The sequence below is a fragment of the Rhodococcus sp. 852002-51564_SCH6189132-a genome (assembly GCF_001665495.1).
GTDB lineage: Bacteria > Actinomycetota > Actinomycetes > Mycobacteriales > Mycobacteriaceae > Rhodococcus > Rhodococcus pyridinivorans.
Genome location: NZ_LZMJ01000086.1, coordinates 1 through 57,291, shown reverse-complemented (window position 1 = coordinate 57,291; position 57,291 = coordinate 1). Strand labels below are relative to the sequence as shown.

Annotated in this window: 55 protein-coding genes and 4 pseudogenes (1 of these 59 only partly in view); 35 read left to right on the top strand and 24 right to left on the bottom strand. The window is 68.7% G+C overall.

Going from position 1 to position 57,291, the window contains the following annotated elements; all coding sequences use genetic code 11:
* On the bottom strand, positions 1–759 hold the 5' portion of the coding sequence (locus A5767_RS21715) for a biotin--[acetyl-CoA-carboxylase] ligase (protein WP_019288519.1). It extends 87 nt beyond the left edge of the window; 759 of the gene's 846 nt are visible here — the first part of the coding sequence; its start codon is at positions 757–759; its stop codon lies beyond the left edge, outside the window.
* A 116-nt stretch (positions 760–875) separates the two neighbouring features.
* Here A5767_RS21715 and A5767_RS21710 point away from each other — a divergent pair, with 116 nt between their 5' ends.
* The 3 genes from A5767_RS21710 to A5767_RS21700 all read left to right on the top strand — a co-directional run bounded on the left by A5767_RS21710 (position 876) and on the right by A5767_RS21700 (position 3,663).
* Positions 876–2,516 carry an acyl-CoA carboxylase subunit beta gene (locus A5767_RS21710; protein ID WP_019288520.1) on the top strand — a complete coding sequence of 547 codons (1,641 nt, stop codon included), beginning with the start codon at positions 876–878 and terminating at the stop codon, positions 2,514–2,516.
* A 156-nt stretch (positions 2,517–2,672) separates the two neighbouring features.
* Positions 2,673–2,999: an acyl-CoA carboxylase subunit epsilon gene (locus A5767_RS21705; protein WP_006550181.1), complete on the top strand. Its 327-nt coding sequence runs from the start codon at positions 2,673–2,675 to the stop codon at positions 2,997–2,999.
* A 1-nt stretch (position 3,000) separates the two neighbouring features.
* Positions 3,001–3,663, top strand: a complete 663-nt coding sequence (locus tag A5767_RS21700) for a Maf family protein (protein WP_064853125.1) — start codon at positions 3,001–3,003, stop codon at positions 3,661–3,663.
* Positions 3,664–3,676: 13 nt separating this feature from the next.
* Here A5767_RS21700 and A5767_RS21695 read toward each other — a convergent pair whose 3' ends face one another.
* Positions 3,677–4,093: a group III truncated hemoglobin gene (locus A5767_RS21695; RefSeq protein ID WP_019288521.1), complete on the bottom strand. Its 417-nt coding sequence runs from the start codon at positions 4,091–4,093 to the stop codon at positions 3,677–3,679.
* A 62-nt stretch (positions 4,094–4,155) separates the two neighbouring features.
* On the opposite strand from A5767_RS21695, the gene A5767_RS21690 reads away from it, so the two are divergent.
* From A5767_RS21690 to A5767_RS21640, 12 genes and pseudogenes are all read left to right on the top strand, one after another.
* Entirely contained in the window at positions 4,156–5,049 is an 894-nt protein-coding gene (locus A5767_RS21690; protein ID WP_024101525.1) for a sulfurtransferase, read from the top strand.
* Positions 5,046–5,459: a SufE family protein gene (locus A5767_RS21685; RefSeq protein WP_006550177.1), complete on the top strand. Its 414-nt coding sequence runs from the start codon at positions 5,046–5,048 to the stop codon at positions 5,457–5,459. Before A5767_RS21690 ends, A5767_RS21685 begins: the two co-directional genes overlap by 4 nt.
* 7 nt (positions 5,460–5,466) lie before the next feature.
* Positions 5,467–6,927: a condensation domain-containing protein gene (locus A5767_RS21680; RefSeq protein WP_064853124.1), complete on the top strand. Its 1,461-nt coding sequence runs from the start codon at positions 5,467–5,469 to the stop codon at positions 6,925–6,927.
* A gap of 120 nt (positions 6,928–7,047) precedes the next feature.
* On the top strand, positions 7,048–8,838 hold the full coding sequence (locus A5767_RS21675) for an acetyl/propionyl/methylcrotonyl-CoA carboxylase subunit alpha (RefSeq protein WP_006550175.1): 1,791 nt from the start codon (positions 7,048–7,050) through the stop codon (positions 8,836–8,838).
* Between the two features lie 128 nt (positions 8,839–8,966).
* Positions 8,967–9,344: a DUF1707 SHOCT-like domain-containing protein gene (locus A5767_RS21670; RefSeq protein WP_064853123.1), complete on the top strand. Its 378-nt coding sequence runs from the start codon at positions 8,967–8,969 to the stop codon at positions 9,342–9,344.
* 119 nt (positions 9,345–9,463) lie between these two features.
* On the top strand, positions 9,464–9,898 hold the full coding sequence (locus A5767_RS21665; protein ID WP_039584911.1) for a DUF1707 SHOCT-like domain-containing protein: 435 nt from the start codon (positions 9,464–9,466) through the stop codon (positions 9,896–9,898).
* Positions 9,899–9,901: 3 nt separating this feature from the next.
* Positions 9,902–10,264: a VanZ family protein gene (locus A5767_RS21660; RefSeq protein WP_064853122.1), complete on the top strand. Its 363-nt coding sequence runs from the start codon at positions 9,902–9,904 to the stop codon at positions 10,262–10,264.
* Between the two features lie 97 nt (positions 10,265–10,361).
* Positions 10,362–10,622, top strand: a pseudogene (locus A5767_RS24065) (SAV_915 family protein); the annotation flags it as partial.
* A 53-nt stretch (positions 10,623–10,675) separates the two neighbouring features.
* Positions 10,676–10,957: a hypothetical protein gene (locus A5767_RS21650; RefSeq protein ID WP_064853120.1), complete on the top strand. Its 282-nt coding sequence runs from the start codon at positions 10,676–10,678 to the stop codon at positions 10,955–10,957.
* A 2-nt stretch (positions 10,958–10,959) separates the two neighbouring features.
* A complete protein-coding gene (locus A5767_RS23870) occupies positions 10,960–11,460 on the top strand; it encodes a hypothetical protein (RefSeq protein ID WP_231913254.1) in 501 nt (166 codons plus the stop codon).
* A complete protein-coding gene (locus A5767_RS23865) occupies positions 11,457–12,095 on the top strand; it encodes a hypothetical protein (RefSeq protein ID WP_231913253.1) in 639 nt (212 codons plus the stop codon). Before A5767_RS23870 ends, A5767_RS23865 begins: the two co-directional genes overlap by 4 nt.
* Positions 12,082–13,020, top strand: coding sequence for a hypothetical protein (locus A5767_RS21640; protein WP_006550167.1), 939 nt, complete (start codon positions 12,082–12,084; stop codon positions 13,018–13,020). Before A5767_RS23865 ends, A5767_RS21640 begins: the two co-directional genes overlap by 14 nt.
* Positions 13,021–13,023: 3 nt before the next feature.
* On the opposite strand, the gene A5767_RS21635 is transcribed toward A5767_RS21640, so the two are convergent.
* The 3 genes from A5767_RS21635 to A5767_RS21625 form a co-directional block, all read right to left on the bottom strand.
* Entirely contained in the window at positions 13,024–13,854 is an 831-nt protein-coding gene (locus A5767_RS21635) for a tyrosine-protein phosphatase (RefSeq protein WP_006550166.1), read from the bottom strand.
* A gap of 48 nt (positions 13,855–13,902) precedes the next feature.
* The gene (lat, locus tag A5767_RS21630; protein WP_064853119.1) at positions 13,903–15,237 is read right to left on the bottom strand and encodes an L-lysine 6-transaminase; all 1,335 of its coding nucleotides are present in this window, start codon (positions 15,235–15,237) and stop codon (positions 13,903–13,905) included.
* A 67-nt stretch (positions 15,238–15,304) separates the two neighbouring features.
* Positions 15,305–15,769, bottom strand: a complete 465-nt coding sequence (locus tag A5767_RS21625; protein WP_033097078.1) for an Lrp/AsnC family transcriptional regulator — start codon at positions 15,767–15,769, stop codon at positions 15,305–15,307.
* A 36-nt stretch (positions 15,770–15,805) separates the two neighbouring features.
* On the opposite strand from A5767_RS21625, the gene amaB reads away from it, so the two are divergent.
* Positions 15,806–17,311 carry an L-piperidine-6-carboxylate dehydrogenase gene (gene amaB, locus A5767_RS21620; protein ID WP_064853118.1) on the top strand — a complete coding sequence of 502 codons (1,506 nt, stop codon included), beginning with the start codon at positions 15,806–15,808 and terminating at the stop codon, positions 17,309–17,311.
* A 28-nt stretch (positions 17,312–17,339) separates the two neighbouring features.
* Here the strand turns inward: amaB and A5767_RS21615 are convergent, their stop codons facing one another.
* Positions 17,340–17,597: a DUF7218 family protein gene (locus A5767_RS21615; protein WP_006550162.1), complete on the bottom strand. Its 258-nt coding sequence runs from the start codon at positions 17,595–17,597 to the stop codon at positions 17,340–17,342.
* Between the two features lie 100 nt (positions 17,598–17,697).
* On the opposite strand from A5767_RS21615, the gene A5767_RS21610 reads away from it, so the two are divergent.
* The 4 genes from A5767_RS21610 to A5767_RS21595 are packed head-to-tail and all read left to right on the top strand — an operon-like array spanning position 17,698 to position 25,082.
* Complete coding sequence (locus tag A5767_RS21610) at positions 17,698–19,068, top strand: FAD-binding oxidoreductase (RefSeq protein ID WP_006550161.1); 1,371 nt, start codon at positions 17,698–17,700, stop codon at positions 19,066–19,068.
* Between the two features lie 37 nt (positions 19,069–19,105).
* Positions 19,106–19,666: a hypothetical protein gene (locus A5767_RS21605; RefSeq protein WP_006550159.1), complete on the top strand. Its 561-nt coding sequence runs from the start codon at positions 19,106–19,108 to the stop codon at positions 19,664–19,666.
* A gap of 51 nt (positions 19,667–19,717) precedes the next feature.
* Positions 19,718–24,280: an ATP-dependent helicase gene (locus A5767_RS21600; RefSeq protein ID WP_064853117.1), complete on the top strand. Its 4,563-nt coding sequence runs from the start codon at positions 19,718–19,720 to the stop codon at positions 24,278–24,280.
* A 1-nt stretch (position 24,281) separates the two neighbouring features.
* Positions 24,282–25,082 (top strand): DNA-formamidopyrimidine glycosylase family protein, encoded by an 801-nt coding sequence (locus A5767_RS21595; RefSeq protein ID WP_019288533.1) that lies wholly within the window; start codon positions 24,282–24,284, stop codon positions 25,080–25,082.
* Here the strand turns inward: A5767_RS21595 and A5767_RS21590 are convergent.
* A pseudogene (locus A5767_RS21590) lies at positions 25,052–25,636 on the bottom strand (TetR/AcrR family transcriptional regulator). The gene A5767_RS21595 and the pseudogene A5767_RS21590 overlap by 31 nt on opposite strands.
* Before the next feature lie 139 nt (positions 25,637–25,775).
* Between A5767_RS21590 and A5767_RS21585 the strand changes: the two are divergent.
* Positions 25,776–26,500, top strand: a pseudogene (locus A5767_RS21585) (oxygenase MpaB family protein); the annotation flags it as partial.
* 110 nt (positions 26,501–26,610) lie between these two features.
* Entirely contained in the window at positions 26,611–27,132 is a 522-nt protein-coding gene (locus A5767_RS21580; RefSeq protein WP_006550155.1) for a hypothetical protein, read from the top strand.
* Between the two features lie 108 nt (positions 27,133–27,240).
* Here A5767_RS21580 and glpD read toward each other — a convergent pair whose 3' ends face one another.
* Positions 27,241–28,971, bottom strand: a complete 1,731-nt coding sequence (glpD, locus tag A5767_RS21575) for a glycerol-3-phosphate dehydrogenase (protein ID WP_064853116.1) — start codon at positions 28,969–28,971, stop codon at positions 27,241–27,243.
* 116 nt (positions 28,972–29,087) lie between these two features.
* On the opposite strand from glpD, the gene glpK reads away from it, so the two are divergent.
* On the top strand, positions 29,088–30,602 hold the full coding sequence (glpK, locus tag A5767_RS21570; protein WP_064853115.1) for a glycerol kinase GlpK: 1,515 nt from the start codon (positions 29,088–29,090) through the stop codon (positions 30,600–30,602).
* A gap of 39 nt (positions 30,603–30,641) precedes the next feature.
* Here the strand turns inward: glpK and A5767_RS21565 are convergent, their stop codons facing one another.
* Positions 30,642–32,039: an NAD(P)H-quinone dehydrogenase gene (locus tag A5767_RS21565; protein WP_064853114.1), complete on the bottom strand. Its 1,398-nt coding sequence runs from the start codon at positions 32,037–32,039 to the stop codon at positions 30,642–30,644.
* Between the two features lie 212 nt (positions 32,040–32,251).
* Here A5767_RS21565 and A5767_RS21560 point away from each other — a divergent pair, with 212 nt between their 5' ends.
* The gene (locus A5767_RS21560; protein WP_006550151.1) at positions 32,252–32,722 is read left to right on the top strand and encodes a gamma-glutamylcyclotransferase; all 471 of its coding nucleotides are present in this window, start codon (positions 32,252–32,254) and stop codon (positions 32,720–32,722) included.
* 12 nt (positions 32,723–32,734) lie between these two features.
* Here the strand turns inward: A5767_RS21560 and A5767_RS21555 are convergent, their stop codons facing one another.
* The 6 genes from A5767_RS21555 to A5767_RS21530 all read right to left on the bottom strand — a co-directional run bounded on the left by A5767_RS21555 (position 32,735) and on the right by A5767_RS21530 (position 39,546).
* Positions 32,735–33,781, bottom strand: a complete 1,047-nt coding sequence (locus tag A5767_RS21555; protein ID WP_064060885.1) for an ABC transporter ATP-binding protein — start codon at positions 33,779–33,781, stop codon at positions 32,735–32,737.
* Positions 33,778–35,232 carry an ABC transporter permease gene (locus tag A5767_RS21550; protein WP_197483289.1) on the bottom strand — a complete coding sequence of 485 codons (1,455 nt, stop codon included), beginning with the start codon at positions 35,230–35,232 and terminating at the stop codon, positions 33,778–33,780. The genes A5767_RS21555 and A5767_RS21550 overlap by 4 nt, the downstream gene beginning before the upstream one ends.
* Before the next feature lie 107 nt (positions 35,233–35,339).
* Positions 35,340–36,383, bottom strand: coding sequence for an iron ABC transporter substrate-binding protein (locus A5767_RS21545; RefSeq protein ID WP_064853112.1), 1,044 nt, complete (start codon positions 36,381–36,383; stop codon positions 35,340–35,342).
* A gap of 71 nt (positions 36,384–36,454) precedes the next feature.
* Positions 36,455–37,612: a M20 family metallopeptidase gene (locus tag A5767_RS21540; protein ID WP_006550147.1), complete on the bottom strand. Its 1,158-nt coding sequence runs from the start codon at positions 37,610–37,612 to the stop codon at positions 36,455–36,457.
* Positions 37,609–38,769, bottom strand: a complete 1,161-nt coding sequence (locus tag A5767_RS21535) for a M20 family metallopeptidase (RefSeq protein WP_064853111.1) — start codon at positions 38,767–38,769, stop codon at positions 37,609–37,611. The genes A5767_RS21540 and A5767_RS21535 overlap by 4 nt, the downstream gene beginning before the upstream one ends.
* 78 nt (positions 38,770–38,847) lie before the next feature.
* Positions 38,848–39,546: an enoyl-CoA hydratase/isomerase family protein gene (locus A5767_RS21530; protein WP_024101548.1), complete on the bottom strand. Its 699-nt coding sequence runs from the start codon at positions 39,544–39,546 to the stop codon at positions 38,848–38,850.
* Between the two features lie 66 nt (positions 39,547–39,612).
* Between A5767_RS21530 and A5767_RS21525 the strand changes: the two genes are divergently transcribed.
* The gene (locus A5767_RS21525; protein WP_006550143.1) at positions 39,613–40,425 is read left to right on the top strand and encodes a purine-nucleoside phosphorylase; all 813 of its coding nucleotides are present in this window, start codon (positions 39,613–39,615) and stop codon (positions 40,423–40,425) included.
* Positions 40,422–41,921, top strand: a complete 1,500-nt coding sequence (locus A5767_RS21520) for a phospho-sugar mutase (protein WP_064853110.1) — start codon at positions 40,422–40,424, stop codon at positions 41,919–41,921. Before A5767_RS21525 ends, A5767_RS21520 begins: the two co-directional genes overlap by 4 nt.
* Positions 41,922–41,975: 54 nt before the next feature.
* On the opposite strand, the pseudogene A5767_RS21515 reads toward A5767_RS21520, so the two are convergent.
* A pseudogene (locus tag A5767_RS21515) lies at positions 41,976–42,624 on the bottom strand (MspA family porin).
* 219 nt (positions 42,625–42,843) lie between these two features.
* Entirely contained in the window at positions 42,844–43,467 is a 624-nt protein-coding gene (gene upp, locus A5767_RS21510; protein WP_024101551.1) for a uracil phosphoribosyltransferase, read from the bottom strand.
* Between the two features lie 112 nt (positions 43,468–43,579).
* On the opposite strand from upp, the gene A5767_RS21505 reads away from it, so the two are divergent.
* From A5767_RS21505 to A5767_RS21485, 5 genes are read left to right on the top strand one after another with little or no spacing between them, the layout of a single operon-like run.
* A complete protein-coding gene (locus A5767_RS21505; RefSeq protein WP_024101552.1) occupies positions 43,580–43,915 on the top strand; it encodes a type VII secretion target in 336 nt (111 codons plus the stop codon).
* Entirely contained in the window at positions 43,912–44,907 is a 996-nt protein-coding gene (locus tag A5767_RS21500; protein WP_024101553.1) for a C40 family peptidase, read from the top strand. Before A5767_RS21505 ends, A5767_RS21500 begins: the two co-directional genes overlap by 4 nt.
* A gap of 60 nt (positions 44,908–44,967) precedes the next feature.
* Positions 44,968–45,282, top strand: coding sequence for a hypothetical protein (locus tag A5767_RS21495; RefSeq protein WP_006550134.1), 315 nt, complete (start codon positions 44,968–44,970; stop codon positions 45,280–45,282).
* Complete coding sequence (locus tag A5767_RS21490) at positions 45,279–45,647, top strand: YbaB/EbfC family nucleoid-associated protein (protein ID WP_064853109.1); 369 nt, start codon at positions 45,279–45,281, stop codon at positions 45,645–45,647. The genes A5767_RS21495 and A5767_RS21490 overlap by 4 nt, the downstream gene beginning before the upstream one ends.
* 60 nt (positions 45,648–45,707) lie before the next feature.
* Positions 45,708–46,946, top strand: a complete 1,239-nt coding sequence (locus tag A5767_RS21485; RefSeq protein WP_064853108.1) for a hypothetical protein — start codon at positions 45,708–45,710, stop codon at positions 46,944–46,946.
* Positions 46,947–47,193: 247 nt separating this feature from the next.
* On the opposite strand, the gene A5767_RS21480 is transcribed toward A5767_RS21485, so the two are convergent.
* From A5767_RS21480 to A5767_RS21470, 3 genes are read right to left on the bottom strand one after another with little or no spacing between them, the layout of a single operon-like run.
* On the bottom strand, positions 47,194–48,279 hold the full coding sequence (locus A5767_RS21480) for an adenosine deaminase (RefSeq protein WP_064853107.1): 1,086 nt from the start codon (positions 48,277–48,279) through the stop codon (positions 47,194–47,196).
* A gap of 56 nt (positions 48,280–48,335) precedes the next feature.
* Positions 48,336–49,619 carry a thymidine phosphorylase gene (locus tag A5767_RS21475; RefSeq protein WP_024101555.1) on the bottom strand — a complete coding sequence of 428 codons (1,284 nt, stop codon included), beginning with the start codon at positions 49,617–49,619 and terminating at the stop codon, positions 48,336–48,338.
* On the bottom strand, positions 49,612–50,031 hold the full coding sequence (locus tag A5767_RS21470) for a cytidine deaminase (protein ID WP_024101556.1): 420 nt from the start codon (positions 50,029–50,031) through the stop codon (positions 49,612–49,614). Before A5767_RS21470 ends, A5767_RS21475 begins: the two co-directional genes overlap by 8 nt.
* A 253-nt stretch (positions 50,032–50,284) precedes the next feature.
* Here A5767_RS21470 and sdhC point away from each other — a divergent pair, with 253 nt between their 5' ends.
* The 4 genes from sdhC to A5767_RS21450 are packed head-to-tail and all read left to right on the top strand — an operon-like array spanning position 50,285 to position 53,677.
* The gene (gene sdhC, locus A5767_RS21465; RefSeq protein WP_071935442.1) at positions 50,285–50,692 is read left to right on the top strand and encodes a succinate dehydrogenase, cytochrome b556 subunit; all 408 of its coding nucleotides are present in this window, start codon (positions 50,285–50,287) and stop codon (positions 50,690–50,692) included.
* 1 nt (position 50,693) lies between these two features.
* A complete protein-coding gene (locus A5767_RS21460; protein ID WP_006550127.1) occupies positions 50,694–51,134 on the top strand; it encodes a succinate dehydrogenase hydrophobic membrane anchor subunit in 441 nt (146 codons plus the stop codon).
* A 15-nt stretch (positions 51,135–51,149) separates the two neighbouring features.
* Entirely contained in the window at positions 51,150–52,901 is a 1,752-nt protein-coding gene (gene sdhA, locus A5767_RS21455) for a succinate dehydrogenase flavoprotein subunit (protein WP_006550126.1), read from the top strand.
* Positions 52,901–53,677: a succinate dehydrogenase iron-sulfur subunit gene (locus tag A5767_RS21450; RefSeq protein WP_006550125.1), complete on the top strand. Its 777-nt coding sequence runs from the start codon at positions 52,901–52,903 to the stop codon at positions 53,675–53,677. The genes sdhA and A5767_RS21450 overlap by 1 nt, the downstream gene beginning before the upstream one ends.
* A 128-nt stretch (positions 53,678–53,805) precedes the next feature.
* On the opposite strand, the gene A5767_RS21445 is transcribed toward A5767_RS21450, so the two are convergent.
* The 4 genes from A5767_RS21445 to A5767_RS21430 all read right to left on the bottom strand — a co-directional run bounded on the left by A5767_RS21445 (position 53,806) and on the right by A5767_RS21430 (position 57,069).
* Positions 53,806–54,036: a LapA family protein gene (locus tag A5767_RS21445; protein ID WP_231913252.1), complete on the bottom strand. Its 231-nt coding sequence runs from the start codon at positions 54,034–54,036 to the stop codon at positions 53,806–53,808.
* Between the two features lie 68 nt (positions 54,037–54,104).
* Positions 54,105–55,133: a YhjD/YihY/BrkB family envelope integrity protein gene (locus A5767_RS21440; protein ID WP_006550122.1), complete on the bottom strand. Its 1,029-nt coding sequence runs from the start codon at positions 55,131–55,133 to the stop codon at positions 54,105–54,107.
* Positions 55,134–55,149: 16 nt separating this feature from the next.
* Positions 55,150–56,190, bottom strand: coding sequence for a tryptophan--tRNA ligase (gene trpS / locus A5767_RS21435; protein ID WP_006550121.1), 1,041 nt, complete (start codon positions 56,188–56,190; stop codon positions 55,150–55,152).
* A 75-nt stretch (positions 56,191–56,265) separates the two neighbouring features.
* The gene (locus tag A5767_RS21430) at positions 56,266–57,069 is read right to left on the bottom strand and encodes an exodeoxyribonuclease III (protein WP_064853144.1); all 804 of its coding nucleotides are present in this window, start codon (positions 57,067–57,069) and stop codon (positions 56,266–56,268) included.
* Between the last annotated feature and the right edge of the window lie 222 nt (positions 57,070–57,291).

Sequence of the window (57,291 nt, the reverse complement as noted above, 5' to 3'; positions counted from 1 at the left end):
GTCGTCGACGTCGGTCGCGACGCCGTGCAGTTCGGTGTCGCCGGGCAGGATCGCACGGACGCGCTGCCCGACCGTGCCGCATCGTTCGCGGTAGGCCGCGGCGAGTTCGGTGGTGTCCCATCCCGCCCGGGCCCACGCCCGGATCCGCTCGCCGAAGCCGGCGAGCAGCGCCTGCGCGAGCGGCGTGCGATCGAGTTCGGTGGCGTCCTCGAGCAGCAGCGAGGTGGCGGTGGGGACGGGCAGTTCGTCGCGTCCGAGGGTGGCGTTGATGCCGATGCCAGCGACGACCGTGGGCACCGGCGAGGTGGCCGCGACCTCCACGAGGATCCCGGCGAGCTTGCGTCCGTCGACGAGGACGTCGTTGGGCCACTTCAGTTGTGCCGCAACGCCGGTCACGGATCGCACAGCGTCGACGGCGGCGATGCCGCACAACAGCGGGAGCCAACCGAGGTTCTGCAGCGGGCACTCGGGCAGCCGCAGCAGGACCGACACGATGACCTGCGCGCCGGGCACACCGTTCCAGGTGCGGGAGTGGCGACCGCGGCCGCCGTGCTGGAACTCGGCGAGCAGCACGCGACGGTCGTCGCCGGTCGCGGCGACGGCGAGCAGATCCGCGTTCGTCGAGGCCGTGTCGGCGACGACGTCGAGACGTGTGTAGAAACCTTCGCGCTCGACGCCGACGAGGGCATCGCGCAACGCCGCCTCGTCGAGCGGTGTGCGGAGGGCGAGGAGATCGGTCGTGGGCCGGTCGGATGCCATGTACACAGCCTAAAGTGGGCCTTCGCCACCTACCCGCCGGTAGGTCCGGAGCGGTGGTCCGGCCTTCGGGACCTCGATGCAGCGGCCTTGTATGACGATCGCTAAGCTGACTGGCCATGACCACTGTCCAGGAGCCGTCCGCGCCCGAGGCGGCGAGTACGCCCGATATCCACACCACCGCCGGCAAGCTGGCCGACCTGCGCAACCGTCAAGCACAGGCCAAGGTCCCGGTCGGTGAGGCCGCAGTCGAGAAGGTTCACGCCAAGGGCAAGCTGACCGCTCGCGAGCGCATCCAGGCGCTCCTCGACGAAGGATCGTTCGTCGAACTCGACGCCCTCGCTCGCCACCGCAGCACCAACTTCGGCCTGGCCGACAACCGTCCGCTCGGCGACGGCGTCGTCACCGGCTACGGCACGATCGACGGCCGCGACGTCTGCGTTTTCTCGCAGGACGCCACCGTCTTCGGCGGCAGCCTCGGCGAGGTCTACGGCGAGAAGATCGTCAAGGTCATGGACCTGGCCCTCAAGACCGGCCGTCCGCTGATCGGCATCAACGAAGGCGCCGGCGCGCGCATCCAGGAAGGTGTCGTCTCCCTCGGTCTCTACGGTGAGATCTTCCACCGCAACGTGCAGGCCTCCGGTGTCATCCCGCAGATCTCGCTGATCATGGGCCCAGCGGCCGGTGGTCACGTCTACTCCCCCGCTCTCACCGACTTCGTCGTGATGGTCGACCAGACCAGCCAGATGTTCGTCACCGGCCCGGACGTCATCAAGACCGTCACCGGCGAGGACGTCACGATGGAGGACCTCGGCGGCGCCCACACCCACATGGTCAAGTCGGGTGTCGCGCACTACGTCGCCGACGGCGAGCAGGACGCCCTGGACTACGTCAAGGACCTGCTGTCCTACCTGCCGAGCAACAACCAGGCCGCTGCACCGCGCCTCGCGCCGAGCGACCCGATCGAGGGTGCGATCGAGGACTCCCTCACCGCCGAGGACATCGAGCTCGACACGCTCATCCCGGATTCACCGAACCAGCCGTACGACATGCACGAGGTCATTCGTCGCCTGCTCGACGACGACGAGTTCCTCGAGGTCCAGGCCGAGCGCGCGAAGAACATCATCGTCGGCTTCGGGCGCGTCGACGGCCGCAGCGTCGGCATCGTCGCCAACCAGCCCACGCAGTTCGCCGGCTGCCTCGACATCGACGCGTCCGAGAAGGCCGCGCGCTTCGTCCGCACCTGCGACGCGTTCAACGTGCCGATCATCACGCTCGTCGACGTTCCCGGCTTCCTGCCCGGCACCGAGCAGGAGTACAACGGCATCATCCGCCGCGGCGCCAAGCTGCTCTACGCCTACGGCGAGGCGACCGTCGGCAAGATCACGGTCATCACCCGCAAGGCCTACGGCGGCGCGTACGACGTCATGGGTTCCAAGCACATGGGTGCCGACGTCAACCTCGCATGGCCCACCGCGCAGATCGCCGTCATGGGTGCCTCCGGCGCCGTCGGCTTCGTCTACCGCAAGCGCCTGCTCGAGGCCGCCAAGAACGGTCAGGACGTCGACGCGCTGCGCCTCGAGCTGCAGAACGAGTACGAAGACACCCTGGTGAACCCGTACGTCGCCGCCGAGCGCGGTTACGTCGATGCGGTGATCCCGCCGTCGCACACGCGCGGACAGATCGTCTCCGCGCTGCGCCTGCTCGAGCGGAAGATGGTTTCGCTCCCGCCGAAGAAGCATGGAAACATTCCGCTGTGACGCTCGGCGGCAGGACCGGGCGCAGCTCGGTCCTGCCGCGACCGTACGGCGTAGCACGTCGCCGACGACGTGCGATGAACCCGAGAGAGGGATCGACATGACAGCGACCCGGTGGGCATCCGATGCCTGTGTGGACGCGTACCCGGGGGGTGCCCTGTGACAGCGACGGCAGAGGACAAGATCATCACCGAGTTCGAGGTCGAAGAGCAGCCGCCCGCGGTCGAGGCCACGGCCGCCGACGACGCGACCGAAGCCGCCCAGGAGAGCACCGCGGTCGCCGAAACCGCGGCTGCCATCCGCATCGTCAAGGGCAACCCCGCCGACGAGGAGATCGCGGCTCTCGTCGCCGTGCTCGCCGCTGCCGCTGCGTCGGCGGGCGACGAGGTGGTCGACACCCGGCCGCCCGAGACCTGGGGCGATCCGACGCGGACGCACCGGCAGTGGGCGCCGTTCTCGCCGTATTCGTACCCGAACCGCGGCTGACATGCCCCGGCTCGTTCTGGCCTCGGCTTCACCCGCCCGCCTCGCGGTTCTCCACGCGGCGGGCGTGAAGCCGTTGGTGCAGGTGTCGGAGGTCGACGAGGACGCGCTCATCGCGTCCCTCGGCCCCGGCACGCCGCCGGCACAGGTGGTCACCGAGCTTGCCCGCGCCAAGGCCACCGACATCCTGCCCGTCCTGCGCGAGCAGAAGCTGCGCGACGCCGTCGTCATCGGCTGCGACTCGATGCTGCTGATCGACGGCGCTCTGCAGGGCAAGCCCGGCACCGTCGAGGCGGCCCGCGAGCGCTGGCGGGCGATGGCCGGCCGCAGCGGCGAGCTGCTCACCGGTCATGCCGTGCTCCGTCTCCGCGACGACGAGGTCGTCGCGGAGGCCGCCGACCACAGCGGCACCGTGGTGCACTTCGGCATCCCCACGGACGAGGAACTCGAGGCCTATCTCGACAGCGGTGAGCCGCTCGAGGTGGCCGGGGCCTTCACGCTCGACGGTCACGGGGGCTGGTTCGTCGAGGGCGTCGAAGGCGATCCGTCGTCGGTGATCGGCATCGGGCTCCCGCTGGTGCGGCGCCTCCTCGCCGAGGTCGGCATCTCCGTCGCCCGGTTGTGGGCCGAGAACGCCGCGATCCCCGTCGAGGCGCTCGAGAACTGAGCCGTACCCGGCACTATCGGGCCGTGCCGCCGTACAAGGTCTTCTGCAACGAGCCCACCATCGCCTCGGCCTTGGTCTTCGCACGTTCGGCATCCACGCCGTGGAACATCTCGTCCACGGTCCCGCACCACAACTGCAACCACCGCTCGAACCGGGCGGGGGTCAGTCCGTGGTGTCCGTGCAGCGCCCGGTGCACCGGCACGAACGCTCCGCGATAGCGGGTGGTGCGGAAGAGGATCTGCTCCCAGAAGTCGCCGACCACCACCAGATGGTCGTCGAGTCCGATCACGGCGAGGACGTCGAAGGCCGGCGCGAGCACGGGATCGTCGAGGGCCCGTTCGTAGAACCGCCGGACCAGCAGGTCGATGTGCTCCCGCGATGCGAGCTCGACCGGGGCCGGCCGGTCGCCGTGGGTGTCACTGCGGGTCACGTCCCGTCACGGTACCGCCTAGAATCGACGGCGCACCTGCCACCACAGCCTCAGGAGCCCATGTGCCCGTCGCACCCGATAGCAACCCTTCGTTCGCGGTATACGCCGATCCCAACCGTCTCGTGTCGACGGAGTGGTTGTCCGCTCATCTCGGTCATCCCGAAGTGAAGGTCGTAGAGTCCGACGAGGACGTCCTGCTCTACGACGTGGGGCACATCCCCGGTGCGGTGAAGATCGACTGGCATCTCGATCTCAACGACCCCGTCACCCGCGACTACATCGACGGCGAGCAGTTCGCCGCGCTCATGGATCGCAAGGGCATCCGCCGCACCGACACCGTGATCATCTACGGCGACAAGTCCAACTGGTGGGCCGCCTACGCACTGTGGGTCTTCACCCTCTTCGGCCACGAGGACGTCCGCCTGCTCGACGGTGGGCGCGACGCGTGGATCTCCGAGAACCGCGACACCACCCTCGACATCCCCGCCGCCACGACGAGCGGTTACCCGGTCGTCGAGCGCAACGACGCCCGGATCCGCGCATTCAAGGACGATGTCCTCGCGCACCTGGGCAAGGGCCCGCTGGTCGACGTGCGGTCGCCGCAGGAGTACACCGGCGAGCGCACCCACATGCCCGACTACCCGGAGGAAGGCGCCCTGCGCGGTGGCCACATCCCCACCGCGGTGTCGATCCCGTGGGCGAAGGCAGCGGCGCCCGACGGCCGGTTCCGTGCGCGGCCCGAACTCGAGGAGATCTACGGCGACATCGACCAGGACGCCGACGTGATCGCCTACTGCCGGATCGGCGAGCGCTCGAGCCACACCTGGTTCGTCCTCACCTACCTGCTCGGATACTCGAACGTGCGCAACTACGACGGTTCGTGGACCGAGTGGGGCAACGCCGTCCGCGTGCCCATCGCCAAGGGCGACGAGCCCGGAGAAGCGCCGGCCGCATGAGCATTCCCGCCCCCCTCGCCGAGATCGTCGACGACTTCGCTGCCGTCGAAGGTCAGGACAAGCTGCAGTTGCTTCTCGAATTCAGCCGCGAGCTCCCGCCGCTTCCCGCCGAACTCGAGGAAGCGGCGATGGAGCCGGTGCCCGAGTGCCAGTCGCCGCTGTTCCTGTCCGTCGACGCATCCGACCGGTCGCAGGTGAAGCTCCACTTCAGCGCACCCGCCGAAGCCCCGACCACCCGCGGATTCGCATCGATCCTGCAGCAGGGACTCGACGGTCTCAGCGCACAGGAGATCCTCGACGTGCCCGACGACTTCTATGCCTCGCTCGGTCTCGCCGAGGCGGTCAGCCCGCTGCGGCTGCGAGGGATGAGCGCGATGCTCACGCGCATCAAGCGGCATCTCCGAACCTGACGCGGTCATGGAGTTCACCGAGCTCGCCGACTACCGGATCCCCCCGGGCGTTCTCACCGAATGGCTGCCGTGTGCGGCCGAGGACGACTGGCGCGAGGACCCTCGTCCCGCCTCGTACATCCACGAGGCGCATCTCAGGCGCACCTCGGGGGTCCGGTACGGCGGGGGCCGCGACTCCTGGCTCGGCACGGCCTTCGAGGTCCCCGGGCCCCTCGACACCGAGCGGTTCCGGCGGGCCCTGCAGCGCTGGATCGATCGGCACGAACCGCTGCGCAGCCACGCGCACCTCGACGAGGAGCAGAGCGGCGGCGGTCTGGTGCGGCGCACCGCTCCCCCCGGCCGGGTGTCGGTGCGACCCATCCGGCACGATCCCGCCGATCCCGACACCATCCACGAGCACCTGCTCGGTCTGTTCGACGACTACACGACCCCGCACTTGTGGCCGTCCTACGTCTTCGCGACGCTCGAGCGGACACCGGACGGGGATCCCGACAGCGCAGAAAGCGCGAAGGACACCGACGAGCGGTTCACAGTCTTCTTCGGCGCCGACCACTCCATCATCGACGGGTACTCGGTGGTGCTCGTGGCGCACGAGATCTCGGCGCTCTACGAGGAGGAGCGCACCGGTCGCGCCGCCGACCTGTTCCCGGTGGGCAGCTACATCGACTTCGGCGCCGCCGAACGCGACGAGTCCGCGCATCTCGACGACGACGACGAGGCCGTGCAGATCTGGCGGCGGACCCTCACCGAATGCGGCGGCGAACCGCCCGCCTTCCCCCTCCCGATCGGGGCTCGACCCGCGCACGCCACACCCCAGCAACGACTGTCGGAACGCTGGTTCGACGACGACGAGGCGAGCGCCTTCTCCGCATGCTGCCGACGCGCCGGGACGGGATTCTTCGCCGGCGTGCTGGCGTGCTTCGGCCGGGCGACGGCCGAACTCACCGGTGCGGATCGGTTCCGGACCGTCGCGCCCGCGCACACCCGCGCCGGGCCGATCTGGGCGGGTTCGCTCGGATGGTTCGTCGGCCTGCGTCCGATCGATCTGAAACTCACGGACACAACGGATTTCGATACCCTGGCGATGCGGGCCGGCGACGAACTGCACCGCACCCGCGCGAGCGCACGAGTGCCGTTCGCGCGGGTGGGCGAACTCCTCGGCGTGCCCATCCGTCCACGTTTCGTCGTCTCGTACATGGACGTGCGGTTCGTACCGATGGCCGCCCAGTGGCCCGAATGGAACGCTCAGGCGCTGCGCAGCCGCAGCTTCACCCACGACGTCTACGTCTGGATCAACCGCACGCCCGAGGGTGTGAACATGTCGGCGCGATTTCCAGACAATACGGTCGCGGACAAGAACGTCCCGAGCCTTCTGACGCGCACCCGCGAACTGATGCACGAGGTCGCGGTGGGTGGACCGTGGATCGCACGGCCGGAAACGGCGGCAGTCCCACCTACCGGTGAGTAGCATTGTGCGCTCGAACGGCCGCCGTAATGTATACGGGCATCCGGTTACATCGTCGATCCGAATGGCGCTTAGACTGCCCGTCGACGGAAATAACCTAACGATCGATCAACAGGAGGCTCCGTGCCCAGTCATGCCAGCGCGCAGATCACGAAGGTGCTCGTCGCGAATCGCGGCGAAATCGCTGTGCGGGTCATCCGAGCCGCCAAGGACGCAGGCTACGGCAGTGTCGCCGTCTACGCCGAACCGGACGCAGACGCACAGTTCGTGAAGCTCGCCGACGAGGCGTTCGCACTGGGCGGCAACACCTCGGCCGAGTCCTACCTGGTGTTCGACAAGATCCTCGACGCCGCGGCCAAGTCCGGCGCCGACGCCATCCACCCCGGCTACGGCTTCCTCTCCGAGAACGCCGACTTCGCCCAGGCCGTGATCGACGCCGGCCTCATCTGGATCGGCCCCTCGCCGCAGTCCATCCGCGACCTCGGCGACAAGGTCACCGCCCGCCACATCGCCGAGCGCGCCAAGGCTCCGATGGCGGCCGGCACCAAGGACCCGGTCAAGAACGCCGACGAGGTCGTCGAGTTCGCCGAGAAGTACGGCGTGCCGGTCGCGATCAAAGCCGCCTTCGGCGGTGGTGGACGCGGCATGAAGGTCGCGCAGACCATCGAGGAGATCCCCGAACTGTTCGAGTCGGCCACCCGTGAGGCCGTCGCCGCCTTCGGTCGCGGCGAGTGCTTCGTCGAGCAGTACCTCGACAAGGCCCGCCACGTCGAGGCCCAGGTCATCGCCGACCAGCACGGCAACGTCATCGTCGCCGGCACTCGCGACTGCTCGCTGCAGCGCCGCTTCCAGAAGCTCGTCGAGGAGGCCCCCGCGCCGTTCCTGACCGACGAGCAGCGCAAGCGCATCCACGACTCCGCCAAGGCCATCTGCCGCGAGGCCGGTTACTACGGCGCCGGCACGGTCGAGTACCTCGTGCAGGGCGACACCGTCTCCTTCCTCGAGGTCAACACCCGCCTGCAGGTCGAGCACCCGGTCACCGAGGAGACCGCCGGCATCGACCTCGTGCGTCAGCAGTTCCGCATCGCCAACGGCGAGAAGCTCGAGCTCACCGAGGACCCGACCCCGCGCGGCCACTCCTTCGAGTTCCGCATCAACGGTGAGGACGCCGGTCGCGGCTTCCTCCCCGCTCCCGGCCCGATCACCGTCTACAAGGAGCCCACGGGCCCCGGCGTGCGTGTCGACTCGGGTGTCGTCGCCGGCGACGTCATCGGCGGCCAGTTCGACTCGATGCTCGCCAAGCTGATCGTCACCGGTGAGACCCGCGAGCAGGCGCTGCAGCGTGCTGCCCGCGCGCTGGCCGAGTTCGAGGTCGAGGGCCTGGCCACGGTCATCCCGTTCCACCGCCACATCGTCGAGAACCCGGCGTTCGTGGGCGACGGCGAGAAGTTCGACGTCTACACCAAGTGGATCGAGAACGAGTGGGACAACACCATCGAGCCGTACACCGGTGGTGCCCCGATCGAGGACGAGGACGAGGCCCTGCCGCGGCAGAACGTCGTCGTCGAGGTCGGCGGACGCCGCGTCGAGGTGTCGCTGCCCGGGCAGTTCTCGCTCGGCGGTAACGGCGGCGGCGCCGGCGTGATCCGCAAGAAGCCCAAGCCCCGCAAGCGCGGTGGCGGCGGCGCCGGCAAGGCGTCGGGCGACGCGGTGACCGCACCCATGCAGGGCACCGTCGTCAAGGTCGCGGTCGCCGAGGGCCAGGAGGTCGCCGAGGGCGAGCTCATCGCCGTGCTCGAGGCCATGAAGATGGAGAACCCGGTCAACGCCCACAAGGCGGGCGTCGTCACCGGCCTCGCGGTCGAGCCGGGTGCCGCGGTCACCCAGGGCACCGTGCTCACCGAGATCAAATAGGACCCCGCCCGAGCAACGCTCGAGCAGTACGGCCGACGGTCCCCCGCATCGCTCACGATGCGGGGGACCTCGCCGTATCGGGCCCCCGTGACCGGCTCATGCGCGCGAAAAACCACTAGCCTGGAGTCATGGCCGACCGCCCCGACATCCGCATCGGCACCGCCGAGCGTGAAGAAGCCGTAGCGCTGCTCGGCGAGCACTTCGCCGCGGGCCGTCTCAGCCTGGCGGAATTCGACGAGCGGGTCGCACTCGCCACGCAGGCCACGGTGCGTGGCGACCTGATCCCCTTGTTCGCCGACCTGCCCTCGGCGCCGGCCGCGATGGCCACCACCGGGCCACGCGATCTGGCGGAACAGCTGCTCACGTTGGTTCCGTTCATCCTGGTCGCGCTGCTCGTGATCGTCGTCTTCCGGCACCCGATCGCGCTGCTCATCGCCTTCGGTGTGCTGTTCGTCGCGGGTCACCGGGCCTACCGGCTCCTCGGCGAGGGCCGCGGGCCGTCCTGACCTCGCGGTACCCGGCCGCGTCCTTCTGCTGTTGCAGAGATCCTGTAGCGGATATCACAGCTCTTCGAGAGGTGCCCGTGGCTGTTGCCGGTCCGACGGCACAGGTTAGTGTGGCCGGCATGCCCGAACACCCCGACGTCCGGATCGGCAACGCAGAACGCAGTGAGGCTCTCGACCTGCTCGGCGAGCACTTCGCGCTCGGCCGGCTGACGCTGTCGGAGTTCGACGAACGCAGCGCGATGGCGTCGGCGGCCGGGACGCGCGGTGATCTCGACGTGCTGTTCACCGACCTGCCCGCCCACCTCACCGATAGCTCGGCCACGACCCGGGACGATCTTCCGGTGATCATCCCGAAGAGGGATCCCGAGCGGTGGCGCGAGGTCGTGATGGGCCTGACGCCGCTGGTCGCGCTCGTGCTGTTCTTCACCTTCGACACGTGGTTGTTCTTCCTGCTGATCCCCGCCGTGGGCATCGTCCTGTTCGCCGGTCGCGATCGGGACGGGCACAGCACCGACGACGCCGACACCCACCGCGGTGAGAAGAAGAACGCCTGAACCGTGCCGTCCACGCTCCTCCGGCACCGCGCTCTGCCCCTGATCCTCGCGGGCGTCGTCATCACCGCGATGCTGCTCTCTCCCGGCGGTACCGTGCCGAGCGGTCCTCCCCATGCCGACAAGGTCACGCACGCGTTGATGTTCGTGGCCCTCGCGCTGTGTTCCCGCTACGCACGGATCTCCCCCGTCGTCACCGTGGTGTGGCTGGGTCTCTACGGCGTACTGACGGAGATCCTCCAGGCCACCGTCGCGGTCCGGCGCTCCGGGTCGTTCTGGGACTGGTGCGCCGACCTTGCCGGTGTCGCGATCGGTCTCGCCGTCGCGGCGGTCGTCGGCTCACGTTCTCGCACGCGGTCGAAACCGTAAGCATCAACCCGTGATTCGTCACAAACCCTGATGCTGGTAGCCTCCTCTGCGCCGACAGTCCGACGGGGGATCGGACAGGCTGTTCACGGGGGAACGAATGTCGCAGGAACAGGTCGCGGACGCACTACCGACGGTGCTCCCGCCGTATCTCTATCTACCGTGCGCGGACGCGGTCCCGGATCCGGCCGATGCCACCGTCGACTATCGGTATCTCAGCGACGGCCGCATCGCGCTGCTCGCCTACACGGCTCTCGACCGTCTCCACTCCTGTTGCGGCGCCGGGCAACCGTGGCTGGTGCTGCCCACGCACATGCTCCCGCGACTGCGGGAGGCACAGCCGTGGGATTCGCTGCTGCTCGACGTCCCGATACCCGAAGCGGAACGTCGGCACCCGGCCTCCGGAGACGCGAGATGGGCCTGTACGTCGATCCCGACGAACTCGATCGGGCCGCAGGCATCTACACGGGTGCGGCCACCGACACCGCGGATCTCGTCGACACCTGCCCCACGAGTGTGGACGCGGGTCTCGCGACCGGTCCGCTCACCGGCATGCTTGCGCAGATCGTCACCGACCTCGCCGGCATGGTCGAGGTGCTCGGCGGAACGGGTGGCCTGCTGACGACCACAGCGCAGACGTACCGGGAAGCCGACGACGAGGCCGCCGCCGCGCTCGTCCGGACCTGGTCGGAGTGACCGTGCCGATCGACACCTTCATCGCCGGCAACCCCACCGATATCCGACGGGTCGAGGACTGGATCCGCACGACGCTGGGCACCACGATCGGGAACGTCGCCGACGCCGCAGCCCGGGCGCGCCGCATCGCCGACGACGCTTGGGAGGGCGACGCTTCCGAGACCTATCTCGGCAGGTCGAGCGAACACGTCCACGCCATCGACGATTTCCACGCGCGGACATCGAAGACCGCCGATGTCTTCGCGGACCTGTCGGACGAACTGTCGCGCGCCCTGTCCGACATGGCCGACATCCGCGCTCGTGCCTTGGCCGCGGGATTGCCGGTCGTATGCAACACGATCGGTAATCCTCCCCCGGGTGACGACGAAGCCGCTTTCCGGAGGACCTCGGCAATCAAGAAGCGAGTGACGCCGCCGAGGCGGTGCACGCTCGCTGGTCCGTCGCAGTCGCAACCGCCACGAACACCTGGACCGGACACCCGTGGTCCGCGTCCTTCCTCGTGAGCACCGCGCTCGACTACGTCGACAAGAACCTGCAAGGCAGGATCGCGGACCTCCTCACCATGCAGCAGCACCTCCAGACCGAGGCGATCCGTGAGATGGAGCGATTTCTCTCGCTTTCGCCGGACACACCCTACGACGAGTTACGACGTCTGTTCGGTTCTGCGCGGGAACCACTCGACGATCTGGTGGCGACCACCGGACGCCTCGACGACATGGCATCGATGTCCCGGACCGCCGGCCGGGCCGCGGGGACCATAGGTCTCGTCGCCGGTGTCGGGCTCGACTATTTCGCGGGTGGTGAGTCCCTCGAACAGGCCGTGGTATCCAACAGCCTCGGTCTCGGAGCATCGATAGCCGCCGGTTCCGCGGCAGGTGCGATGGTCGGGTCGATCGTTCCGGGCGCCGGCACGGCGTTCGGAGCGGTGGTCGGCGCAGCAGCAGGGACGGTCACCGGAATCTTCACCTCCGGCGCGGTCGACAATCTCTACGAGTCGAGCACGAAATCGATTGGTGGATCCTTCAGCGCTGGCCTGGCCGAAGTCGGAAGTGCTGCAAGCGCAACCAAAGAACTCGCCGGTGCCTCCATCGGAGGATTGGCCAGGCTGGGACGAGGAGCATTCGATGCCATCTTCTGACGACCACGGTCTCCGCACCTACGGCGACTCGCGTGCCCCTTTCGTCGTTCTCGGGACCGGAATCGTCGGTCTCGTCTTCCTGCTGCTCGTCCCGGCAGTGTTGATCGAGCAGGCAGCACAGGGGGCTCCCCTCGAACTGCCCAGGGGCTGGCCGGTGATCCTGGCGCTGAGCGCCACGATCCTCATGTATCCGGTGCTCGGCTTCCTCATGTACAGCCCTCGCACGAAGGCGGACCACATCACGGCGGACACCGGATCCACGGCACCGGCGCTGGTTCTGCGGCAGTCGTCCTGGGTGTTCCGGATCGCTTTCGTCCAGATCGGAGCGTTCACGCTCATGCTCCTCGGGCTCATCTGGCTGACGGGCGAGCCCGACGAACAGCGGCTGGACATCAACGTCGTCCTGGCCGTCCTCGCCTGCGCGTGGCAGGTCGGCTACTGCTTCCTCATCGTCCGACACAAACTACGCCCCGGTTACATCACACTCTCCGCCGAGGGAATCCGCTTCAGCGATCACGCCACGGACACCTGGATCCCCTGGGAGGCAACGGCGTCCGGAGTACTGGCCGATCCCCTCTATGTCGTCGTGCCGGCCCTACCGGCGCGTGGCGCCACCACGAGTTCGCGGGTTCCACTGCCGTGGCGGATCATCGACGACCGCAAGGACGGCGACCTACGTCCCTCATCCCGGCGCCGCCCCGGGCACACTGCCCGCATCGACCGGCGCCGGTTCGAGATCGCTCCCGAACTCCTCGACGCCGTGCTCGACCACTATCTCCGCGACCCCGACGCCCGTGCCGAACTCGCCGATCCCGACGCTGTCGCACGCCGAGTCGACGAGCTGCGCTCCTACGCACCCGGACCGCGATGGCGACGCTACGGTCCGGTCCCCGTGCCGACCCTGAGCACGCCGGCGCCGAGGTGACGGTCAGGCGGTCACGTTCGAATCGACGAGCCGGATCCGCAGGGACTGCAGGGTGTCGTCGTCGAGACCGAGTCCGGCAGCGAAGTACTGCTCGATGGTTCCGTAGCGCGACAGCGCCTCCTCGATCGCCACCTCGAGGTACTCGCGACGCACACCGAGCAGGGGTGTGATCAGTTCCGGATCGCCGCCGAGCGATGCGAACCGGGCGAAGAAGTCGTCGAAATGCGGGAGCAGTTCGTCGTTCGTGCGCAGGTAGTCGGCGAAGACGGCTTCCTGGTCGGCGCCGGCGAACAGGAGCAGCGAGGCCGCCGCCCAGCCGGTGCGGTCCTTGCCGGCACTGCAGTGCACGAGCCCTGGAACGTCTCCGTGGGCGACGGTGCTCGCCAGGGTCCGGTACGACGCCACGGCACTCGGCAACGTGACGAACTCGCGGTAGCTCTGCCGCAGGTACTCGACAGCACGACCGTCCCCGAGTGTCTGCGCCACCAGCTCCGGGTTGGATACGAGTTCCGGCAGCGCGGCCGCGATCGATCCGCTCTGCCGGTCGGCGAGGACGTCGAGCCCGAGGTGCCGGGCACCGTCGGGGACACGATCGGGACGGCGCTGCTGTTCCTCGAGCGTGCGCAGGTCGAAAACCGTCGCGATGCTCAGGGCCTCGAGGGTCTCGACGTCGGTGTCGGTCAGGCGGCTGAGGTCCGTGGAGCGGAAGACCACCCCGGTGCGGACCACGCCGCCGAACGAACTCCGGCAACCGCCGATGTCCCTCAGGTTGACCAGCGACGGAATCGCGAAGGATTCGCCGCCGGTTACGGTCTCGTCCAGTGCATCGGCCATATCCGACAAGCTACCGTCGTCCGGCCGCGAACAGGGGGACCCGCCCCGTCATTCGTACTGCGAGGTCACCCTGTCGAGTGCGGCGACGGTCTCGTCGAGCTCGTGGGTGGTGACGACGAGCGGTGGCCGGAAGCGGATGCCACGCGTGCCCGTCCCGATCACGAGGACGTGCTCGTCGCGGTACAGCCGTCTCAGCACCTCGTCGCGGATCTCCGGAGTCGGGAGATCGACCGCGCACATCAGTCCGCGTCCCCGCGGCTCGGTGACGACCGGTCGTCGCGCGGCGATCTGCTGCAACCCCGACAGCAGGTGCGCTCCGCTCAACCGGGCGCGGTCGATCAGCCGGTCGTGCTCGACGACCTCGAGGATGCGACGGGCCCGCACCATGTCGGTGAGATTGCCGCCCCACGTCGAGTTGATCCGCGAACTCACGGCGAACACGTTGTCGGGCACCTCGTCGATACGTTCGCCGGCCATGATCCCGCACACCTGAGTCTTCTTGCCGAAGGCGACGATGTCGGGGGTGACGCCGAGCTGCTGGTAGGCCCATGCGGTGCCGGTCGTGCCGGCGCCGGTCTGCACCTCGTCGAAGATCAGCAGGGCGTCGTTCTCCCGGCACAGCTGCGCGATCGCCCGGAAGAACTCGGGACGGAAGTGGTGGTCGCCGCCTTCCCCCTGGATCGGTTCGGCGATGAAGCATGCGATGTCGTGGGCGCGTTCGGCGAAGGCTCGTCGGGCCTGCTCGAGGGCCTTCTCCTCGGCCGCGGCGACATCACGGCCCTCGACAAGATAGGGCGCGTCGATCCGCGGCCAGTCGAACTTGGGGAACCGATCGGTCTTGACCGGATCGGTGTTGGTCAGCGACAGGGTGTACCCGGTGCGGCCGTGGAAGGCCTCGGTCAGGTGCAGCACCGATCCGCCCAGGTGGGCGGGCAGACCGCGGGATTCGTTGAGACGGCTCTTCCAGTCGAACGCGACCTTGAGTGCGTTCTCCACGGCGAGCCCACCACCGTCGACGAAGAACAGGTGCGGGAGCGCCGGGTCGCCGAGAACGCGCACGAAGGTCTCGACGAAGCGCGCCATGGGCACGGTGTAGATGTCGGAGTTGCTGGGCTTGTTCGCCGCGACGGCGGCGAGTTCGTGCGCTGTCTCCGGATCGGTCAGCGCAGGATGGTTCATCCCGAGCGTGGACGACGCGAAGAACCCGAACATGTCGAGATAGGTCGTTCCGTCCCGGGCGTCGACGAGGCGGACTCCGCGGGAGCGGTCGAGATCGAGGACGAGGTCGAAACCGTCGGCGAGCATGTGCCGGCCGAGGATGCTGTGTACCCGGTCGGGGGCGAGATTCTCGGCACCGTCCGGGTTTCGGAATGCAGTGCTCATGACCCCACCGTACGCGAGACTCAACGGGACAAACCCGGTATCACAGCAACATTTACGGCGCAGAGGCCTATCGTTCGTAAAATGTTTGCAGAACGACGGTGCTGCGGGTGGCGACATCGGCGGTCGCCCGGATCTCCTGCAGCAACCGCTCGAGAGCGCGAGGAGACTCGACACGCACGAGGAGGATGTAGCTTTCGTCGCCTGCCACCGAATGACACGATTCGATCGCGGAGATGTGCCGGAGGCGGGCCGGCGCGTCGTCGGGTTGCGACGGGTCGAGAGGGGTGATCGCCACGAACGCCGACAACATCAGCCCGAGCGCTTCGGGATCGACGCGCGCGCTGTATCCGCGGATCACGTTGCGCGCCTCGAGTCGACGCACCCGCGACTGCACGGCCGAGACGGACAATCCTGCCTTCTCGGCGAGCGCCGCGAGCGTCGCGCGACCGTCGGCGACCAGTTCGCGCAGCAGCATCCGATCGATGTCGTCCAGCGACTCCTTCGACGAGTCGTTTCTCGAGGATTCGGGCACCAGCGCAGGGTATCCGAGCAATAAAGGAGCTCACCGATGAATGCGACCACCGATCTCGCCGATCGCGCGGCGACCGCTCTGAGACAGTGCGGTGTCGACGCCCTGCCCGACGACGCGGCGCTCGCGGTGACCAGCCCGGTCGACGGCAGCGTGATCGGACACCTTCCGGTCCACTCGGCCGCCGAGGTCGACGCGACGATCACGGCGGCGGCACAGGCCTTCGAACAGTGGCGCCACGTCCCCGCCCCGGTGCGCGGCCGCGTGGTGCGACGGCTCGGCGAACTGCTCGTCGAGCACAAGCGGCATCTCGCCGAGCTCGTCACCCTGGAGGCGGGGAAGATCCCGTCGGAGGCCGCGGGCGAGGTGCAGGAGATGATCGACGTCTGTGAGTTCGCCGTCGGTCTGTCGCGACAGCTCTACGGGCGGACGATGCCGTCCGAGCGGCCCGGGCACCGGCTCATGGAGATCTGGCATCCGCTCGGCGTGGTGGGCGTGATCTCCGCGTTCAACTTTCCCGTGGCGGTGTGGTCGTGGAACACCGCGATCGCGCTGGTGTGCGGCGACCCGGTGGTGTGGAAACCGTCGGAGACCACCCCGCTCACCGCCCTCGCCTGCGACGCGCTGCTGCGCCGCGCCGCCGCCGACGTCGGCGCCCCCGGCGGTCTCCATCACCTGCTCCTCGGCGACCACAGGGTGGGTGAGGCGCTCGTCGACGATCCCCGTATCGCCCTGGTGAGTGCGACCGGCTCCACCCGGATGGGGCGGATCGTCGGGCCGCGGGTCGCGGCGAGGTTCGGTCGCTGCCTGCTCGAACTCGGCGGCAATAACGCGGCGATCGTCGCTCCGTCCGCCGATCAGGACCTCGCCGTCCGGGGCGTCGTGTTCGCCGCAGCCGGCACGGCGGGCCAGCGCTGCACCAGCCTGCGCCGGCTGATCGTGCACCGATCGATCGCCGACGAAGTCGTCGAGCGGATCGCGAAGGCGTACTCGCATCTGCGAGTGGGGAATCCGCTCGACGAGGGTGTGCTCGTGGGTCCGCTCATCTCCGAACGGTCCTACGAGGCGATGACCGCGGCGCTCGACCGCGCGCAGACCGACGGAGGCACACTCGTCGTCGGCGGTGAGCGAGTGGACGTCGCGGGTGGCGGTGTGTACGTCTCCCCCGCGCTGGTCCGGATGCCCGCACAGAGCGAGGTGGTGCGCGAGGAGACCTTCGCCCCGATCCTGTACGTCCTCGACTACGACGACCTCGACGAGGCGATCGCATTGCACAACGGTGTCCCGCAAGGACTCTCGTCGTCGATCTTCACCCTCGACCAGCGCGAGGCCGAATTGTTCCTCGCCCGATCCGACTGCGGCATCGCGAATGTCAATATCGGCACCTCGGGGGCCGAGATCGGCGGCGCCTTCGGCGGGGAGAAGCACACCGGCGGCGGGCGCGAATCCGGATCGGATGCGTGGAAGGCGTACATGCGGCGGGCGACGAACACCGTCAACTACTCGACGGAGCTGCCGCTCGCCCAGGGTGTCGAGTTCGGCTGATCCCGAACTCGGGGGTCCGGGCGGCTGGCTAGTGGTTGCGCAGTGCGTCGATCAGTTCGTCCTTCTTCATGTCGGAGTAACCGGTCATGCCCAGTTCCTTCGCACGCTTCTTCAGGTCGTCGACCGTCCAGTCGTCGTAGGAGCCGGACTTGCCACCCTTCTTCCCGACCTGCGACTTACCCTCGTTCGCAGCCGCGTTGGAGATCCGGGCCGCCTTCTCCTTGGAGGCACCGTCCTCGCGCAGGTCCTCGTACATCTTCTCGTTCTTGATCGACGGATTCGGCATCGTCTTCTCCTTTCCGTGTCCTGCGGAAGGGGTACCCGACGACACTTCACCCAATCAGAGGATCTGTGGCCTGTGACACATCCTGTGGTAGACCTGGGGCGTGTATCCAGGGAACCTGCTCGACGAACTCCGCGGGCAGCTGCCCGCCGGCGCACTGATCATCGATCCCGACATCCTCGCCGGCTACCGGCAGGACCGGGCGCAGGACCCGGACGCCGCGGTTCCCCTCGCGCTCGTACGGGCCACATCCACCGCGGACGTGCAGGCGACACTGCGGTGGGCGAACGCCCACCGGGTGCCGGTAGTGCCCCGCGGTGCCGGCACGAGTCTGTCCGGCGGGTCCGGCGGGCTCGCCGACGGGATCGTGCTCAGCACCGAGAAGATGCGGGCGATCACCGTCGACACCGCGACCCGCACCGCCGTCGTCCAGCCCGGTCTGCTCAACGTCGAGGTGAAGCAGGCCGCGGCCGAACACGGACTCTGGTATCCACCGGATCCGTCGTCGTTCGAGATCTGCACGATCGGCGGCAACGCGGCCACCAATGCCGGTGGGCTGTGCTGCGTGAAGTACGGGGTGACGACCGACTACGTGCTCGGACTCGAGGTGGTCCTCGCCGACGGTACCGCGGTGCGGCTCGGTGGTCCGCGGGTCAAGGACGTCGCGGGCCTGTCGCTGACGAAGCTGTTCGTCGGCAGCGAGGGCACTCTCGGGGTCATCACCGAGGTGACCTTGCGCCTCGTCCCACCGCCGCCACCGGCGTCCACGATGGTCGCGACCTTCGCCACCGTGCAGGCCGCCGCCGACGCGGTCGTCGCGATCACCGCGGTCCTGCGACCGGCGATGCTCGAATTCATGGACAGGGCGTCGATCGGGGCGGTGGAGGACATGCTGCGCATGGGACTCGACCGCACCGCCGAGGCCATGCTCATCGCACGCTCCGACGCACCCGGCAACGCGGCCGCGGAGGAGATCGAGATCATGGTGCGGGCCTGCCGCGAGGCCGGCGCCGACGACGTCTTCGCGACCGACGACCCCGAGGAGGGTGAGGCGTTCACCGTCGCCCGCCGCATGGCGATCCCGGCCGTCGAGCGCACCGGCAGCCTGTTGCTCGAGGACGTCGGGGTGCCGATCCCCGCACTGCCGGAACTGGTGAGCAGAATCGCCGATCTCGCAACCCGACACGACGTCACCGTCGCCGTGATCGCCCACGCCGGGGACGGCAACACCCACCCGCTGATCGTCTACGACCCCGCCGACGAGGACATGACGGCGCGGGCGCAGACGGTCTTCGGGAAGATCATGGATCTCGCGATCGAACTCGGCGGCACCATCACCGGTGAACACGGTGTCGGCCGGCTCAAGAAGGCCTGGCTACCCGATCAGGTGGGACCGGACGTGATGGCGTTGACCGAGCGGATCAAAGCCGCGCTCGACCCGAACGCGATCCTGAATCCCGGCGTGGTGATCTGATGACCCACACCACATCGGCTGCGGTCATAATCGTCGCGTGAACACCCGTGTGCCCCCGTCAACGACCGCCCTGCCGCTGCGCGAGACCAAGTACCGCGAGCTCGAACAGTATCCCGAGTTCGGCTCCGTCACGGCCTGGCTCCGCGACGTCGTGTCGTCGATCGTGCCCAACGCCCGCATGAGCGAATGCGAGTACTGGTCCGTCGTGTGTCTTCCCGCCGGCGAGCCGGACGACCCGCGGAAGCCGCTGGTGTCGGTGCACGCCGGCAACATGGCGGTCGCAGGGATGTTCCTCGACCTCTCCGACGGGCAGCGGAGCCTCGCCGGCTACGTCCGTGTGTCGGGGGCCGAGCTGGAGAAGGCGTCGGGTTCGACCCGCGAGCAGCTCGCGGCGGACTCCCCCGGCCTCTCCTTCATCGACGAGGGCTCCGTGGTGTCCGTGGTGTGGAGCGACGAACCCGCCGCGCGGGAGCAGTTCGAGGCGCTGCCGTGGCGGGCCCCGGCGCGGGCGCTCGTGACGGAACTGATGCGCGGCGGCCGCAACTCCTGGGCCGACGATCACTGCCGGCAGATCGCCCGGTTCGCGTACGACGACTGAGTGGGTTCACGTGCGGCGACTGAGTGTGTCGGTCGGCGGGTAGACGATGGGATGGTGACCGACATCCTCGATCGTTTCTCCGCGCCGACCCGGGCGTGGTTCGCCGGGGCGTTCGAGTCCCCGACCCCGGCCCAGCTCGGCGCGTGGGATTCGATCTCCTCGGGAGCCCACACGCTCGTCGTCGCCCCCACCGGCTCGGGCAAGACCCTGTCGGCGTTCCTGTGGTCGCTCGACCGGCTCTCGTCCACCCCGGCCGACGAGCACGCCGCGCGCGAGCACCGCACCCGCGTGCTGTACGTCTCGCCGCTCAAGGCCCTCGCCGTCGACGTCGAGCGCAACCTGCGGTCTCCGCTCGTCGGCATCACCCAGACCGCGAAACGGCTCGGTCTGACGCCACCCGACATCACCGTCGGTGTGCGTTCCGGCGACACCTCCCAGGCCGATCGTCGCGCCATGGCGCGCACGCCACCGGACATCCTCATCACGACGCCCGAGTCGCTCTTCCTCATGCTCACCTCGTCCGCGCGGGAGAACCTCGTCGGTGTCGAGACGGTGATCGTCGACGAGGTCCACGCGGTGGCGGGGACGAAACGCGGGGCGCATCTCGCGCTGTCGCTCGAGCGTCTCGACCAGCTCCTGCGCGCGCCGGCCCAACGCATCGGGTTGTCGGCCACCGTGCGACCGCACGAGGAGGTCGGCCGGTTCCTCGCCGGTTCCGCCCCCATCCGGATCGTCGCGCCGCCCTCGGCGAAGACGTGGGATCTCGCGGTGCGCGTACCGGTCGAGGACATGACCGAACTCGGGGTTTCCGAGCCCGACGAGGAATCGTTCTCACCCACACCGCAGGCCGGGTCGATCTGGCCGCACGTCGAGGAGCAGATCGTCGATCTCATCACCGAGCACCGGTCGACGATCGTGTTCGCCAATTCCCGGCGACTGTCCGAACGTCTCACCGCCCGGCTCAACGAGATCCAGGCCGAACGCCTCGGCGAGCAGGTGGACCGCGAGGGCGCACCGCCTTCGCAGCTCGGATCGCCCACCGAGACCACCGCCGGCGCTGCACCCGTGCTCGCCCGCGCCCACCACGGGTCGGTGAGCAAGGACCAGCGCGCTCTGATCGAGGACGATCTCAAGTCGGGCCGGTTGCGGTGCGTGGTGGCGACGTCGAGTCTCGAACTCGGCATCGACATGGGTGCGGTCGATCTCGTGATCCAGGTCGAGGCTCCGCCCTCGGTGGCCAGCGGTCTGCAGCGCGTCGGTCGCGCCGGGCACCAAGTGGGCGAGACCTCACGCGGCGTGCTGTTCCCCAAGCACCGCACCGATCTCGTGCACTGCGCGGTGACCGTCGAGCGGATGGTCGAGGGACACATCGAGGCGCTGCAGGTCCCGGCGAATCCACTGGACGTGCTCGCCCAGCAGACGGTCGCGGCCACGGCCCTCGAACCCGTCGACGTCGACGACTGGTTCGACACGGTGCGGCGCAGCGGATCGTTCGCGACGCTCTCCCGCGGCGTCTACGAATCCGTCCTCGACCTGCTCGCCGGCCGCTATCCGTCCGACGAGTTCGCCGAGCTCCGTCCCCGGGTGGTATGGGACCGCACGGCCGGCACCCTCATCGGCAGGCCCGGCGCCCAACGGCTCGCCGTCACCTCCGGCGGCACGATCCCCGACCGCGGCCTGTTCACCGTGTACATGGTCGGCGAGAAGAACACGCGGGTGGGCGAACTCGACGAGGAGATGGTCTACGAGTCGCGAGTGGGTGACGTCTTCGCGCTCGGTGCCACCAGCTGGCGGATCGAGGAGATCACCTTCGACCGGGTGCTGGTCTCCCCCGCCTACGGCCGGCCCGGCCGGTTGCCCTTCTGGCACGGCGACAGTCAGGGTCGACCCGCCGAACTCGGTGCCGCGCTCGGCGCATTCCTGCGCGAGATGGGCCACGCCTCGCCGGAGGACGCCGAGACCCGCTGCCGCAAAGGTGGTCTCGACGACTACGCCACCGGAAATCTCATCCGTCTGCTCGACGAGCAGCGCACCGCCACCGGTCACCTGCCCACCGACCGAACACTCGTCGTCGAACGGTTCCGCGACGAACTCGGCGACTGGCGGCTGGTGCTGCACTCGCCGTTCGGGTTGCGAGTGCACGCGCCGTGGGCGCTCGCGGTGGGCGCGCGACTGCTCGAACGCTACGGCATCGAATCGCACCCCACCCCGTCCGACGACGGCATCATCGTCCGACTGCCCGACACCGACGACGCCCCGCCCGGCTCGGAGATCTTCGTCTTCGACACCGAGGAGATCGACGACATCGTCACCGAACAGGTCGGCGGCTCCGCGTTGTTCGCGTCCCGCTTCCGGGAGTGCGCGGCGCGGGCCCTGCTCCTGCCCCGCCGCAACCCGGGCAAGCGCGCCCCGCTGTGGCAGCAGCGCCAACGATCGGCGCAACTGCTCGACGTCGCTCGCCGCTTTCCCGACTTCCCGATCCTGCTCGAGACGGTGCGCGAGTGCCTGCAGGACGTCTACGACCTGCCTGCTCTGCGCGACCTGCTCGGCAGCATCGCCCAGCGCAAGATCCGGCTGTTAGAGGTCGAGACCCCCACGGCCTCACCGTTCGCGACGTCGCTGCTGTTCTCCTATGTGGGTGAGTTCCTGTACGAGGGCGACAGCCCGCTCGCCGAACGTCGGGCCGCGGCACTGTCGCTCGACTCGACGCTGCTCGCCGAACTTCTCGGCCGGGTCGAGCTGCGCGAACTGCTCGACGCCGACGTCATCACCGAGGCCGAGCACGAACTGCAACGCCTGACCCCGCAGCGACGCGCACGCGACGCCGAGGGCGTCGCCGATCTGCTGCGTCTGCTCGGTCCGCTCACCGAGGCCGAGCTGCGCGAGCGCACCACCGACGACCCGACGTCCTGGATCGAGGATCTCGAAGCGCAACGCCGCGCGTTGCGTGTCTCGTACGCCGGTGAGCACCGATGGGCGGCGGTCGAGGACGCCTCACGCCTGCGCGACGCGCTGGGCGTGCCCCTGCCGATCGGGGTCCCGACGGTGTTCGTCGAACCGGTCCCCGACCCGCTCGGCGATCTGATCGCCCGGCACGCCCGCACCCACGGCCCGTTCACCACCGCGCAGGCCGCCGCCCGGTTCGGACTGGGCACGGCGGTCGTCGAATCCGTCCTCGGCCGGCTCGCGTCCGAGAAGCGCGTCACGGCAGGCGAATTCCGCCCGGGTGCGAGCGGATCGGAATGGTGCGACACGGAGGTGCTCCGAAGGCTGCGGCGCCGGTCGCTCGCCGCCGCCCGGCAGGACGTCGAACCCGTCAGCACCACGACCCTCGGACGATTCCTGCCCGACTGGCACCACCTCGGCACCGGCCCGGGCACGAGTGCGCTCTACGGCATCGACGGTGTCCTCACCGTCGTCGAACAACTCGCCGGGGTACCGGTGCCCGCGAGCGCCCTCGAACCGCTGATCCTCGCTCCCCGCGTGCGCGACTACACCCCGACGATGCTCGACGAACTCACCACGACCGGTGAGGTCCTGTGGTCGGGTGCCGGGTCCATCTCCGGGAAGGACGGCTGGGTGGCACTGCATCCGGCCGATCTGGCCCCGGCGAGCCTCGCTCCGGTCGACGACATCGAGCTGGGGCCGGTGCACCGGGCGATCCTCGAGTCGCTCTCGGGCGGCGGCGCGTACTTCTTCCGGCAACTCGTCGACGCCGTCACCGTCCTCCACACCACGGCGAGCGACACGACGGTCGCCGACGCCCTGTGGGAGCTGGTGTGGAGCGGGCATATCGCGGGCGACACCCTCGCCCCGCTGCGCGCCCTGATCGGCGACACCTCCCGTGCCAAGCCCGCCCACCGCACCCCGCGCCGGGCGCCGCGCGCCCGGATGTACCGGGCCCGGCCCACGCTGCCGAGCCGCACCGGGCCACCGACCGTGAGCGGGCGCTGGTCGATGCTGCCCGAACGCGAGACCGACGCGACGGTCCGCGCACACACCACCGCCGAACTGCTGCTCGAGCGGTACGGCGTGGTCACCCGCGGTGTCGTCGTCGGCGAGGGTGTGCCCGGCGGATTCGCGACGATGTACAAGGTGCTCAGCCGGTTCGAGGAGACGGGCCGGTGCCGCCGCGGTTACTTCGTCGATTCGCTGGGCGGAGCGCAGTTCTCGACACCGTCGGTCGTCGACCGTCTCCGGTCGTTCTCGGATTCGATCGAGGGCCGGCACTCGGAGACCGCGGCCGTCACCCTCGCGGCGTGCGATCCGGCCAACCCGTACGGTGCGGCACTGCCGTGGCCGAAGTCGTCGGCCGACGACGACGCGCCGCGGCACCGGCCGGGCCGCAAGGCCGGTGGACTCGTGGTGCTCGTCGACGGGGCGCTCGTGCTGTTCGTCGAACGCGGCGGACGCACGCTGCTCACCTTCGACGACGATCCGGGCCGGTTGCGCAGCGCATGCGCGTCGCTCGCTGCGAGCGTCAAACGCGGTGGTGTCGACAAGATCGTCGTCGAGAAGGTCGACGGTGAGACGATCCATGGGCACGAGTTCGCCGGATATCTTGCCGAAGCGGGATTCTCGGCGACCCCGCGCGGCTACCGGCTGAGGTTCTGACGTGCCCGAGGGAGACACCGTGTTCCGCGCCGCGCACCGCCTCCGAACGGCACTGGAGGGAAAGGTGCTCACAGAGACGGACTTCCGCGTTCCGCGTTTCGCCACGGCCGATTTTACCGGGTGCACGGTCGACGAAGTGGTCTCGCGGGGCAAGCACCTACTCGTCCGCGTCGCCGACGTCTCGATCCATTCGCACCTGAAGATGGAAGGCGAATGGCACGTCTATCCGCGCGGAACACGGTGGCGCAAGCCCGGATACAAGGCGCGCATCGTGCTCGGCACCGAGGACGTGCAGGCGGTGGGTTTCGAACTCGGCATCGTCGAGGTGCTCGCCCGTGACCGGGAGGACGACGCCGTGGGCCATCTCGGGCCGGATCTGCTCGGTCCCGATTGGGATCCCGAGCGTGCGGCGGCGAATCTCGTGCGCGACCCGGACCGTCCGATCGGGGTGGCCCTGCTCGATCAGCGCATCATGGCCGGCGTCGGGAACGTGTACCGCTCCGAATTGTGCTTCCTGCGGGGCGTCGATCCGTGGACCCCGGTCGCGCAGGCCGGGGATCCCGCTGCGTGGGTCGACCTCACGCATCGGTTGCTGGTCGCGAACCGCGACCGGACGACCCGTATCACCACCGGCGACCGTCGTCCGGGCCGCAATCTGTGGGTCTACGGGCGTCGCGGGAAGCCGTGCAGACGCTGCCATACCCCGATCCGGTTCGGCGAGATCGGCACCGCGACCGATCCCGAGCGGGTGGTCTACCGGTGCCCGCGATGTCAGCCGCGCCCGGAAGGATCCCCGCCCTGATCGCCCTGCAGACACGCCGCCCTGCCGGCGTCCTCGACGAGCGCGACGCAGTGCCGGACGAGGGTGTCTCGCGACACGGCGAGGTCGCCTTCGAGGTACCTCATGAACAGGCTGGTGAGGGCGCCGACGGCACCCACGGCCACCATGTGGCGCTGTCCCTCGTCGCCACCCGGGGGTAGTTGGTCGCGGACCAGCGCGACGAAGGCCGGGGCGAGTTCGATACCGCGCCGACTGATTGTGGGTTCGCGCAGCGGGGCGAGGAGGAGCACGCGTCCCTTCGCGGGGTCGTCGACCATGAGCTCGACGACCCCGCACCGCGGCCTCGGCCCGGCCGAGGGTGGGGGCGGACAGTACCGCCTCGGTCAGCGCGTCGCGGGCGCGGTCGGCGACGTGGCGTAGACCTCGCGGACGAAGGTGTCGCGGTCGGTGAAGCTCTCGTAGAAGTACCGTTCGGTGAGTTCGGCGGCCCGGCACACGGCCCTGACGTTCGCTGCCGCGCCGTCGGGCGCTCCGAGCAGGTCGACGCCCGCCCAGCTGCGGCGCGTGGTGTCCACCTTGTCGCTTCCCGTCGTTGTCGGGCCGGACACCGCCGAGTCGTCGCACCACGCGGCACCGCGCCCTGCGCGGCCGGAACCACCGGAACCCCTGGGCCCCGATTCGTTGACCTGGCGATACTTCGGCGGCCGGCGCGGCATGCTCTTCGGGCCGTGGGCTGGGTCGATGCAGAACATGCATCCCGGACTCGGCGCCGGGGTCGAGGAGCACTCGAAGTTCTTCGACGAACGGGGGGAACGGCTCTACCGATCGCTGTACCCGATCTACGGCGTCGTCTTCGACGGTCCCCGCGCCCCGGAGACCGCAGCGAAGGTGCGCGGCTACCACAACACCATCAAGGGGATCGACAAGAAGGGCCGCAGGTACCACACACTCGACCCCGACACCTTCTACTGGGCGCACGCGACCTTCTTCTACAGCCTCGTCGTCTCCATCGAGTGGTTCGACGGCCCGCTCACCCTCGAACAGAAGCACCGCCTGTTCGACGAGCACGTGCAGTGGTACCGGCTGTACGGCATGCCGATGCACTCGGTCCCCGCATCCTGGGAGGACTTCCTCGAGTACTGGGACCGCGGTGCCGCACCGTGCTCGAGGACAACAAGGCCACCCGAGACGTGCTCGACCTGTCGAATCTCGACCGTCCGCACTTCCTGCGGTGGTTCCCCGAAGCGGTGTGGAAGTTGATCCGCCCGCTGGTGACGGCCGGTTTCCTGTGGCTCACCGTCGGGTTGTACGACCCGCCGGTGCGCGAGCTGCTCGGCTACCGATGGAGCCGACCGGAGGCGGCACTGCACGCTCTCGTCGGTCGCGCCATCGGACTCGGCACGAAACTCGTTCCGTGGCGATACCGCTACCACCCGCGGATGCACTACAGCCCGAAGGTGACGGATCGCCACCGTCCCACTTCTGTTTCACCCTGACGCACCCTTCCGGTAGCGGCGTCGACGAGGGCGTTCTGTGTCACGCTAGCGAGGTGTCCACGCCCTCGTACCTGTCGTCCGGACGGCGCCGCCCTCTGTCCCCGGAGTCGGCGGCCTCCCGCATCAGCGCCTACGTCTACGGCAACATCCTGGTGCTGGCCGCGCTCGTCCCCATCACGACCTCGCCCGAGTACATCGGGATCGCGATCGTGATCGGCACCGCACTCTCGACGTTCATCGCCCATGTCTTCGCGGAGTCGGTCGCTCAGTCCGTTCGTTCGGGTGCTCAACTCACGCGCAGCGAACGCATCGAGGAACTCCGCGACTCCGTTCCCATCCTGTCGTCGGCGGTATTGCCCTGTCTCGTGCTCGCCACGGCCTGGGTCGGCTGGCTCGAGCCCCGGACGGCCCACATCCTCGCCGAGGTCGCCGTGCTGATCCGTATCGGCTCGACCGTATTCGTCGTGCGCCGGTTACAGAATCGCAGCCCGACCCACCGGACCGTGGCGGCCGCGGTGGGGGTGGCTCTGATCGCGACGGTCGTGGTCGTCGTGAAGGTCGTGCTCACGCACTGACCGCCGAGAAGGCGGTGTCACGCACCGACCGCCGAGAAGGCGGTGTCACGCACCGACCGCCGAGAAGGCGGTGCTCACGCACCGACACCCGTCGCAAACCGCCCGCGGCTACGTGATGGGCACCGGTTCGAGGATCTCCGGCCGGGCCTCCGGGGCCGCTGCCCGGAGCGCGTCCGCGGATTCGTCGTCGGGTCGGTTCTGCGACTCGATCTCCGCCTCGACGCGCGCCCGGTAGGTCGCGACCTCCCGGTCGATCGTCGCGTCGTCCCAGCCGAGGACCGGAGCGACCAGCCGGGCCGTCTGCTCCGCACAGTGCAGCCCGCGGTGCGGGTATTCGATCGAGATCCGGGTCCGGCGCGCCAGGAGGTCCTCGAGATGTAGGGCTCCTTCGGCCGCAGCGCCGTAGACCATCTCGACCTGCAGGTACTGGGGGGCATCGGTCAGCGGTTCGAGCAACTCGGGCCGGCCCTTCGCGAGGCTCAGCACGTCCTCGACGAGGGAGCCGTAGCGGTCGAGCAGATGCTTGACGCGGTAGGGATGCAGACCGTACTGCTCGGCGAGATGCATGGTCTGGTTGACCAGCGCGAAGTACCCGTCGGCCCCGACGAGGGGCACCTTCTCGGTGATCGACGACGCGATCCGGGCCGGGATGTCCTCGGCCGCGAGATCGACGGCGTCCTCGGCCATGACGCGGTAGGTCGTGTACTTGCCACCGGCGATCGCCACGAGCCCCGGCGCCACCCGCGCGACGGCGTGTTCACGCGAGAGCTTGGACGTCTCGTCGCTCTCCCCCGCCAGCAGCGGGCGCAGACCAGCGTAGACACCGTCGATGTCGTCGTGGGTGAGCGGGACGACGAGTACGCGGTTGACGTGGTCGAGGATGTAGTCGATGTCGGCCTTCGTCGCTGCCGGGTGCGCCAGGTCGAGATTCCAGTCGGTGTCGGTGGTGCCGATGATCCAGTGGTTGCCCCACGGGATGACGAACAGCACCGACTTCTCGGTACGCAGGATGATCGCCGAATCGCTGACGATCCGGTCGCGGGGCACGACGATGTGCACGCCCTTCGACGCGCGGACCCGGAATCGGCCGCGCTGCCGCGACAACGACTGGATCTCGTCGGTCCACACACCGGTTGCGTTGATCACCGCGTGCGCCCGCACCTCGGTGACCGAACCGTCCTCGCTGTCGCGCACCCGCACACCCGACACGCGGTCGGCCTCGCGCAGGAAACCGACGACCTGCGTCGACGTACGCACCACCGCACCGTAGTGCGCGGCCGTCCGCGCGACGGTCATGGTGTGCCGGGCGTCGTCGACGACCGTGTCGTAGTAGCGGATTCCGCCGACGAGCGAATTGCGCTTGAGACCGGGAACCATCCGCAGGGCGCCCGAGCGGGTCAGGTGCTTCTGCGCCGGAACGGACTTCGCGCCGCCGAGACGGTCGTAGAGGAAGATACCCGCCGCGACGTAGGGCCGCTCCCACCCCCGATGGGTGAGCGGGAAGAGGAACTTCAACGGCCTGACCAGGTGCGGGGCCAGGGTCGTCAATGCGAGTTCGCGCTCGCGCAAGGCTTCTCGCACCAGACCGAATTCGAGCTGTTCGAGATAGCGCAGGCCGCCGTGGAACATCTTCGACGACCGGCTCGACGTGCCGGACGCGAAGTCGCGGGCCTCGACGAGAGCGACTCGCAGGCCCCGGGTTGCGGCGTCGAGCGCTGCTCCCGCCCCGACGACACCACCGCCGATGACGACGACGTCGAACTGTTCGGTGGCGAGACGACGCCAGGCGTCGGCGCGCTGTTGCGGTCCGAGGAGTTGCACACCCGATTGGTTGGTCACCGCACCTGCTCCCGTGAGTCGTCGACGTATCCCGATCAAGGGTAGTAGCTTCGGACCCGCAGCGCGCAGCGGAAGCGTTGCCGAACCGAGCCGTCCCCTTCACCCGAGGATCACCTGTGAACCAGTTCATCGCGGCGATCGACCAGGGCACCACGTCCAGCCGGTGCATCATCTTCGACCACGACGGGCGCATCGTCTCGCTCGCGCAGAAGGAACACCGCCAGTTCTTCCCGCGGTCGGGATGGATCGAACACGACCCGGAAGAGCTGTGGCTCAACACCCGTGAGGTGGGCGCCGCAGCACTCGCCAAAGCGGATCTGCGACGCAACGACGTCGCGGCGATCGGCCTGACGAACCAGCGCGAGACCACGGTGGTGTGGGACCGCACCACCGGAAAACCGGTGTACAACGCGATCGTCTGGCAGGACACCCGCACCGACAGGCTCGTCGAGGAGCTTGCCGGCGACGCCGGGCCCGACCGCTACCGCGAGATCACCGGACTACCGCTGTCGACCTATTTCGCCGGACCGAAGGTGCGGTGGATCCTCGACAACGTCGACGGTGCCCGAGAGCGCGCCGAGGCCGGCGACCTCGCGTTCGGCACCATCGACAGCTGGATCCTGTGGAATCTCACCGGTGGTGTCGGCGAGGAGGGTCAGCCACCCGGACTGCACATCACCGATGTGACCAACGCCTCCCGGACGCTGCTGATGAATCTCGGGACACAGCAGTGGGATCCGGCGATCTGTGCCGAACTCGGCATCCCGGAGTCGATGCTGCCGGAGATCCGCAGTTCGTCGGAGGTGTACGGGCACGCCCGCGAGCGCGGACCGCTCGCCGGGGTCCCGGTCGCCGGCATCCTCGGCGACCAGCAGGCCGCGACCTTCGGCCAGGGCTGCCTGTCCCCCGGCGAGGCGAAGAACACCTACGGCACCGGCAACTTCCTGCTGCTCAACACCGGCACGACCCCGGTGCGCAGCGAGCACGGCTTGATCACCACCGTCTGTTATCGCATAGGTGACGCCCCCGCGGTCTACGCCCTCGAAGGTTCGGTGGCCGTGACCGGTTCGCTCGTGCAGTGGCTGCGCGACAATCTCGGGTTGATCCGGTCCGCCGACGAGATCGAAGCGCTCGCCACGAGCGTCCCCGACAACGGCGGGGCGTATTTCGTGCCGGCCTTCTCGGGATTGTTCGCGCCGCGCTGGCGACCCGACGCCCGCGGCGTCATCGCCGGCCTGACGCGCTTCGTCGAGAAGGGCCACCTCGCGCGGGCGGCGCTCGAGGCGACGGCCTACCAGACGCGGGAGGTCATCGAGGCGATGAACGCCGACTCCGGGGTCGACCTGTGCACCCTCAAGGTCGACGGCGGCATGGTCGCCAACGATCTGCTCATGCAATTCCAGTCGGACATCCTCGGTGTGCCGGTGGTACGACCCACCGTTTCCGAGACCACCGCACTCGGCGCCGCCTACGCGGCCGGTCTCGCCGTCGGCTTCTGGGAGGACGAGGAGGACATCCGCCGCAACTGGACCGCGGACCGCACGTGGGAGCCGGCGATGCCGGTCGACGAACGCGAGCGCCTGTTCGGCGAATGGAACAAGGCGGTCGAACGCACCTACGACTGGGCCTGAGCAGGGCGGGATCGCCGCGAATCCCGCCCCGTCCGGTGCCTAGTCCAGATCGTCGTGGCGCATCAGCTGGCGGGCGGCCTCGGTGACCGATCCGCTCAGCGACGGGTAGACCGAGAAGGTCTGCGCGAGGTCGTTGACCGACAGGTTGTTCTGCACCGCCAACGCTATGGGAAGGATGAGCTCGGACGCGGTCGGGGCGACGACCACACCGCCGATGACCACACCGGTCGCGGGGCGGCAGAAGATCTTCACGAAACCGCGCCGCAGGCCGGACATCTTGGCGCGCGGGTTGGTGTTGAGCGGGAGCATGACTGTGCGGGCGGGCACCTCGCCCTTGTCGATCGTCGCCTGACTGACACCGACGGCGGCGATCTCGGGACGCGTGAACACTGCGGCCGCAACGGTTTTCAGCTTGATGGGGCTCACGCCTTCGCCGAGCGCGTGGTAGATCGCGATGCGGCCCTGCATGGCCGCGACCGACGCGAGCGGCAGCAGTCCGGTGCAGTCGCCCGCGGCGTAGATGCCGGGGACGGCGGTACGGGAGACGCGGTCGACGGGAAGGTAACCGCCCCGGTCGAGTTCGAGCCCGACCTTGTCGAGACCGAGATCCCGGGTGTTGGGCACCGAGCCGACGGTCATCAGCACATGGCTGCCCTCGACGATGCGGCCGTCGGCGAGGAGCACGCGGACGCCGTCCTCGGTGCGTTCGACCCGGTCGGCGCGGGCGTGCTTGACGAGGGTCACACCGCGCTCGGTGAGGACGTCCTCGAGCACGAGAGCCGCGTCCTCGTCCTCGTGCGGCAGGATCCGGTCGCGGCTCGACACGACGGTGACCTGCACGCCGACCTCGGTGTAGGCGGAGACGAACTCGGCGCCGGTGACACCCGAACCGACGACGACGAGGTGCTCGGGAAGCTTCTCGAGGTCGTAGAGCTGACGCCAGGTGAGGATCCGCTCACCGTCCGACTCCGCGCCCGGCAGGACACGCGGGCTCGCGCCGGTGGCGATCAGCACGACGTCGGCGCCGAGCACCTTCTCCTCGCCGGTCAGCAGCTTGGCGCGCACCTGATGGGCGGCCATGCCGGGCTGCGCGTCGACGAGTTCGCCGTAACCGGAGAACAGCTTCACCCCGGCGGCCTCGAGCTTGGTGCGGATGTCGGAGGACTGCGCGCGGGCGAGGCTCTTCACACGGCCGTGCACCTGCGGCAACGACACCTCGGCACGGTCGAGTTCGATGCCCAGGTCGGCGGCGCGGCGCATGTCGGTGCGCACGCCGGTCGAGGCGATGAAGGTCTTGGAGGGGACGCAGTCGAAGAGCACGCAGGCGCCACCGATCCCGTCCGAATCGATCAGTGACACCGTCGCGCCGTACTGGGATGCCACCAGCGCCGCCTCGTATCCTGCGGGGCCGCCGCCGATGATGACGATCCGGGTCATTGTTCTCCTCTGTATCGATTCCGAAGGGTGCCGGGTCGGGCTGCACGTGAGCGCCTGGTGGGCACACACGTGGTCTCAACGCTATGCCAATGCCCCCACCTCGCGCACAGGGACCGGCGGACCCGGCACGCAACGGCCCCCCGATAACTCCTCGTCCGTCCCTGCGCCGCCCCTCCGACGACTCCGGTGGACGACGGGTTAGCCTTATCCTCGTGCCGATCTACGCCGCCTACGGGTCCAACATGCATCCGGAGCAGATGCTGACGCGCTGCCCGCATTCGCCGATGGCGGGAACCGGGTGGTTGCACGGTTGGCGACTGACCTTCGCCGGCGCCGACATCGGCTGGGAGGGCGCCCTCGCGACGGTCGTCGAGGATTCGGACGCGAAGGTGTTCGTCGTGCTCTACGACGTGCCGGAGGACGACGAACGCAGCCTCGACCGCTGGGAGGGAGCCGAACTCGGTTTCCACCGCAAGATCCGCGTGCGCGTCGACACGGCCGACGGTCCGGTCCTCGCGTGGCTGTACGTCGTCGACGGATACGAGGGCGGCCTGCCGTCGGCACGCTATCTGGGCGTGATGGCCGACGCGGCCGAGATCGCCGGGGCCCCCGCCGAATACGTTCGGGATCTGCGTACCCGCAACAGTCGCAATGTGGGTCCGGGGCGTCCCGACGGCTTCTAGACGCCGGCCTTCCTACCCTCCGGGATAGAAGGGCACCGGTCGCCGGACGCTCACCGTCACCGGGTCGCCCGCCTGCAGACCGTGCAGGGTGGTGCACAGGGCACGGACGGCGATTCCCATCCCCTCGACTCGCACTTCGCTGTGTGCGCCGCCGAATGCCGTGTCGCGCACAGTGAACGATCCGGCAGCAGGGCACTTCGTCGGCGCTGCCCCGACTTCGATCTGTTCCGGTCGCAGCAGGACGCGACCCACGCCGTGTCCGGGTGAGACGAGCTGAACCTTCCCGAGCGGGGTCTGCGCGCAGTCGCCGAACGCCTCGGCCTCGAGTACGATCGCCTCCCCCACGAACTCGCCCACCGCGACGGATGCCGGCCTCCCGTAGACCTCCTCGGGCGAGCCCACCTGGGCGATCCGGCCGTCGAGCATCACTGCCAGCCTGTCGGCCATGGCCAAGGCCTCCGTCTGGTCGTGGGTCACGAGCACCGCCGCGACCGACTGTTCGCGCAGCAGCGTACGGACATCCGCGCGCAGACTCGCGCGCAGACCGGCGTCGAGCGCGCTGAACGGCTCGTCGAGCAGGACCACGGACGGTCGCGGTGCCAGTGCACGAGCCAGAGCGATCCGCTGCTGTTGCCCGCCGGAGAGCGCGCTCGGCTTACGGTGCCCGACTCGCGGAAGACCGACGAGATCCAGTAGTTCCTCGACCCGGCGTCGATGTTCCTCCCGCGCACCTCCGCGCCACGGCCGGTTCGCTCGCCCCAGACCGTAGCCGATGTTGCGCGCCACGTTCAGATGCGGGAACAACGCGCCTTCCTGCGGCACGAGGCCCACCCCGCGACGTTCGGGTGGCACGTCGGTCACGGTCACGTCGTCTACGGAGACCCGTCCCGACGCTGCGGGATGCAGCCCAGCCGCCACTCGCAACAGCGTGGTCTTGCCGCCACCCGACGGTCCGAGGACGGCGAGCAGATCGCCGCGCGGCACGTCGAGGGTCACATCGGTGACGACTTCGGCGGCGCCGTATCGCGCGGATACATTCTCGATGGTCAGACCGGTCACTCTTCGCCTCCACTTTCCGCGTCGACCCGGCCGCGCAACAGACGTCCCAGCACGAGCGACGGCAGTGCCGCGATGAGGACGAGGATCACCGCATAGGGTGCTGCCGAGCCGTACGCGAGGGTTTCGGTATGTCGCCACATCCCAGTCGCGAGCGTGTCGTGCCCGATGGGGACGAGCAGCAGCGTCGCAGGCAGTTCCTTGGCGATGGTCAGGAATGCCAATGCCGCACCGGCGACCACGCCGGGTGCGGCGATCGGGATCGTCACCCGCAGTCCGGTGAGCAATCGTCCGGAACCGAGAGTTGCGGACGCATCTTCGAGACCCCGGGGGATCGCGGCGACCGCCGCATGGATCGACCCCACCGCGAGAGGGAGGAACAGGACCGCGTAGGCGATCACCAGCATCGGGGTCTGCTGGTACCACTGCGGGAGCAGTCGGATGCCGAAGAACACGAGCGCCAGACCGACGGTGATGCCGGGCAGCGCGAAGCCGATGTAGGCGGCGCTCTCGGTGAAGCGCGACAATCGGGAGTGCGACCGTGCGGCGTAGATGCCCACCGGAAGTGCGAGCACCGTGGTCAGCAACGCACCGAGCGCGGACACCCACAGAGTGTAGGTGGTGGCGGTCCAGATACCGGACCAGTCGACCGCGATCTGCTGTGACCTCCACAACCAGCGGGCCAGGCCCGCGACCGGAACTCCCACGCTCACGACGAGCAGAGCGGTGAGGAAGCCGATCGCCGGCCATCGCCGTGAGCCGAGCATCACGGGTTCGGCCGTGCGCGCGGTGCCGGATCCGATCCGCGCGGTGGCGCCGCGGCGCGCTCTCCGTTCGGCGACGGTCAGCACCACGGCGATCGCGACCAGCACGAGGCCGAAGACAGCGGCGGGCGTGCGATCGAGAAGTCCCCGATAGCTTCCGTAGATCGCCAGGGTGAACGCTTCGTAGCGCATCAATGCGACGGCGCCGAAGTCGCTGAGCGTGTAGAGCGCGACGAGCAGTCCGCCCGCCGCCGCGGTAGGCCACACCTGCCGCAGGGTGACGGTGAGGGTGGCGGCCAGCCGGGACCGGCCGAGAGTGCGGGCCACTTCCTCGAGCCCCGGATCCGCCGAGGCGAGTGCCGCCGCCACGGGCAGATAGACGTAAGGAAAGGACGCGCAGGTCAGGACGAGGGCAGCACCGACGAAACCTTCGAGCGCGGGGAACTGGGCGATCCAGACGAAGCCCGACACGTACGAGGGGATCGCCAAGGGCAGACTCAGGGCCAACGCGAACCAGCGACGGCCGGGGAGATCCGTGCGGGTCGTCAACCATGCTGCGGCGAGCCCCAGGATCAGGCAGGCCACCGTGACCGTCACGGCGAGCGCGCCGCTGCGCCACACCAGTTCGAGAGTGCGTGGCCGGAACACGAGCGAGAAGACCCGCTCGGGGCCGTCCGCGAACGCGCGCATCAGCAGGTGCACGACAGGTGCGAGCGCGAACACGGCAACACCCAGGGCAGCCGTGGCCAAGATCGGCCGGCCGCGTCGGGTGCCGTCGCGCGGGGTAACGAGGGTGATCAGATGAATTCCAGTTCCTGCAGGAGCGCCTGTGTTTCGGCCAGGGACGCCAGTTCGGCCAGTTCGATGTCGGAGGTCCCGATCTCGGAGAGCGGGCGCAGGTCGGTCTGGGTTTCGGTCCCCTCGACGACCGGATACTCCGCGGTCTCGTCGGCGAAATAGGTCTGCGACTCGGGCGAGAGCAACGCTGCCACGAACTGCTCGGCCTGCTCGCGCTGGTCGGTAGTGGCGAGCACCGCGGCGCCGGCGATGTTCACCAGGGCACCGGGATCGCCCGCGTCGAAGAAGTGGAGCTGCACGGCAAGGTTGTCGGCGCCCTTCTCGTCCGCGAGCCCGTACCAGTAGTAGTGATTGGTGAGGCCGAGGGTCACCTGGCCGGTGTCGACGCCCTCCATGAGAGGTCCGTTGCCTTCGAAGGCGACCGGTTCGTTGGCCTTGAACGCCTCGAGCCATTCGCGGGCACCGTCCTCGCCCCGGGAGACACGGAGTCCGGTCACGAACGACTGGAACGACGCATTGGTCGGCGCGAAGCCCACCTGGCCCCTCCACTTCGGGTCGAGGAGCCCGTCGATCCCGCTCGGCAGGTCCTGCGGCTGCACCTTGTCGTCGTTGTAGACCAGGACGCGAGCCCGTGCAGAGGTGGCGACCCAGGTGCCGTCCTCCGCGCGGTAGTTCTCGGGCACCTGATTCGTCACACTCGCGGGCAGCTGCTCGAGCAGACCCGAACGGTCGAGCAGACCGAGCGCGCCGGCATCCTGGCTGAAGACCACATCGGCGGGCGATGCGGCACCTTCTTCGACGAGCTTGCCCGTGATCTCCGGCGTGCCGCCGTAGACGACGTCGATCGGGAAACCGAGAGTGCCTTCGAGCTGTTCGACGAGCGGGCCCACCAGGTTCTCGCTACGCCCGGAATAGAGCGTGAGCGCCTCCCCGTTCGAAGCGTCCGGGGTGGTGTCGCCCGAGCCGCTGTCGCTGCACGCGGCGAGAACGGCGACGAGCGTGGCTGCCGTCAGCCCTGCGCCGATCCGGTGTCGAAGGGACATCGATTCCTCCTGGTATGGGTGAGCTCACACATCCTACCGTTCAGGTAAGCCTGAGCTTATTTCGGGCTGCGTCACGCAGCGCCGAGAACCAGATTCGTCATCACCCGCACACCCACGGCCAGCGCCCGCTCGTCGAGATCGAAGGTGGGCTGGTGGATGTCGAGTTCGGGCCCGACCCCCGGCCACACCCCGAGCCGCCCCATGGCGCCGGGGACGTGTTCGAGATACCACGAGAAGTCTTCTCCCCCACCGGATTGTGGGGTGTCCGCGAGGGCGTCGGGGCCGGTCGCGCGGATCGCGTCCTCGAACATGCGCGCCGACACCTCGTCGTTGACCACCGGCGGCACGCCGCGGCGATAGTTCAGTTCGTAGCTGACACCGGTGGGCGCGAGCAGACCGTGCACGATCTCGCGGACCATCGGTTCGAGCAGCTGCCAGGTGTCGTGGTCGCCGGTGCGGACGGTGCCCGCGAGCATGCCGGTGCGCGGGATCGCGTTCGGTGCCTTGCCGGCGCTGACCGCACCCCACACCATGACGGTGCCGGTGCGCGGATCGATGCGACGGCTGAGCATGCCGGGAAGACCCGTGATGACGGCACCGAGGCCGTAGACGAGATCGCCGGTCAGGTGCGGCCGGGAGGTGTGCCCACCGGGTGAGTCGAGGACGAGTTCGACAGTGTCGGCCGCCGAGGTGATCGCCCCGACCCGCATACCGACCTTGCCCGCCTCGAGACGCGGGTCGCAGTGCAAGGCGAAGATCCGCGCGACCCCGTCGAGTCCGCCCGCCGCGACGACGTCGAGCGCCCCGCCCGGCATGACCTCCTCCGCGGGCTGGAAGACCAGCCGGACACCGATCGGCAATTCGGGCATCGAGGCCAGCGCCAGACCTGCACCGAGCACGACGGTGGTGTGGGCGTCGTGCCCACACACGTGCGAGACACCGGGGACGGTGGATTCGAACGGCAGACCGGTGGCCTCCTGCATCGGCAGGGCGTCCATGTCTGCACGCAGGGCGATGCGCGGTCCGCCGGTCGGACCGAGATCGCAGATCAGGCCGGTGCCGCGAGGCAGGACCTTCGGCTCCAGTCCGGCCGCGCGCAGGTGCTTCGCGACGAACTCGGTGGTGGCGTACTCCTGCCGGGCGAGCTCGGGATTCGCATGGATGTGACGGCGCCAGAGCGAGAGGTCCTCGGTGTGGCGGTCCAACCACTTCTCGACGTAGGGGTTCATCGACGGCCGACCTGTTCGAGGAGCCGTGCCCGGTGGACCGGATCGGTCGCCGCGCGTACGGCGGTCGCTGCGAGCGCACGCGCTCCGTCGAGTACTGCCCGATCGGCGGACTCGGTGACACACGCGGCCGCGAATGCAGCCTGATGTGTCACCGCGCCACCGGAGTCGAGTCCGATGACCGGATGGATTCCCGGCACCACGTTCGTCACGTTTCCCATGTCGGTACTGCCCAGGGGGCGCGCTCCTTCCTCCTCGACGGGCAGCGGTCGGCGCCCGAGATCGATGATCTCCTCACGATATGCCTGCACCAGCCACGGATCGGGAGTGAGTTCGGTATAGGTCGGCGAGACCGTCCGGATCCGGTGGTTGCATCCGGTGGCCAGCGCCCCGGCGGCGAAGCAGTTGCGTGCGCGGTCGACGAGGTCGTCGAGGAGTTCGCTCGTCCCGGCCCGCAGGTAGTACAGCAGTTCGGTGTGGCTGGGCACGATGTTCGGTGCCGTCCCGCCCTGCGCGACGATGCCGTGGATCTGTTGCCCGGGATGCAGGTGCTGCCGCAGCAGTCCGACCGCGACCTGGGCGACGGTCGCAGCGTCGGCAGCGTTGAGCCCGTATTCGGGGGCCGCGGAGGCGTGCGCCTCGCGGCCGTCGTACTCGACGGCGAGGTCGGCGAGGGCGAGCGACGTCGCCCCGGTGATGTCGAACGGGCCGGGATGCACCATCATCGCCGCACCGACGCCGTCGAAGACGCCGCGTTCGAGCATGAGGACCTTGCCGCCGCCGGTTTCCTCCGCGGGGGTTCCGATGACGCGGACGGTCACGTCGAGTTCGTCGGCGAGCGCAGCGAGACCGATCCCGGCGCCCACGGCCGACGCCGCGATGATGTTGTGGCCGCACGCGTGCCCGATGCCCGGCAGTGCGTCGTACTCGGCGCAGAACGCGAGGACGAGTTCGCCGCTGCCGAACCGCGCATCGAAGGCGGTGGGCAGGTCGGCGATGCCGGTGGTGACCTCGAAATCGTGGTCGCGCAGCACCTCGACGATCTTCGCGGCGCTCCGGTGTTCCTCGAACGCGAGTTCCGGTTCGGCGTGGATGGAATGCGACAGGCCGACGAGGGTGTCGGAAGCAGCCTCGATCGCCGTGGCGTAGTCGGTCGTCACGGGGTCCAGTCTGTCATGCTCACCGCGTCCCGATCGATCGGCGCGTACGACCGGTTCGTCGACTTCGCGGCGGGGCGATCAGCCGAACCGGAAGTTCGACGCGTCGGTCCGGATCTCCAGTGCCGAGATCAGCGGCGCGTGCAGACCGCGCTTGATGCCCGACAGATTCGGCCCGCGGGTGGCGGTGAGCGCCGCTGCGCGCTCGACCGCCGTTGAGAGCACGGCGTCACCGGTGACGGCCTGCTCGGCGATGCCCGCGGCCACGGCGTCCTCACCGCCGTAGCGACGGCCGGTGGTGATGGCCTCGACCGCCGTCTGGATCGGCAGGCGGGAACGGATCAGCGCGGACATCCCGACGGTGAACGGCATGTTCAGCTGCACCTCGGGCAGACACCAGTAGCCGCGGTCGCCGCGCATCACCCGGAAGTCGTGCACGAGCGCGAGCATCGCGCCGGCACCGAAGGCGTGCCCCTGCACGGCCGCGACCGTCGCCGCCGGGAAGGTGAGCAGCCGCACATAGAGGGCGTGGACGGAGTCCAGATAGCCCGGCAGATCCGGCAGGTTCGCGCCGACCCAGTCGATGTCGAGTCCGTTGCTCCAGAACTTTCCGGTCGCCGCGGTCACGAGGGCGGCGGGTCCGTCGTGCGCTTCCACCTCGTCGAGGAGGGAGTGGATCGCGGCGAGACGATCGGGGTGGAACCGGTTCTCGGAGACCTCCGCGTCACGGTCACCGAGATGCAGGACGAAGACGTCGCCGTCACGTTCGAGGTAAGGCATGCGCGTCAGCATACCGCGCCTACTTACCCACGAGTAACAAGCTGTGAGCGATTAGGGTCCGATGCCATGGGAGAACCCGATCACGTCTTCGACCCCACCGCGGCCGCCGACGCCGCAGCCGCCGCTCTCGCCGAACGGACGGGGGTCGCCGAACACTCCGTCGCCGTCGTCCTCGGGTCCGGCTGGCGGGCCGCAGTCGAGAGTTTCGGCATCCCCGTCGCCACGATCCCGATGAGCGAGCTGCCCGGCTTCGCACCGCCGACGGCGGCAGGGCATGCCGGTAACATCCACTCCGTGCGCGCCGGTGACAACGCCGTCCTCGTCCTCGCCGGCCGCATCCACGCCTACGAGGGGCACGACCTCGCCCGCGTCGTCCATCCCGTGCGCACGGCAGTCGCAGCGGGTGCCCGCACCGTCGTCCTCACCAATGCGGCGGGCGGCATCGATCCCGAGTTCTCCGTGGGACAACCGGTTCTCATCTCGGACCACCTCAATCTCACCGGTCGCTCGCCGCTGGTGGGTGCCCAGTTCGTCGACCTCGTCGACGCCTACTCGCCGGATCTTCGTGCACTCGCCTGCGAGATCGATCCGTCGCTGCGCGAAGGGGTCTACGCCGGTCTGCCCGGGCCGCACTACGAGACCCCGGCGGAGATCCGGATGCTGCGCACCCTCGGCGCCGACCTCGTCGGCATGTCCACGGTCCACGAGACCATCGCGGCGCGCGCGGCCGGAGCGCGCGTGCTCGCGGTCTCGCTGGTGACCAACGCCGCGGCCGGCATCACCGGCGCTCCCCTCGACCACACCGAGGTACTGGCCGCGGGTCGTGCGGCCGCGACCCGGATGGGCGATCTTCTGCGCGATCTGGCGGCCCGGCTGTGACGCTGCGATTCGGCACCGCGGGGTTGCGCGGCCCGGTCGGCGACGGACCGGACTGCATGAACGTACCCGTCGTCGTCCGCACCACCGCCGGACTCGCGGCGTGGCTCGAGGCGAACGGGCAGGGCGACGGCACCGTCGTCGTCGGCCGCGACGCCCGTACGGGCTCGGCGGAATTCCACACCGCCGCGGCAGAGGTTCTCGCCGCGGCCGGCTTCGAGGTCGTCGCCTTCGGAGAGCCGCTCCCCACCCCGCTGACCGCCTTCGCGGTACGGGCGCTGGGCGCCGTTGCGGGCGTGCAGATCACGGCATCGCACAATCCCGCCGCCGACAACGGGTACAAGGTCTATCTCGCCGACGGAGCGCAACTGGCCGCACCCGCCGATCGGGAGATCGAAACGGCGATCGACGCCGTCGGTTCCGCCGCGGACGTGCCCCGGATGCCGGTCGCGCCGTCGGGTGACGACCTCGTCGACCGCTATCTCGCCCGGGTCGCGTCGCTCCCCCACTCACCGCACCGAGGCATGCGCATCGCCCTGACGGCACTGCACGGTGTCGGCGGCGAGACGGCAGTCGCGGCCCTGCGTTCCGCGGGATTCGACGACATCCACGTCGTGGCGTCCCAGTTCGCACCCGACCCGGCGTTTCCCACCGTCGCCTTCCCCAACCCCGAGGAACCGGGCGCAACAGAGGCTCTGCTCGCGCTGGCGGCCGAGGTCGACGCCGACATCGCCCTGGCGCTCGATCCCGATGCCGATCGTTGCGCCGTCGGTGTCCCGGGCCCGCGGGGATGGACGATGCTGCGCGGCGACGAGACCGGGGTCCTGCTCGGCGACCGGATCCTCGCGTCGTCACCGCCCGGCTCACTGGTCGCGACCACCATTGTCTCGTCGACCATGCTGGGGCGACTCGCGACCGCACGCGGCGCGCGATATGCGCAGACGCTCACGGGTTTCAAGTGGCTCGCCCGCGCCGGTGACGGCCTCGTCTACGCGTACGAGGAGGCGATCGGGCACTGCGTCGATCCGGACGCTGTGCGCGACAAGGACGGCATCGCGACCGCCGTAATGGTCGCCGACTACGCGGCCGATTTGAAGAAGGCCGGCCGGACACTGCTCGACGCACTCGACGACCTGCATCGCGAACTCGGTGTCCACGTCGGCGATCAGGTGTCGATCCGCGTCGACGACCTGCAGCGCATCGGCACCGTGATGACGCGACTGCGTGCGGAGCCGCCGACGACCCTCGCGGGTCTGGAGGTGACCGCGACCGATCTCGCCGAGAGCCCGGGACCGATGCACACCGACGCTCTCGTCTTCGAGAGTCGCGAGGACGTCGCGGGCGGGCCGAGGGTGCGCGTGGTGGTGCGCCCCTCGGGCACCGAACCGAAGCTCAAGGTCTACCTGGAGGTGGTCACGGAGCGGGACCGCCCGGCGGCGGAAGCGATACTCGACGCCCTGCGCGGATGGGCGGCCTCGCTCGGTGACGAGAACCCCTGACCCGGCCGGATCCGGCCGGGTCAGGATCCGATTCGATCAGACCTGCTGCTACAATCAAACCTGCTGCGGCACACCGTAAGTGACGACGGTGTTCCGGTCGGCGGTGACAGCCTTCAGGTACGGACGGATCATCACCGGCCCGATGGCTCCCGAGACCGAGCCGTGCACGCCGGCGATCCGGATGGTCGTCGAGCTGCCGTCGAACTCGAAGCCCTCGACGATCGGGACGGACGTGATGCCGCCCGGCTCGAGCGGGATCTCGATCTCCTGGGACGGGATGATGTCGCCGCTGAGCGAACCACCCGCCTCCAGGCCGAGATCGAGCGAGGCACCACCTTCGTTGTCGAGCGAGAGGCCGATGGCCGCACCGTTGTCCACACCCCAGGACAGGCTCGGAGTGATGACGGTGACCGTCGCCCCCGGCAGCGCGACCGGGTAGCCGACCTGGAAACCGACCTCCACCGCCGTCCCGACGAAGTTCGCCGCGTTCGGACCGGTGATCCGAACGGTAGCAATCTCGTCGTGGAAGAACTCGACACTCAGCGGTGAGCTGTCGAGCGGCGGCACCGACTGTGTCGAGGTGTCGGCCTGGATCACTTCGATCGCGTGCCCTCCGTCCAACGGGAGGATGCGCGAGTTGTCGACAGCGGCCGGCAGCCGTGCCGTGACTCGTCACTGCGGCGAGGACGGCGACCGCGCCCACCGAAGCCGCTCTGACACTTCCACGAATCAGATTGCGGGAGAAGATTCTTGCCATTCCGCCGACCCCATCTCTGGCTACACCTACGCAGTGGCCTTCACACGGAGCACACCGAGCGTAAGAAGAAATCGAGACCTGCGGGTTGTTCTTCGATAACGAGATGACTGCGGTCGGGTGTCACATCCGTACCGTCAGTCACACGAGTAACACACGACGCGCGGTTTATCGCGGCCCGAACTGCCTGTCCCCCGCATCGCCGAGACCCGGCACGATGTACTTGTTCTCGTTGAGACCTTCATCGACCGACGCCGTGACCAACCGGACCGGATGACCCGAGGCAGCAAGGGCCTCGACGCCCTGCGGCGCCGCGACCACACAGATCGCGGTGATATCCGTGGCACCGCGCTGGGCGAGGATGTCGAGAGTGTGCACCATCGACCCCCCGGTCGCGAGCATCGGGTCGAGCACGAAGACGGGAAGACCCGACAGGTCCTCCGGCAACGACTCCAGATAGGGCACCGGCTCGAAGGTCTTCTCGTCACGAGCGAGACCGACGAAACCGACCTGCGCCTGGGGAATCAGGGCGTGGGCCTGTTCGACCATGCCGAGGCCGGCGCGAAGAACCGGGACGAGCAGCGGAGGCTGCTGCAACCGTACCCCCGTCGTCACCGCGACCGGCGTCTTGACGTCGAACGTCTCGGTGGGCGCATCGCGCACCGCCTCGTAGACGAGCATCTGGGTGAGCCGCCTCAACGCGTGCCGGAAGGCAGCGTTGTCGCTGCGTTCGTCGCGAAGGATGGTCAGGAGCGAAGCAGCGAGCGGATGGTCGACGACGAGCGAATCCATGTCCGAAGGATAGAACGACGGAACCGATCGGCAGTCGGGTGCGTCGAACCAGGCAGGGACGGAACCCTCCGAAGGTGCCGAATCCCACATCAACGACGCGAGAGGCGACGAGGTGACCGAGAACTCCGGTAGGGACGCGATACGGATCGACACGAGTGCCGTCGGGAGGTTCGGCGACGACGCCGTCGAACTCGCCGCGCGCCTGCACGAGGCCGCCGAACGGACACGGCACGGCGACCCCTCGGCGCTGAGCGCCGCACTGGGTCCGATCGGGGCACCCGTGCTCGCCGCTCTCACCGCGACCCACTCCGCGCACGTGCGCGATCTCGGCCGGCTCGGCGACCTGCTCGGCGGAATGGGAGACGCCGCGAAGGCCTCCGTGGCCGCCTACGAGCACACCACCGACGACACCGCCGCACGACTCGACTCCGTCGTGGAGTCACTGTGATCGGAGGGGATCTGCTCGTCGCTCCGCTGACCGGCCTGCTCGACGCGTTCGGCACCGCGCTGCCACCCGGCGTCGATCCGGGCGAGATGGTGCGCATCGGTGCGCAGTGGGCCGAGGAGGTACATGCGACCGGGCGCGACGCTGTCGCCGAGCTCGCCTGGGCCTGGGGTGGCCCGGCCGCCTCGCAGGCGATCGCGAGTGCCGAGCAGGTCCTCGCCGACGTCCTCGCGGCGGCCGATCGTGGGTCGGCACTGGCCGGGATCGCGCTCGAGGCGACCGTCACGGTGGTCACCGGTGCGGCCGAGATAGCTCGTCTCGTCGACTCGTTCGTCACCTTCGCCGAGCAGGCCGCACCCGCGACGTCGCTTCCACAGGGGCAGCTCGCGCTCCTCGCAGTGGCGATCGACCACCTCGTCGCCGGGCTGGACGTGCTGACACAGGTGACCGGAACGCTCGCGGAGCTGACCGATCGGGCGTCCGCACTCCTTCCACCCGAGCCCTCCGCTCCCCCGATCGACTCCGGCCACCATCCCGGCCCCGACCCGGCCGGCGACGAGCCACGTTCGCTCCACACCTTCGGTGGAGGGCTCTCGACGGGCGTGGAGGTGCGGCTTCCGGACGGCAGCGTCAGCCTGGCACCGAACGAGACCGCTGCGGCAGCGGTGCGTCACGCCCTCGCCCAGCAGGGCACCCCGTACGTGTGGGGCGGCACGAGTCCCGGCTCCGGCCTCGACTGCAGCGGACTGACGCAGTACGCCTACGCGCAGGCCGGGGTCGAACTGCCGCGGTTGGCCCAGGAACAGGACGTCGGCACACGGGTGGATCCTGCGGCCGCCCTGCCCGGAGACCTCGTCGTGTGGGACGGGCACGTGGCGATGGTGGTGGGCAACGGCCTCATGGTCGAGGCGGGCGACCCCGTCTCCGTGACGCCGATGCGCACCAGCAACGGTGGAATGGCCTTCCACGGTGTCTACCGCCCGACCGCCGGCTGATTCCGGAGAATCTCCGCACCGGGCGGGAACCGGCCGGGCTCGCGCTGCGTCCAACCCGATATGGACAGCACAACGACGGAACCGATCACGGCCACCGCCCACAACCGGGCCGGGACGATCTCGGTGCGCACGACGGACGGTGGACTACCCGTGGACCTTCGCATCGACCCCCGCGAGTTACGTTACGGAGCAAGGCAACTGGCCGATCAGATCCTCGCCTTGAACCGGCAGGCCGCTCTCGAGGCCGCGGTGGTCCGCGGCGAACGCCTCGCCGCCGAAGGTGTCCCCCGCGAGATCCTCGACCGGATGCGGCTGCCGTCCCGCGCCGACCTGGCGGACGGACCGACCGATCGTCGTGGAAGTCTCGTTCGATGAGCGAACCGATGGTGGGAGCGATCGTCGACCGAGCCCACGTCCGGCTCGATGCGCTCGAACGCACGGTGGAGAGGCTCGGCGCGGTCCGGGGCACCGCGAGCAGTCCCGACGGACGCGTGACCGCCCGTGTGGACGGTTCGGGAGCGCTCGAAGGACTCGAGCTGGCCGAGCCGATCGGCGGCACCGACCCCCGCGAACTGGCCGCGGTGATTCTCGCGACCGTGCACGACGCCGCACGGCAGGCCGCTGCCGCGCGCGTCTCCGCGATGGACGAGCTCCGCGCGGCCCTCGACGCGAGCGACGCCGGTCCGGTCGCCGTCGGTCACCACCCGGTCACCGTCGGCGACCGTCCGGTAACGCGATGAAACCGATAGCGAGCCGCCCCCGGCTATATTCTCGGCGCCGACATGGCTAGGCTTCGCGCCATGGCTGGAGACATCGTCCCGATCGAGCTCGGTCTCACCGACGGCAACCTCGTGACGCTCTGGGCGCCGCGCTGGCGCGAAGGCGACGACGAGTGGGAGGCATTCCTCGGCCACGGCGACGATCTGTACGCCTTCCCGTCGGTCCCCGAGCTCGTAGCGTTCGTGCGTTCGGGTGCCGACAACGACCTCGTCGAGCACGAGGCGTGGCCGATCGTGTCCAAGCTTGCGGCCTCGGAGTTCGAACCCGACGAACCGCACACCTACGACCTCGTCGGCGTCCCCGAACTCGTGGCCGACGATCCGGATCCCGTGTCGGTGTCCGAGCTGCAGGACACCTTCGACATCGTGAGCATCCTCGGCGACGTCTGCGATCTCGACGTCGTGACGAAGTTCTTCGAACGCGAGGAGATCGACCTCCTGTTGCAGCACGGTGTCTCGGCCTTCCGCACGCGTGAGGGCCTCGACCTGTGGAATCGCGTCGGGACCGCGGTCGCGCAGGACTGGGACGGCGTGATCGACGCGCTCGACGCCGTGATCTCCACTCCCGACGTCGATGCCGCCGTGGTCGCCGAGATCGAATCCGAGCTCGTCGCGGTCGACGAGAACGAGGTCGAGGCCGACGACACGGTCGAGGACGTCGACGCCGACGACGAGTACGAGTTCATCGACACCGATGACGAGGACGACGGCTACGAGTTCTGGGCCCGGGTCGGCATCGATCCCATCCGGATCATCACGACCGACGGCACCTGGTACTCGCTGCGGTGCTACGTGAACGACGACGCCGTCTTCCTCGGCCACGACGGCACGATCGACGTCTTCCCGTCCGAGCGCGCGCTGGCCCGCCACCTCGCCGACAACCACGACCACGACCTCGCGACGCTCGAGCCGTACACGGAGATCCAGCTCGCCGCCGTCGACGGATCGCTCGACGTGACGGTCACCGACGACAACGTCTATGTGCTCACCGGGATCGCCGACGACATCGCTCAGGGTGTTGCGGCCGTCGACCCCGACCAGCTCGAACTCGCGGTCGAGTTGTTCGTCGACGCAGCGAACTTCGCGGACGACGACTCGACGGAGGCCGCGCTCGCCGCGTCCACGGAACTCGGCTGGTTCGTCAACCACGTGATCGAACCCGACTCGGGACACACGGCACCCAAGCCGCCGTTCGACACCGAATCCCTCGCCTGGCGCGAGCTCGAGCGCGAGTTCGAAGCGCGACTGCGTCGGCACTGACGCGCGTCGCGTCGGGTCGGCACTGACGCGGGTCGCGTCGGGTCGGCACTGACGCGGGTCGCGTCGGGTCGGCACTGACGCGCGTCGCGTCGGGTCGGCACTGACGCGCGTCGCGTCGGGTCGGCACTGACGGCAGCTCCACTTGGGCACTCCGGCGCGCGAAGTGGTCACAAGAGCGCGTTGTAACGCGCTCCGATGACCATTTCCCGCCCCGCGCACCCATAGGGGTATCTGCGGGTCGCGGTCTCTACCCGACGAGGACGGCGTATCCAGGCTTGATGACGTCGTCGATCAGTTCCAGTCGCTGGTCGAACGGGAGGAAGGCCGACTTCATCGCGTTGATCGTGAACCGTTCGAGGTCGACCCAGCTGTAGTCGAAGGTCTCGACGAGCCGCACCATCTCCTGCGTCATCGTGGTGTCGCTCATCAACCGGTTGTCGGTGTTGACGGTGACGCGGAAGCGCAGGCGGGCCAGCAGGTCGAAGGGATGCTCGGCGAGCGTGCGCACCGCGCCGGTCTGCACGTTCGACGACGGGCACAGTTCGAGGGGGATGCGCTTGTCGCGGATGTAGTTCGCGAGCCGGCCCAGAGTGGCGCTTCCGTCGTCGTGCACTTCGATGTCGTCGACGATGCGCACACCGTGGCCTAGTCTGTCGGTGCCGCAGAAGGCGACCGCTTCGTGGATGGACGGGAGCCCGAACGCCTCACCGGCGTGGATCGTGAAGTGCGCGTTGGCCGCGCGGGTGTACTCGAAGGCGTCGAGATGACGGCTGGGCGGGTTGCCCGCTTCGGCGCCGGCGATGTCGAATCCCGCCACGCCGCGGTCCCGGAAGCGCACGGCGAGTTCGGCGATCTCCAACGAGCGTGCAGCGTGCCGCATCGCAGTGAGCAGGCAGCGCACCCGGATGCGACGACCACCGGCGGCCACCTCCGATTCCCCGGCTCGGAAGCCTTCGAGGACGCGCTCGACGACCTCGTCCAGAGACAGTCCCTTCTCCAGGTGCTGCTCGGGCGCGAACCGCACCTCGGCGTACACCACGCCGTCGTCGGCGAGGTCGAGGACGCACTCGCGTGCGACGCGTTCGAGTCCTTCTGCCGTCTGCATCACGGCGACGGTGTGCTCGAAGGTCTGGAGATAGCGTTCGAGCGAGCCACTGTCGGCGGATTCGCGGAACCAGCGGGCGAGATCCGCTTCGGTGTCCGCGGGCAACGACCACCCGCACGCGTCCGCGAGTTCGAGGACCGTCCGGGGACGGAGTCCGCCGTCCAGGTGATCGTGTAGGACCACTTTGGGTGCGGTGCGAACGAGTTCGGGAGTCAGACGGCCGTTCATGATCGGGACGGTAGTCGGCGGCGGCCGGTTCCGCTCGGTCTCCGGCCACCGAGCCCCTACGCCCGGATCCGTTCGATCACGAGCGGCTGCCGAACGGGGGCCGTGTCGGAGATTCGGACACCGCCGCGGAGGGCGGCGAGCGCGTCGGGGATACGTCCCGGAGTGTCGGTGTGCAGCGTCGCGATCGGCTGCCCCGCGCGGACGCGATCACCGAGGACCGCGTGCAGTTCGATACCGGCCCCGGGCTGCACGTCCTGACCCTGCCGTTCGCGACCGGCTCCGAGCCGCCAGGCGGCGATACCGACCTTGTACGCGTCGAGTTCGGAGACCACCCCGTCCGCGTCGGCGTGGAAGGTCTCGGTGTGGGTCGCGACCGGCAACGGCGCCGCGGGGTCGCCGCCCTGGGCGGCGATCATCGCGTTCCACCGGTCCATTGCGGTGCCGTCGCGCAGTCGGTCGGCGGGATCGACATCGTCGACACCGGCGGCGGCGAGCATCTCGCGGGCCAGGGCCAGGGTCAGCTCGACGACGTCGTCGGGTCCGCCGCCGGCGAGCACCTCGACGGCCTCCCGGACCTCGAGCGCGTTGCCCGCCGTGCGCCCGAGCGGGCTGTCCATGCGGGTGAGCAGGGCCGTCGTGGGCAGCCCTTCGTCGGTGCCGAGTTCGACCATGGTGCGCGCCAGCTCGCGGGCCTCGCCGAGTTCCTTCATGAAGGCGCCGCTGCCGACCTTCACATCGAGGACGAGGGCTCCGGTGCCCTCGGCGATCTTCTTGCTCATGATCGAGCTGGCGATGAGCGGGATCGACTCGACGGTCCCGGTGACGTCGCGCAGCGCGTAGAGCTTGCGGTCGGCGGGGGCGAGATCGGCACTCGCCGCGCACACGACCGCACCGACGGCCGGGTCGCTGAGAATCTCGGCGATCTCCGCGGTGGTCAGATCGGCCTTCCAGCCGGGGATCGCCTCGAGCTTGTCCAGGGTGCCGCCGGTGTGACCGAGACCGCGGCCCGACAATTGCGGGACCGCGACGCCGCAGGCCGCGACGAGCGGTGCGAGCGGCAGTGTGATCTTGTCCCCCACACCGCCTGTCGAGTGTTTGTCGACGGTGCGCAGGCCGAGAGCGGAGAAATCGAGACGACGACCGGAGTCGATCATGGCGGTGGTCCAGCGTGCCGTCTCGACCCGGCTCATGCCGCGAAACCAGACTGCCATCGCCAGGGCCGACATCTGGGCGTCGGAGACGATCTCGTGGGTGAACGCCTCGATGACCCAGTCGATCTCGGCGCCGGAGAGCTCGTGTCCGTCGCGCTTGCGGCGGATGACGGTGACGATGTCAGGCACGGCGGTCCTCGTTCTCCCGCACGGCCGCCAGATCGTCGGGGCCGAACGCGTCGGGGAGGAGCTCGCAGAGGCGACGCGGGCCACCCTGGGCGTCGACCTCGAGATCGGGACCGCCGTGTTCGAAAAGCACCTGCCGGCACCGGCCGCACGGGGTCAGGACGTGGCCTCGGGAGTCGCAGACGGCGACGGCCCGCAGACGCCCTCCACCCTGGGCGAACAAGTTACCGACGAGTACACATTCGGCACACAGCCCCAGTCCGTGTGAGACATTTTCCACATTGCACCCGAGGACCATCCGACCGTCGACGGTGAGGCCGGCAGCCCCCACCGGGAACCCGGAGTAGGGGGCGTAGGCTCGACCCATCACCTCATGTGCTTTGGCGCGCAACATTTTCCAGTCGATGTCCGGCATGGTTCCCCATCCTGTCACGGTGGCGTGGACGACGGTAGGTGACCCCCACTGCGCCAGATCACAGTTGGAAAGGCAAACCTAACTTCGCTTTTGGGGCCTGTACGAATGGCGCAGGAGATTGGTTCCCGAGTTTGGGATGGGTCTAGAGTCGATCCAAGTCGGTTCAGGTTCACGTCGGGCCCGTACTGCGGAATCCCCCACAGGTAGGAGCAGCTCGACGCGTCCACCATTGACGTTGGAGGCACAGCACTCGATGAGCAGCACGACTGAAGCCGCCCCCGCAAAGGCGGGGCGCACACGGTCGCTTTACCGGGGAGACCCCGGCATGTGGTCCTGGGTATTGCACCGGATCACGGGCGTGGCGACATTCTTCTTCCTTTTCGTCCACGTCCTCGACACCGCACTCGTCCGGGTCAACCCCGAGACCTACGACGCGGTGATCGATACGTACAAGAACCCGATCGTCGGCCTCATGGAGCTCGGCCTGGTCGCGATGGTCCTGTACCACGCACTCAACGGCCTGCGGGTCATGCTCGTGGACTTCTGGTCGAAGGGCCCGAAGTACCAGCGCGTGATGCTCTGGACGATCCTCGCGATCTGGTTCGTGGTGATGATCCCCGCGGCCGTTCGCATCCTCTTCAACACGTTTGCGGGGCACTGACATGACCGAAGCGAAGACTCTGGGTAAGGAATACGACCGGCCCGCAGGCCTCGACAACCCGCGCACGCCGCGGCGTGCCGCGAAGAACAACTTCGAGCTCTACGCCTGGTTGTTCATGCGCCTGTCCGGCCTGGCCCTGATCATCCTGGTCCTCGGTCACCTCTTCATCATGCTGATGCTCGATGACGGCGTGCACCGCATCAACTTCGCGTTCGTCGCAGGCCGCTGGTCCAGCCCGTTCTGGCAGTTCTGGGACCTGTCGATGCTGTGGCTCGCACAGCTCCACGGCGGTAACGGTCTGCGCACCGTCATCGCGGACTACGCACGTAAGGACTCCACCCGGTTCTGGCTCAACACGATCCTCGTCGTGTCGATGATCCTGATCATGGGCCTGGGCACCTACGTGATCTTCACCTTCGACCCGAACATCACGGCGAGCTAGGGGAGCCGAACCTTCATGCAGGAACATCGTTACGACGTAGTCATCGTCGGCGCCGGCGGCGCCGGCATGCGTGCGGCCATCGAAGCCGGCCCGCGTGCGCGCACCGCAGTGCTCACGAAGCTCTACCCCACCCGCAGCCACACCGGCGCCGCTCAGGGTGGCATGTGCGCCGCCCTCGCGAACGTCGAAGAGGACAACTGGGAGTGGCACACCTTCGACACCGTCAAGGGTGGCGACTACCTGGTCGACCAGGACGCTGCGGAGATCATGGCCAAGGAGGCCATCGACGCCGTTCTCGACCTCGAGAAGATGGGTCTTCCGTTCAACCGGACGCCCGAGGGCAAGATCGACCAGCGTCGCTTCGGTGGTCACACCCGCGACCACGGTAAGGCCCCGGTCCGTCGCGCGTGCTACGCCGCCGACCGCACCGGCCACATGATTCTGCAGACGCTGTACCAGAACTGCGTCAAGCACGACGTCGAGTTCTTCAACGAGTTCTACGCACTCGACATCACCCTCACCGAGACCGAGAACGGTCCCGTCGCGACGGGTGTCATCGCGTACGAGCTCGCGACCGGCGAGATCCACGTCTTCCACGCCAAGGCCATCGTCTTCGCGACGGGCGGCTCGGGCCGTATGTACAAGACGACGTCGAACGCCCACACCCTCACCGGTGACGGCCTCGGCATCATCTTCCGCAAGGGCCTGCCGCTCGAGGACATGGAGTTCCACCAGTTCCACCCGACGGGCCTGGCCGGTCTCGGCATCCTCATCTCGGAGGCCGTGCGTGGCGAGGGCGGCATCCTCCGCAATGCCGACGGCGAGCGGTTCATGGAGCGCTACGCCCCCACCATCAAGGACCTCGCGCCCCGCGACATCGTCGCCCGCTCGATGGTGCTCGAGGTGCTCGAGGGTCGCGGCGCCGGACCGAACAAGGATTACGTCTACATCGACGTGACCCACCTCGGCGAGGACGTCCTCGAGGAGAAGCTCCCCGACATCACCGAGTTCTCCCGCACCTACCTCGGTGTCGACCCCGTCACCGAGCTCGTGCCCGTGTTCCCGACCTGCCACTACGTCATGGGCGGTATCCCGACCAACGTCGACGGCGAGGTCCTCCGCGACAACGAGAACGTCGTGCCCGGCCTGTACGCGGCCGGCGAGTGCGCGTGCGTGTCCGTCCACGGCGCCAACCGTCTCGGCACCAACTCGCTGCTCGACATCAACGTCTTCGGTCGTCGCGCCGGCATCGCCGCCGCGGAGTACGCCAACAGCACGAAGCACGTCGAGATGCCCGAGCAGCCGACGAAGTACGTCGACGACTGGCTCGATCTGATCCTGCACCAGGGCGGCAAGGAGCGGGTGGCCGACATCCGCACCGAGCTGCAGCAGACGATGGACAACAACGCGTCGGTGTTCCGCACCGAGGAGACGTTGACGCAGGCGCTCAACGACATCCACGAGCTGAAGAAGCGCTACAAGGAGATCACGGTCCACGACAAGGGCAAGCGCTACAACAGCGACCTGCTCGAGGCGCTGGAGCTCGGCTTCCTCCTCGAGATGGCCGAGGTCACCGTCGTCGGCGCGCTGAACCGCAAGGAATCGCGTGGCGGACACGCCCGCGAGGACTACCCGAAGCGCGACGACGAGAACTTCCTCAAGCACACCATGGCGTACAAGGTGGGCGAGGAACTGATCTCCGACATTCGCCTGGACTACAAGCCGGTGGTCCAGACCCGGTACGAGCCCATGGAGCGTAAGTACTGATGACAACCATCGAGAAGACCGACACGGGCGCGTCGACACTGCCGCCCGTGCCCGAGGGCGCGACGATGGTCACCCTCAAGATCGCCCGGTTCAACCCGGAGGACGACAAGGGTCAGCACTGGGATTCGTTCCAGGTGCCGGCGCTGCCGTCCGACCGTCTGCTCAACCTGTTGGGCTACGTCAAGGGTTACCTCGACGGCACGCTCACCTTCCGTCGCAGCTGCGCCCACGGCGTGTGCGGCTCGGACGCGATGCGTGTCAACGGCGTCAACCGTCTCGCCTGCAAGATCCTCATGAAGGACATGCTGGACAAGAACGGCAAGGACGTCACGATCACGATCGAGCCGATCCGTGGCCTTCCGGTCGAGAAGGACCTCGTCGTCGACATGGAACCCTTCTTCGACGCCTACCGCGCCGTGAAGCCGTTCCTCATCGCCTCCGGCAACGAGCCGACCCGCGAGCGTATCCAGTCGCAGGCCGACCGTGCCCGGTTCGACGACACCACCAAGTGCATCCTGTGCGCGTGCTGCACCACCTCGTGCCCGGTGTACTGGAGCGACGGCAGCTACTTCGGCCCCGCCGCGATCGTCAACGCGCACCGGTTCATCTTCGATTCGCGTGACGAGGGTGCCTCCGAGCGGCTGGACATCCTCAACGACAAGGAAGGCGTGTGGCGCTGCCGCACCACCTTCAACTGCACCGACGCGTGCCCCCGTGGCATCCAGGTGACGAAGGCGATCCAGGAGGTCAAGCGCGCGCTCATGTTCGCTCGCTGATCACCTCGCACGACAGCAGGTCCGTCCCTTCGGGGACGGACCTGCTGTCGTCGGTGCCCACTCCGCTGTGCCCACTCCGCTGCGCCCACTCCCCTGTGCTCCGTTGCCGGTGGCCGCACCGATGCGGATCAGCGTCCGCGTGCGAACAGGAAGCCCGCGACCCACCCGACCGCGAAGATGATGACGAGCACCAGCCACAGCGGTGCCTGCAGCGAGATCCAGAAGAGGTCGATGCTCGTACTGTTGCGGTTCTGGAGAACGAACAGCGCAGCGAGCAGGACCAGGACGGCCGCGAGCGCTCTGCGCGGAGTCACCCGGAACGCGCGTTGGGGCGCGGCGGATCGCGACTGTTTTGCCACGCCTCCATCGTCGCCCGTCCGCGGCACGATCGGCACCCCCGAACCGAGTTTTCACCCCGGGAGTTCGCTCATTTCCTCCGGAAGCGCAGCCCGGCGAGGAGTCCACCGACCAGGCCCGCACCGAGGATTGCGGCGCCGCGGCGCGCGTCGAGACCCTCGTGCACCTCGAGGCGAGGCGTGATGACCGCCCCTGTGGGCGCGGGATGGTGTGCGAGTGCGAGGCTCGCTCGGGACGTCGCTGCGAACGCGGTGCAGAAGAGCACCAGGCGGGCCGTGAGGTTACCGAACACGAGGATGCCGAGGATCGGGCCGAAGGCGACGCCCGCCGGGCCGTTGAGCACACGTTCGAGGTAGATCGAACCCGTCTGCTTGAGCAGTTCGAAACCGATCCCGGCGATCGCACCCGCGACGAGCGCGCTGCGGAACGGAACGGGTTCGCGGGGCAGGCGAGCGATCACCCAGGTGAACACCAGACCGGTGGCGGCAGTGGCCGCCACCAGAGCCAGAATTCGCAGACCCACGCCGATGCCGACGAGATTCTCCATGTTGAGCAGCTCGACGATCCTGCGCGCGATCGGCCCGCTGCTCAGCGCCGAGAGCCCCAACGACACGGTCATCGCGAGTCCGAGACTGAGAAGTGCGCCCCCGTCGCGCAACTTCACTACGAAGAAGTTGCCCTTGTCGCGCGGGTGCTCCCACATGGCGGTGAGGGCTTCGCGAAGATTCGTGATCCAGCCCAGACCGGCATACGAGGCGGTGAGCAGGCCGATGAGGCCGACCGCGCCGCGGGATTCGATCGCCGAGTCGATCAGGCTCTGCACGGTGCCGCCGAGCTGACCGGGAATGTTCTCGGAGATGACCTGCCGGATCTCGTCGAGCAGTTCGGGTCGCCCGGCAAGCACGAAACCGGCCAGCGAGAACACGACCATGATGATCGGGACGATCGCCAGCACCGTGAAGTAGGTCAGACCGGCCGCGTAGTAGTCGCCCTTGTTCTCCTGGTACCGAACCCCGGCCCGGAGGATGCGGTCGAGCACGGGATGGGCCGCGCGTTGACGCTCGAGAAATCCCGGCTTCTCGTCGGGTTCGCCGGCCATCCGGGTGCTCCTTCGTCTAGGTCCGCGGCAGGAAACCCACCTTGTCATAGACCTGCGCCAAGGTGCGGGATGCGACCTCGCGAGCGCGGTCCGCGCCGCCCGCGAGAATGCGGTTCAGTTCGGCCGGGTCGGCCAGGTACTCGTCGACCTTGGTGCGGATCGGGGTGACGAACTCGGTGAGGACCTCTGCGGTGTCGGCCTTCAGATCGCCGTAACCCTTGCCCTCGTAGCCGGCGACGAGTTCGTCGACGCTGCGACCCGACAGCGCAGACTGGATCGTGAGCAGGTTCGACACCCCGGGCTTGTTCTCCCGGTCGAAACGGATCTCCCGCTCGTTGTCGGTCACCGCGGAGCGGATCTTCTTCGCCGACACCTTCGGATCGTCGAGGAGATTGATCAGGCCCGCGTCGGTCGTCGCGGACTTGCTCATCTTCGACGTCGGATCCTGCAGATCGTAGATCTTCGCGGTCTCCTTCACGATCGTCGGCTCGGGGACGACGAAGGTCTTGCCGAAGCGGGAGTTGAAGCGCTGCGCGAGATCTCGCGTGAGTTCGAGGTGCTGACGCTGGTCCTCCCCCACCGGCACGTGGCTCGCGCGGTAGAGCAGGATGTCGGCGGCCATGAGGATCGGATAGGTGAACAGGCCGACGCCGGCGTGCTCGGTGCCCTGCTTGGCCGACTTGTCCTTGAACTGCGTCATCCGGCTGGCCTCACCGAAACCGGTGATGCAGCTCAGGACCCAGGCGAGCTCGGCGTGCTCGGGCACCTGGCTCTGCACGAACAGCACGGACTTCTCCGGATCGATACCGATCGCGAGCAACTGCGCCACGGAGACGAGCACTCGCTTGCGCAGCAGCTTCGGCTCGTGCGGAACGGTGATCGCGTGCAGATCGGGGATGAAGTAGAAGGCGTCGTTCTCGTCCTGCGCCGGAACCCACTGCGCCAGCGCCCCGAGGAAGTTCCCGAGGTGGAACGAATCCGAGGTGGGCTGGATGCCGGACAGCACACGGGGGCGGGCCTTCGGCTTCGTGGCGTTCTGTTCTGCAGTGCTCGACATGCCGTCGATGATTCCACGCAGGCCACGCCGCGCTGCGACCGAGGTGGGCACTTCTGCGCCGATCCGCAGAAGCGGTCAGCGATCGAAGGTCACGGTCACCGGTGCATGGTCGGACCAGCGCTGGTCGTAGCTCGCTGCGCGTTCGACGCGGGCCTCGCTCGCGCGGGCCGCCAGGCCCGGGGTCACGAGGTGGTAGTCGATGCGCCAGCCTGCGTCGGTGTCGAATGCCTTGCCGCGGTACGACCACCACGAATAGGGGCCCGCGACGCAGCCGTGGAGGTCGCGCACCACGTCACGCCAGCCGGTCTCGAGGAGGTCGCCGACCCACGCGCGCTCCTCGGGCAGGAAGCCGGACTTCTTGACGTTGCCCTTCCAGTTCTTGATGTCCCGCTCGGTAGGGGCGATGTTCCAGTCGCCGCACACCACCATGTCGCGACCTGCGGCCGTCACCGCGGCGTACCGTTCGGCGAGGTAGGTCGCGAAGCTCTTCATGAAGTGTTCCTTCTCGTCCTGCTTCGGCGTCTGTGCTTCACCGGTCGGCAGGTAGAGGCTTCCCACCGTCACGTCGCCGAAGTCGGCCTCGATGTAGCGGCCGGCCGAGGCGAACTCGTCGACGTCGAATCCGACGCGGACGGCGTCCGCCGGGACACGCGAGAGGATCCCCACCCCGGCGCGGCCCTTGGCCGAGGACTCTGCGCCGACACAGTGCCATCCGGCCTCCAGCGCCGGGGCGATCGCGGCGTGGAACTGCTTCTCGGTGGCCCGCACCTCCTGCAGGCACACGATGTCGGCGGCCGACGAGGCGAGCCAGTCGACGAGACCCTTGGCTGCGGCTGCGCGCACGCCGTTGACGTTCACGGTGGTGATCACGAGAGGCACCGGGTCACCGTAGCCCACGCCGGCGATGCCACTGCTCCACCGTGGAAGGAGCCTGCCGTGAGAGTGGCTCACCCCACGACCGCGAGTTCCACAAGACGGAACACATTCACCATTTTCTCTCATTCAGCGGAACGTCCCGAGAGTATTAAAGATGGTTCGGTAATTGAGTGAGCGTAGATCATAACGAGAGCCTGGTGTGGTCGAGGAAGCCGTGACACACGG

Excerpts from the sequence above, each read along its gene's own strand:
- A5767_RS21485 (WP_064853108.1), top strand. The coding sequence starts at position 45,708 with ATGGCTGGAGACATCGTCCCGATCGAGCTCGGTCTCACCGACGGCAAC.
- A5767_RS21615 (WP_006550162.1), bottom strand. The coding sequence starts at position 17,597 with ATGCCGAATCCGTCGATCAAGAACGAGAAGATGTACGAGGACCTGCGC.
- A5767_RS21530 (WP_024101548.1), bottom strand. The coding sequence starts at position 39,546 with ATGCCTTACCTCGAACGTGACGGCGACGTCTTCGTCCTGCATCTCGGT.
- A5767_RS21545 (WP_064853112.1), bottom strand. The coding sequence starts at position 36,383 with ATGTCCCTTCGACACCGGATCGGCGCAGGGCTGACGGCAGCCACGCTC.
- A5767_RS21685 (WP_006550177.1), top strand. The coding sequence starts at position 5,046 with ATGAGCATTCCCGCCCCCCTCGCCGAGATCGTCGACGACTTCGCTGCC.
- A5767_RS21635 (WP_006550166.1), bottom strand. The coding sequence starts at position 13,854 with ATGGCCGATGCACTGGACGAGACCGTAACCGGCGGCGAATCCTTCGCG.
- A5767_RS21710 (WP_019288520.1), top strand. The coding sequence starts at position 876 with ATGACCACTGTCCAGGAGCCGTCCGCGCCCGAGGCGGCGAGTACGCCC.
- upp (WP_024101551.1), bottom strand. The coding sequence starts at position 43,467 with ATGGATTCGCTCGTCGTCGACCATCCGCTCGCTGCTTCGCTCCTGACC.
- A5767_RS21495 (WP_006550134.1), top strand. The coding sequence starts at position 44,968 with ATGGACAGCACAACGACGGAACCGATCACGGCCACCGCCCACAACCGG.
- A5767_RS21470 (WP_024101556.1), bottom strand. The coding sequence starts at position 50,031 with ATGCCGGACATCGACTGGAAAATGTTGCGCGCCAAAGCACATGAGGTG.
- A5767_RS21480 (WP_064853107.1), bottom strand. The coding sequence starts at position 48,279 with ATGAACGGCCGTCTGACTCCCGAACTCGTTCGCACCGCACCCAAAGTG.
- A5767_RS21565 (WP_064853114.1), bottom strand. The coding sequence starts at position 32,039 with ATGACCCGGATCGTCATCATCGGCGGCGGCCCCGCAGGATACGAGGCG.
- A5767_RS21450 (WP_006550125.1), top strand. The coding sequence starts at position 52,901 with ATGACAACCATCGAGAAGACCGACACGGGCGCGTCGACACTGCCGCCC.
- A5767_RS21700 (WP_064853125.1), top strand. The coding sequence starts at position 3,001 with ATGCCCCGGCTCGTTCTGGCCTCGGCTTCACCCGCCCGCCTCGCGGTT.
- trpS (WP_006550121.1), bottom strand. The coding sequence starts at position 56,190 with ATGTCGAGCACTGCAGAACAGAACGCCACGAAGCCGAAGGCCCGCCCC.
- A5767_RS21640 (WP_006550167.1), top strand. The coding sequence starts at position 12,082 with ATGCCATCTTCTGACGACCACGGTCTCCGCACCTACGGCGACTCGCGT.
- A5767_RS21670 (WP_064853123.1), top strand. The coding sequence starts at position 8,967 with ATGGCCGACCGCCCCGACATCCGCATCGGCACCGCCGAGCGTGAAGAA.
- A5767_RS21600 (WP_064853117.1), top strand. The coding sequence starts at position 19,718 with ATGGTGACCGACATCCTCGATCGTTTCTCCGCGCCGACCCGGGCGTGG.
- A5767_RS21490 (WP_064853109.1), top strand. The coding sequence starts at position 45,279 with ATGAGCGAACCGATGGTGGGAGCGATCGTCGACCGAGCCCACGTCCGG.
- sdhA (WP_006550126.1), top strand. The coding sequence starts at position 51,150 with ATGCAGGAACATCGTTACGACGTAGTCATCGTCGGCGCCGGCGGCGCC.
- A5767_RS21540 (WP_006550147.1), bottom strand. The coding sequence starts at position 37,612 with ATGAACCCCTACGTCGAGAAGTGGTTGGACCGCCACACCGAGGACCTC.
- A5767_RS21525 (WP_006550143.1), top strand. The coding sequence starts at position 39,613 with ATGGGAGAACCCGATCACGTCTTCGACCCCACCGCGGCCGCCGACGCC.
- amaB (WP_064853118.1), top strand. The coding sequence starts at position 15,806 with ATGAATGCGACCACCGATCTCGCCGATCGCGCGGCGACCGCTCTGAGA.
- A5767_RS21440 (WP_006550122.1), bottom strand. The coding sequence starts at position 55,133 with ATGGCCGGCGAACCCGACGAGAAGCCGGGATTTCTCGAGCGTCAACGC.
- A5767_RS21680 (WP_064853124.1), top strand. The coding sequence starts at position 5,467 with ATGGAGTTCACCGAGCTCGCCGACTACCGGATCCCCCCGGGCGTTCTC.
- A5767_RS21550 (WP_197483289.1), bottom strand. The coding sequence starts at position 35,232 with ATGCGCGCGTTCGCGGACGGCCCCGAGCGGGTCTTCTCGCTCGTGTTC.
- sdhC (WP_071935442.1), top strand. The coding sequence starts at position 50,285 with ATGAGCAGCACGACTGAAGCCGCCCCCGCAAAGGCGGGGCGCACACGG.
- A5767_RS21650 (WP_064853120.1), top strand. The coding sequence starts at position 10,676 with ATGGGCCTGTACGTCGATCCCGACGAACTCGATCGGGCCGCAGGCATC.
- A5767_RS21460 (WP_006550127.1), top strand. The coding sequence starts at position 50,694 with ATGACCGAAGCGAAGACTCTGGGTAAGGAATACGACCGGCCCGCAGGC.
- A5767_RS21665 (WP_039584911.1), top strand. The coding sequence starts at position 9,464 with ATGCCCGAACACCCCGACGTCCGGATCGGCAACGCAGAACGCAGTGAG.
- lat (WP_064853119.1), bottom strand. The coding sequence starts at position 15,237 with ATGAGCACTGCATTCCGAAACCCGGACGGTGCCGAGAATCTCGCCCCC.